The organism is Paraburkholderia sp. Ac-20347, from assembly GCF_017104805.1.
Taxonomy (GTDB): Bacteria; Pseudomonadota; Gammaproteobacteria; order Burkholderiales; family Burkholderiaceae; genus Paraburkholderia; species Paraburkholderia tropica.
The window spans coordinates 1-56,612 of record NZ_JAAGPN010000020.1 but is presented as its reverse complement, the minus strand read 5'-3'; the positions used below and the strand labels follow the sequence as shown (position 1 = coordinate 56,612).

Annotated in this window: 56 protein-coding genes (1 of these 56 running past the window's edge); 27 read left to right on the top strand and 29 right to left on the bottom strand. The window is 64.0% G+C overall.

Annotated features, from left to right (window positions below):
- A protein-coding gene (locus G3N97_RS06335; protein WP_241030419.1) for a hypothetical protein crosses the window boundary here: on the bottom strand, nt 1-106 show its beginning. 1,211 nt of this gene lie to the left of the window's left edge; only the first 106 of its 1,317 coding nucleotides appear in the window; the start codon lies at nt 104-106; its stop codon lies off the left edge, out of view.
- Nucleotides 107-543: 437 nt separating this feature from the next.
- On the opposite strand from G3N97_RS06335, the gene cyoE reads away from it, so the two are divergent.
- The gene (gene cyoE, locus G3N97_RS06330; RefSeq protein WP_205992442.1) at nt 544-1,437 is read left to right on the top strand and encodes a heme o synthase; all 894 of its coding nucleotides are present in this window, start codon (nt 544-546) and stop codon (nt 1,435-1,437) included.
- Between the two features lie 25 nt (nt 1,438-1,462).
- On the opposite strand, the gene G3N97_RS06325 is transcribed toward cyoE, so the two are convergent.
- The gene (locus tag G3N97_RS06325) at nt 1,463-2,467 is read right to left on the bottom strand and encodes a questin oxidase family protein (RefSeq protein WP_205992441.1); all 1,005 of its coding nucleotides are present in this window, start codon (nt 2,465-2,467) and stop codon (nt 1,463-1,465) included.
- Nucleotides 2,468-2,552: 85 nt separating this feature from the next.
- Here G3N97_RS06325 and soxR point away from each other — a divergent pair, with 85 nt between their 5' ends.
- Nucleotides 2,553-3,038: a redox-sensitive transcriptional activator SoxR gene (gene soxR, locus G3N97_RS06320; RefSeq protein ID WP_205992440.1), complete on the top strand. Its 486-nt coding sequence runs from the start codon at nt 2,553-2,555 to the stop codon at nt 3,036-3,038.
- A 20-nt stretch (nt 3,039-3,058) separates the two neighbouring features.
- On the opposite strand, the gene G3N97_RS06315 is transcribed toward soxR, so the two are convergent.
- The gene (locus tag G3N97_RS06315) at nt 3,059-3,634 is read right to left on the bottom strand and encodes a TetR/AcrR family transcriptional regulator (RefSeq protein WP_205992439.1); all 576 of its coding nucleotides are present in this window, start codon (nt 3,632-3,634) and stop codon (nt 3,059-3,061) included.
- Between the two features lie 144 nt (nt 3,635-3,778).
- Here G3N97_RS06315 and G3N97_RS06310 point away from each other — a divergent pair, with 144 nt between their 5' ends.
- Nucleotides 3,779-4,432 carry a glutathione S-transferase gene (locus G3N97_RS06310; RefSeq protein ID WP_241030418.1) on the top strand — a complete coding sequence of 218 codons (654 nt, stop codon included), beginning with the start codon at nt 3,779-3,781 and terminating at the stop codon, nt 4,430-4,432.
- Between the two features lie 388 nt (nt 4,433-4,820).
- Here the strand turns inward: G3N97_RS06310 and G3N97_RS06305 are convergent, their stop codons facing one another.
- Nucleotides 4,821-6,128: a carbohydrate porin gene (locus G3N97_RS06305; protein ID WP_205992438.1), complete on the bottom strand. Its 1,308-nt coding sequence runs from the start codon at nt 6,126-6,128 to the stop codon at nt 4,821-4,823.
- Between the two features lie 25 nt (nt 6,129-6,153).
- Here G3N97_RS06305 and G3N97_RS06300 point away from each other — a divergent pair, with 25 nt between their 5' ends.
- Entirely contained in the window at nt 6,154-6,477 is a 324-nt protein-coding gene (locus tag G3N97_RS06300) for a hypothetical protein (protein ID WP_205992437.1), read from the top strand.
- 34 nt (nt 6,478-6,511) lie between these two features.
- On the opposite strand, the gene G3N97_RS06295 is transcribed toward G3N97_RS06300, so the two are convergent.
- From G3N97_RS06295 to G3N97_RS06285, 3 genes are all read right to left on the bottom strand, one after another.
- Nucleotides 6,512-7,318 carry an SDR family NAD(P)-dependent oxidoreductase gene (locus G3N97_RS06295; RefSeq protein WP_205992436.1) on the bottom strand — a complete coding sequence of 269 codons (807 nt, stop codon included), beginning with the start codon at nt 7,316-7,318 and terminating at the stop codon, nt 6,512-6,514.
- Nucleotides 7,319-7,335: 17 nt separating this feature from the next.
- The gene (locus G3N97_RS06290; protein ID WP_205992435.1) at nt 7,336-8,565 is read right to left on the bottom strand and encodes an MFS transporter; all 1,230 of its coding nucleotides are present in this window, start codon (nt 8,563-8,565) and stop codon (nt 7,336-7,338) included.
- Between the two features lie 182 nt (nt 8,566-8,747).
- On the bottom strand, nt 8,748-9,689 hold the full coding sequence (locus G3N97_RS06285; protein ID WP_074983445.1) for a LysR family transcriptional regulator: 942 nt from the start codon (nt 9,687-9,689) through the stop codon (nt 8,748-8,750).
- Nucleotides 9,690-9,842: 153 nt separating this feature from the next.
- On the opposite strand from G3N97_RS06285, the gene G3N97_RS06280 reads away from it, so the two are divergent.
- The 12 genes from G3N97_RS06280 (at nt 9,843) to G3N97_RS06225 (ending at nt 22,202) form a co-directional block, all read left to right on the top strand.
- A complete protein-coding gene (locus G3N97_RS06280; protein ID WP_205992434.1) occupies nt 9,843-10,298 on the top strand; it encodes a VOC family protein in 456 nt (151 codons plus the stop codon).
- 104 nt (nt 10,299-10,402) lie between these two features.
- Entirely contained in the window at nt 10,403-11,494 is a 1,092-nt protein-coding gene (locus G3N97_RS06275) for an SMP-30/gluconolactonase/LRE family protein (RefSeq protein ID WP_205992433.1), read from the top strand.
- Nucleotides 11,491-12,261 carry an SDR family oxidoreductase gene (locus G3N97_RS06270; protein WP_205992432.1) on the top strand — a complete coding sequence of 257 codons (771 nt, stop codon included), beginning with the start codon at nt 11,491-11,493 and terminating at the stop codon, nt 12,259-12,261. Before G3N97_RS06275 ends, G3N97_RS06270 begins: the two co-directional genes overlap by 4 nt.
- A gap of 38 nt (nt 12,262-12,299) precedes the next feature.
- The gene (locus tag G3N97_RS06265) at nt 12,300-13,325 is read left to right on the top strand and encodes a fumarylacetoacetate hydrolase family protein (protein WP_205992431.1); all 1,026 of its coding nucleotides are present in this window, start codon (nt 12,300-12,302) and stop codon (nt 13,323-13,325) included.
- Nucleotides 13,322-15,187, top strand: a complete 1,866-nt coding sequence (locus tag G3N97_RS06260; RefSeq protein WP_205992430.1) for an NAD(P)/FAD-dependent oxidoreductase — start codon at nt 13,322-13,324, stop codon at nt 15,185-15,187. The genes G3N97_RS06265 and G3N97_RS06260 overlap by 4 nt, the downstream gene beginning before the upstream one ends.
- Entirely contained in the window at nt 15,184-16,128 is a 945-nt protein-coding gene (locus G3N97_RS06255; protein WP_205992429.1) for an NAD-dependent epimerase/dehydratase family protein, read from the top strand. The genes G3N97_RS06260 and G3N97_RS06255 overlap by 4 nt, the downstream gene beginning before the upstream one ends.
- Before the next feature lie 59 nt (nt 16,129-16,187).
- Nucleotides 16,188-17,120, top strand: a complete 933-nt coding sequence (locus tag G3N97_RS06250) for a VOC family protein (protein ID WP_205992428.1) — start codon at nt 16,188-16,190, stop codon at nt 17,118-17,120.
- Nucleotides 17,117-17,482: a Rieske (2Fe-2S) protein gene (locus G3N97_RS06245; RefSeq protein WP_065061580.1), complete on the top strand. Its 366-nt coding sequence runs from the start codon at nt 17,117-17,119 to the stop codon at nt 17,480-17,482. The genes G3N97_RS06250 and G3N97_RS06245 overlap by 4 nt, the downstream gene beginning before the upstream one ends.
- 13 nt (nt 17,483-17,495) lie before the next feature.
- Nucleotides 17,496-18,659 (top strand): prolyl oligopeptidase family serine peptidase, encoded by a 1,164-nt coding sequence (locus tag G3N97_RS06240; RefSeq protein WP_205992427.1) that lies wholly within the window; start codon nt 17,496-17,498, stop codon nt 18,657-18,659.
- A gap of 71 nt (nt 18,660-18,730) precedes the next feature.
- Nucleotides 18,731-19,864 carry an FAD-dependent oxidoreductase gene (locus G3N97_RS06235; protein WP_205992426.1) on the top strand — a complete coding sequence of 378 codons (1,134 nt, stop codon included), beginning with the start codon at nt 18,731-18,733 and terminating at the stop codon, nt 19,862-19,864.
- Between the two features lie 47 nt (nt 19,865-19,911).
- Nucleotides 19,912-20,664, top strand: coding sequence for an SDR family oxidoreductase (locus tag G3N97_RS06230; protein ID WP_205992425.1), 753 nt, complete (start codon nt 19,912-19,914; stop codon nt 20,662-20,664).
- A 107-nt stretch (nt 20,665-20,771) separates the two neighbouring features.
- Entirely contained in the window at nt 20,772-22,202 is a 1,431-nt protein-coding gene (locus G3N97_RS06225; RefSeq protein ID WP_205992424.1) for a DEAD/DEAH box helicase, read from the top strand.
- A gap of 41 nt (nt 22,203-22,243) precedes the next feature.
- Here the strand turns inward: G3N97_RS06225 and G3N97_RS06220 are convergent, their stop codons facing one another.
- The 5 genes from G3N97_RS06220 to G3N97_RS06200 form a co-directional block, all read right to left on the bottom strand.
- Nucleotides 22,244-22,795 (bottom strand): GNAT family N-acetyltransferase, encoded by a 552-nt coding sequence (locus G3N97_RS06220; RefSeq protein WP_205992423.1) that lies wholly within the window; start codon nt 22,793-22,795, stop codon nt 22,244-22,246.
- A 111-nt stretch (nt 22,796-22,906) separates the two neighbouring features.
- Nucleotides 22,907-23,299, bottom strand: a complete 393-nt coding sequence (locus G3N97_RS06215) for a hypothetical protein (protein WP_205992422.1) — start codon at nt 23,297-23,299, stop codon at nt 22,907-22,909.
- Between the two features lie 110 nt (nt 23,300-23,409).
- Entirely contained in the window at nt 23,410-24,165 is a 756-nt protein-coding gene (locus G3N97_RS06210; protein WP_346778023.1) for a hypothetical protein, read from the bottom strand.
- A gap of 14 nt (nt 24,166-24,179) precedes the next feature.
- Entirely contained in the window at nt 24,180-25,310 is a 1,131-nt protein-coding gene (locus G3N97_RS06205; protein WP_205992421.1) for a DUF1700 domain-containing protein, read from the bottom strand.
- Nucleotides 25,307-25,648, bottom strand: a complete 342-nt coding sequence (locus G3N97_RS06200) for a PadR family transcriptional regulator (protein WP_205992420.1) — start codon at nt 25,646-25,648, stop codon at nt 25,307-25,309. Before G3N97_RS06200 ends, G3N97_RS06205 begins: the two co-directional genes overlap by 4 nt.
- 413 nt (nt 25,649-26,061) lie before the next feature.
- Between G3N97_RS06200 and G3N97_RS06195 the strand changes: the two genes are divergently transcribed.
- Together G3N97_RS06195 and G3N97_RS06190 are read left to right on the top strand one after the other, a co-directional pair.
- A complete protein-coding gene (locus G3N97_RS06195; protein ID WP_205992419.1) occupies nt 26,062-27,819 on the top strand; it encodes a serine hydrolase domain-containing protein in 1,758 nt (585 codons plus the stop codon).
- 36 nt (nt 27,820-27,855) lie between these two features.
- A complete protein-coding gene (locus G3N97_RS06190) occupies nt 27,856-28,596 on the top strand; it encodes a hypothetical protein (RefSeq protein WP_205992418.1) in 741 nt (246 codons plus the stop codon).
- 18 nt (nt 28,597-28,614) lie between these two features.
- Here G3N97_RS06190 and G3N97_RS06185 read toward each other — a convergent pair whose 3' ends face one another.
- Complete coding sequence (locus G3N97_RS06185) at nt 28,615-29,997, bottom strand: amino acid permease (protein WP_205992417.1); 1,383 nt, start codon at nt 29,995-29,997, stop codon at nt 28,615-28,617.
- Nucleotides 29,998-30,167: 170 nt separating this feature from the next.
- Nucleotides 30,168-31,730, bottom strand: a complete 1,563-nt coding sequence (hutH, locus tag G3N97_RS06180; protein ID WP_346778022.1) for a histidine ammonia-lyase — start codon at nt 31,728-31,730, stop codon at nt 30,168-30,170.
- Nucleotides 31,731-32,116: 386 nt separating this feature from the next.
- Here hutH and ssuD point away from each other — a divergent pair, with 386 nt between their 5' ends.
- Complete coding sequence (gene ssuD / locus G3N97_RS06175; protein WP_205992416.1) at nt 32,117-33,244, top strand: FMNH2-dependent alkanesulfonate monooxygenase; 1,128 nt, start codon at nt 32,117-32,119, stop codon at nt 33,242-33,244.
- A 35-nt stretch (nt 33,245-33,279) separates the two neighbouring features.
- Here ssuD and G3N97_RS06170 read toward each other — a convergent pair whose 3' ends face one another.
- From G3N97_RS06170 to G3N97_RS06155, 4 genes are all read right to left on the bottom strand, one after another.
- Entirely contained in the window at nt 33,280-34,071 is a 792-nt protein-coding gene (locus tag G3N97_RS06170; protein WP_205992415.1) for an SDR family oxidoreductase, read from the bottom strand.
- 61 nt (nt 34,072-34,132) lie between these two features.
- On the bottom strand, nt 34,133-34,873 hold the full coding sequence (gene fabG / locus G3N97_RS06165) for a 3-oxoacyl-ACP reductase FabG (RefSeq protein WP_205992414.1): 741 nt from the start codon (nt 34,871-34,873) through the stop codon (nt 34,133-34,135).
- A 40-nt stretch (nt 34,874-34,913) separates the two neighbouring features.
- The gene (locus G3N97_RS06160; protein WP_065061593.1) at nt 34,914-36,260 is read right to left on the bottom strand and encodes an MFS transporter; all 1,347 of its coding nucleotides are present in this window, start codon (nt 36,258-36,260) and stop codon (nt 34,914-34,916) included.
- Between the two features lie 95 nt (nt 36,261-36,355).
- Entirely contained in the window at nt 36,356-37,309 is a 954-nt protein-coding gene (locus G3N97_RS06155) for a 3-keto-5-aminohexanoate cleavage protein (RefSeq protein ID WP_205992413.1), read from the bottom strand.
- Between the two features lie 139 nt (nt 37,310-37,448).
- Here G3N97_RS06155 and G3N97_RS06150 point away from each other — a divergent pair, with 139 nt between their 5' ends.
- Nucleotides 37,449-38,486, top strand: coding sequence for an AraC family transcriptional regulator (locus G3N97_RS06150; protein WP_205992412.1), 1,038 nt, complete (start codon nt 37,449-37,451; stop codon nt 38,484-38,486).
- A gap of 127 nt (nt 38,487-38,613) precedes the next feature.
- Here the strand turns inward: G3N97_RS06150 and G3N97_RS06145 are convergent, their stop codons facing one another.
- Complete coding sequence (locus G3N97_RS06145; protein ID WP_205992411.1) at nt 38,614-39,045, bottom strand: hypothetical protein; 432 nt, start codon at nt 39,043-39,045, stop codon at nt 38,614-38,616.
- Nucleotides 39,046-39,413: 368 nt separating this feature from the next.
- Here G3N97_RS06145 and G3N97_RS06140 point away from each other — a divergent pair, with 368 nt between their 5' ends.
- Nucleotides 39,414-39,632: a DUF2945 domain-containing protein gene (locus tag G3N97_RS06140; protein WP_205992410.1), complete on the top strand. Its 219-nt coding sequence runs from the start codon at nt 39,414-39,416 to the stop codon at nt 39,630-39,632.
- An 88-nt stretch (nt 39,633-39,720) separates the two neighbouring features.
- Here G3N97_RS06140 and G3N97_RS06135 read toward each other — a convergent pair whose 3' ends face one another.
- Both G3N97_RS06135 and G3N97_RS06130 read right to left on the bottom strand, forming a co-directional pair.
- Nucleotides 39,721-41,688, bottom strand: coding sequence for a beta-L-arabinofuranosidase domain-containing protein (locus tag G3N97_RS06135; protein ID WP_205992409.1), 1,968 nt, complete (start codon nt 41,686-41,688; stop codon nt 39,721-39,723).
- A gap of 87 nt (nt 41,689-41,775) precedes the next feature.
- The gene (locus G3N97_RS06130) at nt 41,776-43,182 is read right to left on the bottom strand and encodes an MFS transporter (protein WP_205992408.1); all 1,407 of its coding nucleotides are present in this window, start codon (nt 43,180-43,182) and stop codon (nt 41,776-41,778) included.
- A 194-nt stretch (nt 43,183-43,376) separates the two neighbouring features.
- Between G3N97_RS06130 and G3N97_RS06125 the strand changes: the two genes are divergently transcribed.
- Nucleotides 43,377-44,213, top strand: coding sequence for an AraC family transcriptional regulator (locus G3N97_RS06125; RefSeq protein ID WP_205992407.1), 837 nt, complete (start codon nt 43,377-43,379; stop codon nt 44,211-44,213).
- A 15-nt stretch (nt 44,214-44,228) separates the two neighbouring features.
- Here the strand turns inward: G3N97_RS06125 and G3N97_RS06120 are convergent, their stop codons facing one another.
- Together G3N97_RS06120 and G3N97_RS06115 are read right to left on the bottom strand one after the other, a co-directional pair.
- Nucleotides 44,229-45,596 carry an MFS transporter gene (locus G3N97_RS06120; protein WP_205992406.1) on the bottom strand — a complete coding sequence of 456 codons (1,368 nt, stop codon included), beginning with the start codon at nt 45,594-45,596 and terminating at the stop codon, nt 44,229-44,231.
- A 78-nt stretch (nt 45,597-45,674) separates the two neighbouring features.
- Complete coding sequence (locus G3N97_RS06115) at nt 45,675-46,325, bottom strand: 4-carboxy-4-hydroxy-2-oxoadipate aldolase/oxaloacetate decarboxylase (RefSeq protein ID WP_205992450.1); 651 nt, start codon at nt 46,323-46,325, stop codon at nt 45,675-45,677.
- A 90-nt stretch (nt 46,326-46,415) separates the two neighbouring features.
- On the opposite strand from G3N97_RS06115, the gene G3N97_RS06110 reads away from it, so the two are divergent.
- Complete coding sequence (locus G3N97_RS06110; protein ID WP_205992405.1) at nt 46,416-47,309, top strand: LysR family transcriptional regulator; 894 nt, start codon at nt 46,416-46,418, stop codon at nt 47,307-47,309.
- A 55-nt stretch (nt 47,310-47,364) separates the two neighbouring features.
- Here the strand turns inward: G3N97_RS06110 and G3N97_RS06105 are convergent, their stop codons facing one another.
- The gene (locus tag G3N97_RS06105; RefSeq protein ID WP_346778021.1) at nt 47,365-48,699 is read right to left on the bottom strand and encodes an MFS transporter; all 1,335 of its coding nucleotides are present in this window, start codon (nt 48,697-48,699) and stop codon (nt 47,365-47,367) included.
- A 32-nt stretch (nt 48,700-48,731) separates the two neighbouring features.
- Nucleotides 48,732-49,496 carry an amidohydrolase family protein gene (locus G3N97_RS06100; protein WP_205992404.1) on the bottom strand — a complete coding sequence of 255 codons (765 nt, stop codon included), beginning with the start codon at nt 49,494-49,496 and terminating at the stop codon, nt 48,732-48,734.
- Between G3N97_RS06100 and G3N97_RS06095 the strand changes: the two genes are divergently transcribed.
- Nucleotides 49,491-49,814, top strand: coding sequence for a hypothetical protein (locus G3N97_RS06095; protein ID WP_205992403.1), 324 nt, complete (start codon nt 49,491-49,493; stop codon nt 49,812-49,814). The two genes, G3N97_RS06100 and G3N97_RS06095, sit on opposite strands and share 6 nt — an antisense overlap.
- On the opposite strand, the gene G3N97_RS06090 is transcribed toward G3N97_RS06095, so the two are convergent.
- The 4 genes from G3N97_RS06090 to G3N97_RS06075 form a co-directional block, all read right to left on the bottom strand.
- Nucleotides 49,784-50,518: an ABC transporter substrate-binding protein gene (locus tag G3N97_RS06090; protein ID WP_205992402.1), complete on the bottom strand. Its 735-nt coding sequence runs from the start codon at nt 50,516-50,518 to the stop codon at nt 49,784-49,786. The genes G3N97_RS06095 and G3N97_RS06090 overlap by 31 nt on opposite strands.
- A 159-nt stretch (nt 50,519-50,677) precedes the next feature.
- Nucleotides 50,678-51,082, bottom strand: coding sequence for a nuclear transport factor 2 family protein (locus tag G3N97_RS06085; protein ID WP_205992401.1), 405 nt, complete (start codon nt 51,080-51,082; stop codon nt 50,678-50,680).
- Nucleotides 51,083-51,117: 35 nt separating this feature from the next.
- The gene (locus G3N97_RS06080; RefSeq protein WP_205992400.1) at nt 51,118-52,092 is read right to left on the bottom strand and encodes an alpha/beta hydrolase; all 975 of its coding nucleotides are present in this window, start codon (nt 52,090-52,092) and stop codon (nt 51,118-51,120) included.
- 143 nt (nt 52,093-52,235) lie between these two features.
- A complete protein-coding gene (locus tag G3N97_RS06075; RefSeq protein WP_205992399.1) occupies nt 52,236-53,156 on the bottom strand; it encodes a LysR family transcriptional regulator in 921 nt (306 codons plus the stop codon).
- A gap of 141 nt (nt 53,157-53,297) precedes the next feature.
- Here G3N97_RS06075 and G3N97_RS06070 point away from each other — a divergent pair, with 141 nt between their 5' ends.
- From G3N97_RS06070 to G3N97_RS06060, 3 genes are all read left to right on the top strand, one after another.
- Nucleotides 53,298-54,062, top strand: a complete 765-nt coding sequence (locus G3N97_RS06070; protein ID WP_205992398.1) for an SDR family oxidoreductase — start codon at nt 53,298-53,300, stop codon at nt 54,060-54,062.
- A gap of 144 nt (nt 54,063-54,206) precedes the next feature.
- Nucleotides 54,207-54,434, top strand: a complete 228-nt coding sequence (locus G3N97_RS06065) for a hypothetical protein (protein WP_065065850.1) — start codon at nt 54,207-54,209, stop codon at nt 54,432-54,434.
- A gap of 253 nt (nt 54,435-54,687) precedes the next feature.
- On the top strand, nt 54,688-56,612 hold a 1,925-nt coding region (locus G3N97_RS06060; protein ID WP_205992397.1), incomplete at its 3' end, for a GAF domain-containing sensor histidine kinase.

Sequence of the window (56,612 nt, the reverse complement as noted above, 5' to 3'; positions counted from 1 at the left end):
TCTTGACGAGCATCTGGCGCAGACGCTCCTGGGCCAGGGCGGCCTGGGCAATCGTCGGCGTGGCCTGCGTTTCCGATGCCGGTGCGGCGGGCTGGGTGCTGCGCATGTCCAGCGCATGGGCGCTGACCGCGGTGAAAATCAATAATGCCCCGGAGAGTCTGGTCTTTAGCTTCATCTTGTTCGAATGTGCGCTGCGGAAATGAGAGCGGCGTGAAACAGGTACTGCCGCCCGCGCGACCGCCGTTCTGGCGATATGCGGCACGCAGGCGGCCCAACGGAGTATCGGCACGATGTTATCGGGACTTGAGCGTTTCGCGCGGCTTTCTTCGGCTGCGACAAAACTGCTCATGGTTTTCGGCCTAAACAAAGCCTGAGCATGATGAATATCAAGCGCAAGGCACATCGGCAGACTTTTGAGACAGCCTTCCTTACTATTTCAGGATTGATGCCGATGCCGTCGCCGAACCCTCCTGACCCTGACCTGTCCGCGCGTCCCGAGCCTGCAACTCGAAGCCGGGTCGCGCCGAAGTCGACACCACGCTTATGCAATCTGAATCAATCGCCCAACGCCCTCCGACCCGCTTTTCGCAGTTTCTCGCGCTCACGAAGCCCCGCATCGCCAACCTCGCCGTTTTCTCCGCGGTCATCGGCATGTTTCTGTCGACGCCGGGCTCGGTGCCGTGGCGCGTACTCGTGGGCGGCACGCTGGGCATCTGGCTGCTCGCGGGCGCGGCGTTCGCGTTCAACTGCCTGCTCGAACTGAAGATCGACGCGCGCATGAATCGCACGCGTCATCGCGCCTCCGCGCAAGGCGCGATCGCGCCGGTGGAAATCGCGGTGTTTTCGCTCTCGCTCGGCGTCGCGGGCGCGTTCCTGCTGGCGACCTGCACCAACGTATTCACGATGTGGCTCACGATCGCGACGTTCATCGGCTATGCGCTGATCTACACCGCGATCCTCAAGCCCGCGACGCCGCAGAACATCGTGATCGGCGGGCTGTCGGGCGCGATGCCGCCCGCGCTCGGCTGGGCGGCCGTCACCAATACGCTGCCCGCCGACGCCTGGCTGCTCGTGCTGATCGTGTTCGTCTGGACGCCGCCCCACTTCTGGGCGCTCGCGCTGTATCGCCGCGAAGACTATCGGAAATCCGGCTTGCCGATGCTGCCGGTCACGCACGGCATCCGCTTCACGCAGTTGCAGATCCTGCTCTATTCGATCCTGCTGTGCGCCGTCGCGGTCATGCCCTGGCTGACCGGCATGAGCGGCAGTCTCTATCTGATTTGCGCGATCATCCTGAGCGTGGCGTTTCTCATCTATGCCGTGCGTCTTTATCGACACTATTCGGATGCGCTCGCGAAATCGATGTTTCGCTATTCGATTATTTATCTGACGCTTCTGTTCGCCGTGCTGTTGATCGATCATCGATTGATTACATGATGAACGCGGCGCATCGCGCGCTGCGCTACGACACCAGCCTCGCCGCCGAGGCGAGATAAAGCGGCGAGGGATCGCGCCGGTCTTCGCACAAACATGTGTAGGTCATTTTGATCACGTGATCGTCGTCGGATGCGATCGCTTTTTTGCAGACGTCGCGCCATTCGATTTGGGGATCCACGATGTGCGTGTCCGTTTGCACGCGTTCGCCAACCGTCGCGTAAGCGGCGCAGAGCGCGATCCAGAAGTCCGGCATCAATTGCTCGACGAGGCGCGCGTCGAGCAGCGCAAAGACGATGCGCGCCGCACGCGTTGCCGTGACCGTGTGCAGTAGCGTGAAATCCGGCCTGCGCCAATAGGCGCCAATGGTCGCGCGCGCGATCTCGTCGAGCACGCCGGCGCGCAATGGCAACGCGAGAACCGCCGACGCAAACCGCGGATCGCCGGCAACCGCCTGCACGCGCGACGTAATCATGGTCTGCGCAAACGACACGCCGCGAAAGGCCTCGCCGACCTGATTGAATCCTTCGTCGATACTCACCGCTTCGCGACGTTTCGAGTCGGCGCGAATATCAATCGGCAGATGCGACGCAATCAACGAAGCCAACCCCGATGCGATTTCTCCGGCATGCCCGGCTTCGATCCCATACGCGAGCCGGATGATCGAATGAAAAGCCTGCGTTGCAGGCGCGAAACGCACTTCGCTTAATACACTCGCGATAACAGACGCAGGCCCCGCATCGGCGATCCAGTCGAGAAAACACAGGCGCACTGCGCCGAATGCCGCGCGCGTTCCCAGATGCGTTTTCCATTCCCGCCGATCGATACGCGTCACGACCGGCGGCGCACTCAACGCATACGTGGACGTCCATTTGTCGAAAAACGCGCTCAGCCGCGCTGGCGACGCACCCATTTCCGCGAGCGCGACGAGCGCCATCGGACAATGATTGGTCGTGCCTTTCGCGCCGAGATCGAAGCGCGCATTGGCATCGAGCAATGCGTTCAAGGTGCTGCGGACAGAATCGCTGCGCATGGGGACGTCTCTCGAACTGTGAATGGAGATCGCATTCTCAAAGTTCAAGTACACTTGAAGTCAAGAGACTAGGCGCGAAAAACTCATGACGGTGACAACGCTTACGATTGGCGAACTGGCGAAGCGCGCTGGCGTGGCGGCAAGCGCGATCCGCTTCTATGAAGATCAAGGGCTGATCAGCAGCACGCGCACGGGCGGCGGGCATCGGCTGTATCGACGGGACATGCTGCGTCGGGTAGGTTTTATCCGCGCGGCGCAGGCCGTTGGCCTGAACCTCGCGGACATCCGGTCGGCGCTCGAGGCGCTGCCCAATCAGCGCACGCCCACGAAAGCGGACTGGACGCGTCTCTCGCGCGCCTGGCAACCGCTCATTCAGGAACGCATCGACGGACTCATCGCCTTGCGCGATCAGCTGGCGTCCTGCGTGGGTTGCGGTTGTCTCTCGCTGAAATCCTGCTCGCTCTACAACCCGGACGATGTCGCGCGTCGTCGCGGCAGCGGCGCGCGTTATCTGATGGGCGATACGTCGCGCGCGGTGCTGGCCGAAGCAATCGACGCGAAGAAAAAGTGAAGGCGCTATTACGCAAGCAATTACCCAGGCAATAAGCCCGCCGCGCGATAACTCGCGATCAGGTCGTCGTAGACCGCGATATCGCCGCGACTGCGTGCGATCAATTGCGCCCCGGCGATGGCCGCAAAAATGGCGCGTGCGCGCGCCTCGCTCTCGGCGCGACTGACCACGCGCGCAGCGGTGAGCACCTTGCCGAGCCACGCCACGTTCACATCCGCGAAGGTCTTGACTTCGTGCATCACCACCTCCGGCAGATCGTCGGATTCGGCGGCCATGAAGCTGCACAGACAGATCCGATTGTCGTTCTTCAGCGCCTTGCGGAAGGTTTCCGGATAACGGCGCAGACAATCGATCGGCTCGGCGGAGCCGGCCAGCGACGCCTCCAGCGACGCCGCGCAATCCTCCCAATAGCGCCGCGCGACCGCTGCGCCAAGATCAGCCTTGTTTTCGAAATGATGGTAGATACTCGCGGCCCGAATGCCGACCGCCTCGGCGAGATCGCGAAAATTCAGCCCGCCGTAGCCGTGCGCCTGCGCAATCTGCGTCGCCGCCGCCAGGATGCGCTCCCGCGAATTCGCGCCTGAATCGTTCTTCACCCCCCTGCCTCCGCAATCCGAAATGCCCGTTGACAAGCTGCATTGTACTCTCTATCGTAAACCTAACAAACGTTAGGTAGATTTTAGAGCGATCGTTTCAGAACGAGCGATCGCGTCCATATCCCCACTCAGCGAGAGGCAAGCATGACGGCGAGCACCATGACGATCTACGATTTCCCGAAAGGCCCGTATCCCACGCGCGTTCGTATCGCGCTGGCCGAAACAGGACTCGACGCGCAGGTGGAATTCGTGATGGTCGATCTCTACACGGGCGAGCACAAGCGGCCCGAATTCATCCGCGCGAAGAACTATTCGGGCACGCTGCCGGTTCTCGAACTCGAGGACGGCACGTGTATCGCCGAATGCACGGCCATCACCGAATATCTCGATGCGCTGGGCGAAGCGCCCATCCTGACCGGCAGGACCGCGCGCGAGAAAGGCCTGATTCACATGATGAGCAAGCGCGCCGAACTGGAGTTGCTCGACGCCATCAGCGTGTATTTCCATCACGCCACGCCCGGACTCGGGCCCGACGTCGAGCATTATCAAAATGCCGAATGGGGATTTCGTCAGCGCGACAAAGCGCTGCGAGGCATGCGTTATTTCAACGAGGTGCTGACCACGCAGCCGTTTATCGCGGGCGATACGTTTTCGATGGCTGATATCACGGTGATCGGCGGACTGGTTTTCGCGTCGATCGTCAAGCTGCCGGTGCCCGACGATTGCGAGGCGCTGCGAGCGTGGTATGCGAGGATGCGCGAGCGGCCGAGCGTCAGCAAGCAGCCGGCGTTCAACTGAGCGAGGACGGCTACGCTCCACGTACAATTCAAAGATTGATGACTCAATCGCCCAACGTGGAGCCTTCATGCCATTTTCAGGTAGCTGTCTGTGCGGATCGGTGAAATACGAAATCGATTCGCTCGATTCGCCCATCGGGCATTGTCATTGCCGGACTTGCCGCAAGGCGCACGGCCCGAACTCGCCGGACCGCGTTTTCCTTTCCGCTCGCTTTTCGCCATCGAGATTGATTCTGTCGAGCCGATTGTTGCGCCCGGATACGGACTGAGCAGCCGATCAAGACGCGCGGCGCTTCTGCGATTTCCATTCAGAGTGCAGATTGCAGATTCGAGGCGGACAGCCAGCGCATCCCCTCGCGCCGCTATCCGTCGACAGGTCGATACGTCGATCAGTGATCGGTCAACCCAAGCATCTTGTCGAAGAAGATAGCCGCGACGATGCCCGCGACGAAACCGTTCTTCGGCGTGGCCGCGTAGGACGGATTGCCCCACGTGCTCGTGTTCCACGTCCGCATCACATAGGGACTCAGAATGATGCTGCGCGTGACGGCAATATTGGCGTCGAGCTTGAGGCCGTACTGCGTGCGTCCCACCGTATAACCCGTGCCGCCCGCCGCGAGATTCTCCTGCTTCAGATACTCCTGCTCGTGCGGCGTCAGCGTCGCCCAGTTCAGCGAGAGCGAGAAGCTGTCGTGCGGACGGCTACGCAGCGGCGCTTCCACAATCACGCCCGCGCTGCCGGTCATCGCGACGCCGTAGCTCGAACGCGAATCGAAGCTGCCGGTGGCCGTCGCGAACAGCGAGACGGCCGTCGGGTCCTGCGCGCCCGCGAGGCCGCCATCGGCGCGCCACACCACCTGACGCCCGCCGAAATAAATCCCCGAGGTGCCCTTGTGCGTTTCCTCCGTGAGCGGATCCGTCTGCGTGCGCGTGTTGTAGTAGAGCATCAGCTCATAGCTCTTGGGATAGGGATCGGTCTGATACGTCGTGCGATACGCCGTGCTCGCGAGCCACACGTTACTGTCGGGCACGCTGTTGGTCCACTCCCAGCCGTTCGTGAACGGATACGCGGGATTCGAGCGGAACAGCCCCGCCTGCACCGACCACGCGGGCGTGATGTTGTAGCGCGCGCGGCCGCCCCAGTTCACGTAGACGGGCGGATTCATGCCCGCGCTGTTCTGCAGGATCGCGCTTTGGCAGCCGAAGCCCTGATTGCACACCGGCGCGCCGAAATACGCGCCCGCATTGGTCTTGCCGAACTCGACATCGAGCTTGTCGTGAAACGCCTTCTGCTCCCACGCGAAGATGCCCAGATGCGAAACCTGCGGCACGTACGGACCGGGCTGCCCCGCGAGCACGTCGCCCACCTGGGTGCCCCACGCGAGATTGTTCGTGAACGGCACGAAGATCTGCTGGAAGTGAATCGTCGCGCCGGGAAAGCCCGCGATCTTCTCCATGTCGAAATCGCCGCCGACCGAGATGAACGTCAGCGCTTCGTGATTGCCCGTCTGCTGGCCGACGCTCGGATTCGTGAGATACATCTGCACGAGATTGAGCGACGGCGTGAAACCCCAGTCGTTGAGCTTCTGGCCGATGCCGGCGAGCGGTCCCTGACGCGGACTCGACGCAGGCGCGGGCGCGGCATCGCCGATGTGTGAAACGCCAAGCTGGTCGGTCGACGGAATGCCCTGCTGCACCGACGGGCGATCCGTGGACGCCTGTTTGACCGTGCCGTCGCTGGCGGCGAGCGTCAGTGCGGGCTTCGCTGGCGTCGCTTGTTTCGCGGACTTCGATTCGTTGGCCGATGTGGCCGCGTCACTGGCATCGACGGCGCTGGCCTGCGTGGCCGGGGTCGTCTGCGCGAAGACCGTGCTGCTCGCCATCGTCGCCGCTATCGCGATCGACATCGACGAAAGACGCCATGCCTTGATTTCTCGTTTAGTCAGGATTCCAAACCTATTGATCGTCATTATTATCGTCTCCAGATTTTTTGTGGCAAAACAGGTTCCGTCGCGCCTCGTGACGGGCGCGTTCCGGATTCAATGAGAACTTTTAGAAAAGGCTGATCGCCGCCCGACCACTACCAGGCGGTCGCGCCACCGTCGACGGGAAATTCCGCGCCGGTCACCCAAGCGGATTCGTCCGACGCGAGGAACAATGCGCACCAGGCGATGTCCTCGGGCTGCCCCACGCGGCGCGCCATCAGCTTGCCGAGCACGCGCGCCATCAGTTCGGGCTGTGCCTGCATGTGACGACGCGTGGCCTCGGTTTCGACGAGCGCGGGCGAAATCGTATTGGCGCGGATGCCGTGCGGCGCGCCTTCCATCGCGAGCTGACGCGTCATGGCCAGCACGCCGCCCTTGCCCGCGCAGTGCGCGAGCGCGGGCGAACCTTCGAGCGCATGCGAGGCATTCGCCGAAGCGAAGTTGATGACCGAGCCGCCGCCGCGCGCGATCAGCGCCGGCCACGCGGCCTGGCACAGCAGAAACACGATATCGAGTTCGCCGGTGAGCGTCTTGCGCCACTGCGTTTCGTAGTCCATTTCGCCGATCCACGCGAACGCGCCGAACGCCGCCGCGTTGACGAGCACGTCGATGCCGCCATGACGCTCGACCGCGAACTCGACGAGCCGCCCCGCCTCGCGCGGCGCGGTCAGATCGCAGGGATGGAGGCTGGCGATCGTCCAGCCGCGTTCACGCGCTTCGTTCACGGTGCGTTGCGCGGCGTCAGCGTCGATATCGCAGCCCACCACGCGCGCGCCCTGCGCCGCGAACAACAGCGCGCAACCCTTGCCGATGCCGTTGCCGATTCCCGTCACCAGCGCGGTCTTGCCGCGCAGGCGCTCGCCGTGCTGAATCGGCAGCGCCGGTTTGAAAGCGGTGCTCATGCGCGTCTCCGGATCGATCAACCGAGCTTCAGTCGACGCACGCGCAGCAGCGAGCCGCCCACGCACACCGCAGCGAGCACGAACAGCGCGAGCCCCCACGACTGCACGACGGCGAAGCGCGAACCCGAGTGCATGACCATCGCCATCACGACGATCGGGCTGCAAAAATAGCCGATGAACTGCGCCGCCGTGAACGCGCCGGTCCCGAAGCCGCGCCGCGAGAACGGCAGCGAGCGCAGGCCCCAGCTCACCAGCGCGGGCAGCACGATGCCGCAACCCACGCCGTTGATCGCGCCGCCCAGCGTGAGCACGGTCTGATCGTGCGCCGTGCCCATGCAGACGAAACCGAGCCCGCAGATGATCGTGCCGAGCACGAACTGCTGCAGCACCGAAAAACGGCTCGCGATAAACCAGCCGAAACCGAGCGTGCCCGCGATGATGCCGACGCTGTTCATCGCATACGCAAAGCCGATGGCGCCCGTCGAATGCACGCCAAGCTGCACCAGCATGAACGACAAATGCACCGGCACGACCATGAACACCATACCCACGCCAAACGCCGCGAGACAGATCAGCGCCAGCAGCCACGGACGGAACGTGGTCTCGTCGGCGGCATGCGCGTGGGCTTCGCGCAGATCGCGGCCGCCCTGCGTGTCCCAGATGAAGATCTGCACGAGCGGCGCGAGCAGCAACGGCAGTGCGTACGCGACGAACGGCGCGCGCCAGCCATACGCGCCCAGCACGCCGCCCATCAGATTGAAGACGAACGCCGAAGTCGAAGCCACCGTGACCTGCAACGCCGCGTAGCGATCGCGCTTCGCGCCCGTGAAATAGTCGCCGATAAACGACGTGCTCACGGTCATCGCGGCCGCTTCGGCCAGGCCGACCAGCGCGCGGCTCGCGAGAATCGCCCGGATCGAGTCGAGATACAGCGGCGCGGTGCCCGCGATCGCGTAGAGCACCAGCGCGCCGACCAGCACGCGCTTGCGGCCGATCTTGTCGCTGACCGCGCCGATCACCATCGCCAGCGCGCCGAGCACGAACATCGGCATGGTCACCACCACCGGCACCAGCGTTTCGATGCCGGGCACGTTGGCGAAATGCTGCTGCATCGCGGGCAGCACGGGGCCGATCACGGTCGGCGCAAGCGTGCCGCAAATCACCGTGCTCAGCAGAATCAGCGCATGAAGGAAGTGGGCTTCGCGGCGCACCGGCGCGCCGTCGCGGCCTGGAGTTTGCACATGCATGGGGTCGTCTCCGTTTCTCTTTGAATAGAGTCCGCGATGTCGAGCCGTTCGCGCGTGACGCGTCCGGCAGAACCGCGAACTTCCTGTTTGTGTGAGACGAATGATTCCGGCCGCGACGTTACGACACAATCAGATTGCGTCGACAAGACCATTTGATGCCGTCGAATCGACGCGTGCCGCCTTCAACCGCGTTGCAGCAGCGCCGCGCCCGGCGCGTCTGCGCTCGCCTGCGCCTGCTCCTGCAACACGCGGCGCATCCACGCGTGCGCGGGGTCGCCGTTGTTGATCGCGTGCCACTGCATGACTTCGACGAGACGCGGCAACTCCATCGGCAAGGGCAGCACGCGTAAGGGAAGGAAATGCGCGTAGATTTTCGCGAGGCGCGTATGCACGGTCGCGATGCGCGTGGTGCCGATCACGAGTTGCGGCAGCGTGTTGAAATTCGTGGTCGTCACTTCGATCGTGCGCGAGATGCCGCGATTGGCCATCACGAAGCCTTCGAAACTCGCGCTGCGGCTGTCGCCGAAGGTGGCGGCCACGTGCCCCAATTCCGCGTATTGCTGCGGCGTGAGCGTCTCGCCCACGAGCGGATTGCCTTCCCACACCACGCAGCTGAACGTCTCTTCGAACAGCGCCTGGGACGGGTGATCGGGATTGACCGACACGCTCGGATAGATCACGAAATCCACCTCGCCGCGATCGAGACGCTCGGGCACGTCGTCGGCCATGTTGGCGATGTGCAGCGTGATGCCGGGCGCTTCGCGCTGCAGACGCTGCACCACGTCGATCAGCAGGACCGTGGTGAGATAGTCCGACGCGCGAATCACGAAGTTGCGCCGCGCCTGCGCCGGATCGAATTCGAGCCGCGCCACCACCGTCGATTGCACGGTCAGCAGAATCTCGCGCACCGGTTGCGCAAGACTGCGCCCGAGCGGCGTGAGCTCCATGCGCCGCCCCACCTGCATCAGCAGCGGATCGTTGAAATACTCGCGCAAGCGGCCCAGCGCGCTGCTCGTTGCCGACGCGCCGATGTGCAACCGCTCGCTCGCGCGCGTGACGCTGCGCGTGTCGAGCAGCGCATCGAGCGCGACCAGCAGATTCATGTCGAAGTGACCCAGTCTCATGGGGCGTGACTATCCCGCGAGCATCCGATCCCATCAATGCGTGTTTCCACTAGGAATTGATGGTTTCGACAAATGAATCCCACTACAGTACGGCTATACAAACGATTCGCCGTGCCGCCCCGAGCGGCCGGCAACAAGCCGGAGACAACCCGCATGCAGACCGCGCCGTGCACGCAGCAGCCGCTGCTTTCCTCGTTGCGACCCCATCATTTCGGCATCAGCGTGCCCGATCTCGACGCCGCCGTCGCCTGGTACGGCCGCATGCTCGGCTTCACGCTCGAACAGCAGCTTTACATCGACAAGATTCCCGCGCGCATCGCTTTCGTGCGCCGCGAGCAGTACCGCATCGAGATCTTCGAGGTGCCGGGCGCCGCGCCGCTGCCCGACGATCGCCGCGTGCCCAATCTCGATCTGCGCACGCACGGCAACAAGCACATGTGTTTCGAAGTGCCCGACGTGCCGGGCGCGGTGGCCGCACTGCGCGAAGCGGGCGCGGACATCGCGTTCGAACTGAACGTCGACGGCAATCCCACGGCCTTCATTCGCGACGCGGGCGGCAACCTGATCGAGCTGCTCGAACCGTTCGCCGCCGATCGCCACCGATCGTAACGCGTGATGAACGCTGCATGGGCATGCGCGCCGGCGTTCACGCTGCAGGCCGACGCGCGTTGCCTTACCCAATCTTGCTGACACGTTGACGTATTCACGCACCCATGACGACATCGACTAATCCGCTGCACGGCTGGCAAGTCAACCGCGACGAGATTCGCCACGTTGGCCGCGATCTGCTGCGCCCCGAATGCATCCTCGCCGAACCCGACGGCACGCTCTGGACCGCCGACGCGCGCGGCGGCGTCATGCGCATCGCGCCCGACGGCACGCAAACGCTGATCGCGCAGCACAGCACGCAGAACACCGCGCCCGCTTCCGGCGACGCCCAGCAACTCGTGATGGGCGGCACGCTGCCCAACGGTCTCGCGTTCGACGCCGAAGGCAATATCGTGATCGCCAACTTCGGCACCGACGCCATCGAACTGATGACGCGCGACGGCGCTTCTCGCACGCTCTACGACCGCCTCGACGGCGCGCCGCTCGGCAAGACCAATTTCGTGCTGACCGACTCGCGCGGCCGCATCTGGTTCACGGTGACCACGCGCCAGGTGCCGTGGACGCGCTCGATCAACGAGAAGACCGCCGACGGTTACGTGGGCCTGATCGACGAACACGGCATCCGCATCGTCGCGGACGGCTTCGTGGGCACCAACGAGATCCGGCTCGACGCCGACGAAGCGTGGCTCTACGTGGTCGAAACCAACGCGCGCCGCATTTCGCGTCTGCGCGTGCAGGACGATGGCTCGCTCACCGACCGCGAGATCTACGGCCCGTCCGATCTCGGCGGCTTTCCGGACGGTTTCGCGTTCGACGCGCACGGCAATCTCTGGATCACGCTGATCCTCAACGAGAAGCTCATCGCGCTCACGCCCGAAGGCGAAGTCCTCACGCTGCTCGATGACGGCAATCCCGAGGCCTTCGCGCGCTACGAAACGCACTATCGCGACGGCACCACGACGCCCGAGCTGATGGGCGCGTGCCGCGGCACGCTCGCGCCGATGATGGCGAGCCTCACGTTCGGCGGCCCCGATCTGCGCACGGTGTATCTCGGCAGCCTCGGCGGCACGACGCTCGCGAGCTTCCGCTCGCCGGTGCCGGGTTTGCCGCTCGCGCACTGGAACCGTTCGACGCCGAACGCCACGCACGACACACACGACACACACGACACACACGACAAGCACGCAACGTCATGACGAAGTTCACCACCCTTAACGGCGAGCGCCCCGTCGCGCTCGTCACCGGCGCGACGGGCGGCCTCGGCGAACAGATCTGCCGCACGCTCGCGCTCGCCGGTTGCGCCGTCGTCGCCGGTTATCGCAGTTCGGCCGACGCGGCGCATGCGCTCGTCGCGCAACTCGACGGCGAAGGCCATAGCGCCCTCGCCGCGCCCGTGACCGACACCGCCGCCCTCACGCGCCTCGCCGACGACGTGGCCACGCGCTACGGCCGTTGCGACGTGCTCGTGAATTGCGCGGGCACCACGCGCTTCGTCGCGCACGATGACCTCGACGGCATGCCCGACGCGCTCATCGACGACGTGCTCGCCACCAACGTGCGCGGCCCGTTCGCGATGGTGCGCGCGCTGCGTCCGCTGCTCGACCGCAGCACGCTCGCGGGCGGCGCGGTCGTCGTCAATATTTCGTCGATCGCCGCACAGACCGCGATGGGCAGCAACGTGATCTATTGCGCCTCGAAGGCCGCGCTCGACAATCTCACGAAGTCGCTGGCGCGTGCGCTCGCGCCGCGCATCCGCGTGGTGTCGGTGTCGCCGGGACTCGTCGACACCGAATTCGTGAAGTCGATGGACACCGCGTGGCGCGACGAGCAGGCCGCGCGCACGCCGCTCGGCCGCCTCGCCGATCCGCAGGAAATCGCGCAGGCGGTGCTGGTCGCCGCGCGCGATCTGCGCTTCACCACCGGCTGCGTGCTGCCCGTCGACGGCGGACGTCCGCTGCGCTGATCGCATCAACCGACAAGACATCGAAGGAGACAGACACCATGAAACTCGCGTCGCTCAACAACGGTCATCCCGATGGCGCGCTGATCGTCGTCTCGCGCGATCTGCGCCGCGCGGTTCGCGCCGACGCCGTCGCGCCGACACTGCGCGCCGCGCTCGACGACTGGACGCACACGCAAGCCGCATTGCAGGCGCTTTACGACGCGCTCAACGACGGCAGCGCGGCCAACGCGTTCGATTTCGACGCGCAGGCGTGCAGCGCGCCGCTGCCGCGCACGCATCAGTTCATCGACGCCTCCGCGTTCCTCAATCACGGCCGCATCATGACGCAGGCCTACCATCCGGAGAAGAAGTCGGACCCGTCGATTCCCGTGCTGATCCAGCGTCAGGCCGACGATTTCGTGGGCCCGCACGGCGACTACGCGTTCCCCGACGAAGCCGATCAATGCGACTTCGAAGGCGAAGTAGGCGTGATTCTCGGCGACGTGCCGATGGGCACGCGCGCCGCCGACGCACTCGCCCACGTGCGCCTCGTCGTGCTCTTCAACGACGTGAGCATGCGCAAGCATCTGTTTCGCGAACTGGGCATGGGCTTCGGCTTCATTCTCGCCAAGCCCGCCACGGCGTTCGCGCCGGTTGCCGTCACGCCCGACGAACTCGGCGACGCGTGGCAGGACGGCCGCGTGCAGCTCGACATGGAAGTCGAGCGCAACGGCGAGCGCTTCGGCGCGCCGAACGGCCGCGAAATGAGCTTCGGCTTTCACGAACTGATCGCGTATATCGCGTACAACCGCAATCTGCGCGCGGGCATGCTGCTCGGTTCGGGCACGTTCTCGAACGTCGATTATCACGCGACCGGTTCCGCCTGCCTCGCGGAGCAACGCGCGATCGAAATGCTCGAACACGGCGAATCGCGCACGCCGTGGATGCGTTTCGGCGAGCGTCTGCGTTTCGACATGAAAGGCCGCGACGGTCAATCGATCTTCGGCGCCATCGATCATCGCTACATTCAGGCGGACTACGTTCAGCAGGCCGCCCACCACGCCATTGCAGGAGCAGGCGCATGACCACGCAATACGACATCGTCGCGATGGGCGCGGGCCACAATGGCCTCGTCGCCGCCGCGTATCTCGCGAAAGCCGGCAAGAAAGTCCTCGTGCTCGAACGCAAGGCGTGGCCGGGCGGCGGCGTAAGCACGCGCGAGCTGAACACACCGGGTTACTGGCACGACGAACACTCGAGCGTGCACATCATGATTCAGGGCAATCCGATGCTGCGCCAGGACGAACTCGGCCTGCTCTCGGAACATGGCCTGAAATACCACTATTCGCCGGTGCCGCACGCCACGATCTTTCCCGATCAATCGGTGCTGTTCACGTACAAGGATCTCGACAAGACCTGCGAATGCTTCGCGAAGGTCTCGCAGAAAGACGCCGACACGTACCGCGAATTCGTGAAGATGAGCCAGCAGGTCCTGCAGATGTTCATGCCCGGACTCTACTCGCCGCCGCCGCCGCTCGGCGAACTCGTCGCCATGCTCGACCGCAGCGACGAAGGCCGCCTCATGCTCGACTACATGAACCGCGACTGCCTCGATCTCGTCAATCAACTCTACGAGAGCGACAAGATCAAGATTCATCTGCTGCGTCTCGTGAGCGAAAACCTGCAGGCGCCCAACGAACTCGGCACCGGCATGGGCGTGCTGCTGATGCCCGGCATCATCCATACGTACGGCGTTTCGCAGCCGATCGGCGGCAGCGGCAAGCTCACCGAATCGCTGGTGCGCTGCATCGAATCGTATGGTGGCGAAGTGCGCTGCAACGCCGAAGTCGCGAAGATTCTCACGAGCGCGGGTCGCGCCAGCGGCGTGCAGCTCTTGAGCGGCGAGACCATCGTCGCGAAGGACGCCGTGATCGGCGCGCTTCATCCGCATGTGATCCGCCGCTTCGTGGAAGGCGTGCCCGAGCCCGTGTTGAAGCGCGCGGAACGCGCCACGCTCGCGCCGTTCTCGATCATGGTGAGCCACTACGATCTCAAGGAAAACGCGCGCTATTACGCGGGCGAGGAAGTGGGCTACGCGACCATGCTCGAATTCATGGCCACGGACAAGCTCGACGAGATGCTCGCCGATTTCGACGACCTCAAGCGCGGCCTCATCACCGAGCGCCGTCTGTGCGCGGGCGGCGACGAAAGCATCGGCGACAAAACGCGCGTGCCCGCGGGCAAGGGCATGTTCCATGGCATCACGTTCGCGCCGTACAGCGTGAAGGACAAGCGCTGGTCCGAGCGTCACTGGGACGAATTCAAGGAAGAGATCGGCGATCTTTCGCTCGCGCATTACCGCCAGTTCGTTTCGAACCTGACGAGCGATAACATCGTCGCGCGCAGCATCGTCAGTCCTGTCGACCTCGAACGCTCGAGCCCGAACAGCATGATGCGCGGCGATCTGCACGGCGTGGCGCCCTACTTCTATCAAAGCGCGGGCCATCGCCCCACGCCGGACCTCGGCCAGTTCACCGTGCCGGGCGTCGAGCGCCTCTATCTCGCGGGACCGTTCCAGCATCCGGGCGGCGGCGTGTACGGCGCGGGCCGCGCCACGGCCATCAAGATGTTCGAGCAGCTCGGCATGGACTTCGGCAGCGTGGCGAAGGGCGCGCGCCAGGACAGCGGCGTGCCCGCGACGGCGAACGGCCACGCGCCGAAGAAAGCAGGCATGGTGCTGCGCGGTCCCGCCGACGAGGAACTGATGCACGTGGAGTCGCTGGAACGCGTCGGCAACGAACTCGTCATCAAGGGCAAGAGCTTCGGCACCATGCCGATGGAAGCGCGCCTCGACGCGTCTTCCGCGCGCGCCGGCCTCAAGATGCTCGGCGCCTCGCGCCTGGCGTTCCTCGCCACGCTGCCGTTCCGCAAGGGAGATGCGCAATGAGCCATGTCGTCGTTACCGGAGCGCAAGGGTTCGTCGGGCGCGCGCTCGTCAAACGTCTGCTCGCCGACGGCCTCGGCGCACGCGCGGTGTCGAAACTCACGCTGCTCGATATCGCGTTCGATGCGCCGCACGCCGACGCGCGCGTGACGCAACTCGCAGGCAGCATCGCCGATGCGAGCGTGCGCGCGCAAGCCTACGCATCGCCCGTCGATGCCGTGTTCCATCTCGCGAGCATTCCCGGCGGCGCGGCGGAGCGCGACTACGCGCTCGGCCGCACGATCAATCTCGACGCCACGCTCGGCCTGCTCGAAGATCTGCGCGGCCAGGCGCGACCGCCGCGCTTCGTGTTCGCGAGCACGGTGGCCGTCTACGGCGAGCGACTGCCCGAGGTCGTCGACGAACGCACGCTGCCCGCGCCCGCATTGAGCTACGGCGCGCACAAGCTGACGGGCGAAGCGCTGGTCGCCGACGCCACGCGCCTCGGCTGGGTGCAGGGCTGCTCGCTGCGCCTGCCCGGCGTGGTGGCGCGGCCCGGCGACGGCGCGGGCATGATGTCGGCGTTCATGAGCCAGCTGTTCTGGAAGCTCGCCGCCAACGAAGCGATCACGGTGCCGGTCTCGCCCGAAGGCGTGGCTTGGTGGATTTCGGTGGGCGCGTGCGTCGACAATCTGCTGCATGCGGCGACCGTCGACGCGGAACGCTTCAACGCGCGGCGCAGCTATCAGATGCCGGTGCTGCGCCTCACCATCGCCGAAGTGGTCGATGCGCTCGCCGCGCGCTTCGGCGAGTCACGCAAGGCGCTCGTGACCTACGCGCCCGACCCGTTCATCGAGCGGCTGTTCGCCGCCTATCCGCCGCTGCTGACGCCCGAAGCCGAACAGCTCGGCCTGCGTCACGACGGCACGGTCGAACAACTGATCACCCGCGCCATCGCTCATTGAATACCCGGTGTCGCCGCGCAATTGAAGCGCTGCGATACCAATGAAAAGGATTCCTGATTATGCAGATCGTTGGACTCGAATATCTCGTCTTCGGCATCGACGACATGGCGGGAGCCCGCCAGTACCTGCACGACTACGGCCTCGACGAAGTCGAATACGATCCCGCGCACGGCGGCGTCTTCACCGCGCTCGACGGCACGGGCCTCGTCATGCGCCCCGCCGACGACCCGCGCCTGCCGCCGCTGCCGCCGAAAGCCGCCACGCCCTGCCTGCGCGAAACGGTCTACGGCGTCGACAACGCGGACACACTCGCCACGATCCGCGCGCATCTCGAAGCGGAATGCGACGTGCGCGTGGACGCCGACGGCACCGTACATTGCATGGACGATGCGGGCTTCGGCGTCGCCTTCATGGTCACGCAACGCCGCGCCTATGACGCGCGCTATCTGGGCTTCAACGTGCCGGGCCAGCCCGCCGGACGCGCGCCCAACGACTGCGCCGCGAATCCCGATGAAGTCATCAAGCCGCGCACGCTCTCGCACGTCGTCTATTTCGTGGACGACGTGCAGAAGGCGGAAGCGTTCTACGCTCGCCTCGGTTTCGTCGTGACCGACCGCTTCAATCATCTTGGGCCGTTCATGCGTCCGGCGGGCACAAACGATCATCACACGCTCTTCATGATCGAAAGCCAGAACGATCACATGATCGGCTGCAATCACTTCACGTTCCATCTGGGCTCGCCCGCCGAAGTGCTGCAGCACGGCTGGAACTTCGTGAAGAAGGGCTACAAGAGCTTCTGGGGACCGGGCCGCCATATTCTGGGCAGCAACTTCTTCTGGTATTTCAACAGCCCGTTCGGCGCGACGATCGAGTTCGACGCGGACATGGACCTGCACGACGCGAGCTGGACGCCGCGCGCCGTCGATCCGGGTTCCGACAACTCGCAGATCTTCCTGTTCGACGCCCGCAACAAATGGGCGCCCGGCGAATGACCACGCACGCCGGAGAGCGCCTGCTCTGCACGCTCGACGCGCTGCCCGACGGCGGCGCGCGCGGCATGCTGCGCGAGGGCTTCGACGACCGTCTGTGCGTCGTGCGTCAGGGCGACGAAGTCTTCGTCTGGCTCAACGACTGCCCGCACGAACATCGGCCGATGGAATATCGCCAGGACCGCTTTCTGTCCGGCGATGGACAGCACATCGTCTGCTACGCGCACTCCGCGCATTTCGACATCCGCACGGGCCTGTGTTTCGCCGGGCCGTGCACCGGCAAGTCGCTTATCAAGGTACCCGCGCGCGTCGTCGACGGCGAAGTATGGATCGCCGCCGACCTGCCCTCGGTCTTCGACATTTAAACGGACTATCACCATGTTCCAGTACTTTCCGACCAATTACGTGTGGAGCCTTTCGACGATGATCGCGCTCACGCACGGCGGCAATATCGGCGAAGTCGACGCCATGTGCGCGCCGCTGCGCGACGCGGCGCTCGCCGGCGACGATCCCGGCACGGTGGCTTTCTATGAAGCGTGGAAGGCCGGCGCCGATCAGCTCAGCGCCCTCGCCGACGACGATCTCGCGCGCGGCCACACGCTGTCCGCCGGCGAAAAATACGCGCGTGCGGGCCTGTATTACGGCATCGCCGAACGCATGCAGGCACACGGCTTCGAAGCGCGCCTCGCGATCTATCAGCGTTCGCTCGAACAGTTCGAACGCGGCCGCACGCTCGGCCGCGAGAATTGCGTGCGCGTCGAGATCCCATACGGCGACACGCATCTTGCCGCGCTCTACGTGCGCGCCGAAGGGCTGCAAGCGGGCCAGCGCGCGCCGATCGTCGTCGTCATGAACGGACTCGATTCGACCAAGGAAATGCTGCAAAAGAGCGTGATGGGCACGATGTTCGCGCGACGCGGCCTGTCCGCGCTGTTCGTCGATCAACCGGGCACGGGCGAAGCGCTGCGCTTGCAGGCACTGCCTGCCGTGCACAACACGGAGGTCTGGGCCGCGCCGATCGTCGACTGGCTCGAAGCGCACGCGGAAGTGGACCCGCAGCGCATTGGCGCGCTCGGTGTGTCGCTGGGCGGCTATTACTGTCCGCGCGCGGTCGCGTTCGAGCCGCGCTTCGCGTGCGGCGCGGTCTGGGGCGCCAATCACGACTGGCGCGCCGTGCAGCACGCACGCCTGAAACGCGAAGGCGAAAATCCCGTGCCGCATTACTGGAAGCACGTGCAATGGGTGTTCGGCGCGAAGGATCAGGATGACTTTTTCGCCAAGGCCGAATTCATGCATCTGAACGGCGTGCTCGATCGCATTCGCGTGCCGTTTCTGGTGACGCACGGCGAGAACGATCGCCAGATTCCGCTCAAATATGCGCACGAAACCTTCGATCAGCTGACCAACAGCCCGAAGAAGGATCTCTTCGTTTTCACCGCGCGCGAAGGCGGCGTCGAACATAGCTCGCTCGACAATCCGCTCAATGCCGGCAACCGCATCGCGGACTGGCTCGCGGAACAACTGGGCGGCACGCTCGCCTGAGGCGCGCGTTCTTCGTCGCTCCATTCAGACCTATGCAGTCATTACGCAACGATAAAACACAGAGAGACACCATGGCACTCGTCAACAAGGTCTTGATCGTGGGAGGCGGCATCGGCGGCATGTGCGCGGCGATCATGCTGCGCCGCCAGGGCATCGAGGTCGATCTCGTCGAACTCAATCCGCAGTGGGCGCCCGACGGCGCAGGCATCACCATCAGCGGACCGACGCTGCGCGCGCTGCGCGAAGTCGGCGTGGTCGCCGACGTGCTGCGCGTGGGCGGCTCGTGGCGCGCCGTCGATATCTGCGACGCGAGCGGCCAGCTCACGGCCACCGTGCCGATCGCCTCGGCGCACGGCGCGGACGATCTGCCGGGCGCGGCCGGCATCATGCGCAGCGCGCTCGCCGCGATCCTCGCGGACGCCACGCAGCGCGCGGGCGCGAACGTGCGCCTCGGCGTGAGTTTCGAAACGCTCGCGCAAGATGAAGAAGGCGTCGACGTCGTCTTCACGGACGGCACGCGCGCGCGTTACGACCTCGTGATTGGCGCGGACGGCGTCAATTCCGCGGTGCGCCGCCACGTCAAGCCTGATTTCGCGGGGCCGCGCTTCACGGGTCAGGGATCGTGGCGCGCGGTGGTGCCGCGCGAACGCGAGAACTCGACGATCTACATGGGCAAGACCACCAAGGCGGGCATGAATCCGATCAGCGCGACGCAGTGCTATCTGTTCGTGCTCGACAAACGCGAAGGCATGGATTTCCTAGCGCCGGACAAGTGGCCGCAACTGCTCGCCGATCTGCTCGAAGAATTCGACGGCCCGCTCGCGAGGCTGCGCGAAGGGCTGCTCGACGGCACGCTCGAGGATCACCGCGTTTTGTATCGTCCGCTCGCGGGGCATATGATCGAGGGACCGTGGCATCGCGGCCGCGTGGTGCTGCTCGGCGACGCCGTGCACGCGACCACGCCGCATCTCGCCTCGGGCGCGGGCATCGCCGTGGAAGGCGCGCTCGTGCTCGCCGACGAACTGCGCCGACGCCATTCGCTCGAAGGCGCGCTGCTCGCTTACGCGGGTCGCCATTACGACCGCGCGCGGCTCGTCGTGTCGGCGTCGGGGCGGCTGGGCGAGATCGAACGCGAAGGCGGCTCGCGCGACGAACACACGCGCATCATGGTCGCGGCGCAGCAGGCGTTGCGCGATCCGTTGTGAATCACCCTTGCGCCACTATCCGCCCGCTTGAAACCAGGGAACTCACCATGAGCGATTTTTCACCCGATAACGGCCGCGTGGCGGTCGTCACGGGCGCCGCCGGCGGCCTCGGCGAAGCCTTCGCATGGCGCCTCGCCGCCAGCGGCCACACACTCGTGCTGACCGATCGCGCGCCGTGCGATGCGCTGGCCGCGCGCATCAACGCCGCCGGTGGCCGCGCCATCGCGCTCGCCTGCGACCTCGGCGAACCCGACGATATCGCCCGCTTCGCCGCCGAAGTCATCGAGCGCACCGGCAAGGTCGACGTGCTCGTCAACAACGCGGCCTTCATGCCGATGGCGCCGCTCGCCACCATCACCGCGACGCTGTGGCGGCAGATCATGACGGTCAACGTCGACGCGCCCTTCCTGCTCGCCCAGGCGTTTTCGGCCGGAATGGTCGAGCGCGGCTGGGGCCGCATCGTCAATCTCGCATCGAGCACCGTGTGGGGACCGCCGCCCGGCATGAGCGCCTACGCGAGCAGCAAGATGGCGGTGATCGGCCTGACGCGCGCGCTCGCGTCCGAACTCGGCGCGCATGGCGTGACCGCGAACGCCATTTCGCCGGGCTTGACGCGTCATCCCGGCAGCGCGGCGAATCTGCCCGCCGAAGCCTTCGAAGCGGTGCGCGCGCGGCAGTTCATTCCGCGCACCGAGGAACCCGACGACCTGACCGGCGCACTGGCTTTTCTCGTTTCCGACGACGCGCGCTTCGTCACCGGCCAGGTGCTGAACGTGGATGGCGGCGGCTTCGGCTTCTGAGGGCAACGGCGCAAAAAACGGCATGCGCGATGCGCGTCGACACGCGGCGCGCGTCGCAATCGGCGCGGTAACCGCTAGAATTGCGGTTTTAGTCCGGAAACTGCCCCATGTCCTTCGCCACGCTAGGCCTGATCGATCCCTTGCAGCGCACTCTGCGGGATCTCAACTACCAGACGCCGACGCCGGTGCAGGCAAAGGCGATTCCCGCCGTGCTCAGCGGCAAGGACGTCGTGGCCGCCGCGCAGACCGGCACCGGCAAGACGGCCGGTTTCGCACTGCCGCTGCTGCAACGGCTCGTGCAGAACGGCCCGGCGGTGTCGAGCAACCGCGCGCGCGTGCTGGTGCTCGTGCCGACGCGCGAACTCGCCGAGCAGCTGGTGCAGAGCTTCATCGAATACGGCAAAGGCCTCGACCTGCGATTCCTCGCCGCTTACGGCGGCGTGAGCATCAATCCGCAGATGATGAAGCTGCGCAAAGGCGTGGACGTGCTCGTCGCCACGCCGGGCCGTCTGCTGGATCTTCATCGTCAGAACGCCGTGCAGTTCGATCAGGTGCAGACGCTCGTGCTCGATGAAGCCGATCGCATGCTCGACCTCGGCTTTGCGCGCGAACTGAACGCGGTCTTCGAAGCGGTGCCCGCGAGACGCCAGACGCTGCTGTTCTCCGCGACCTTCAGCGAAGAAGTCCGCACCATGGCGGCGGGCATTCTGCGCAATCCGGTCGATATCAGCGTCAGCCCGCCCAATGCGACGGCCAGCAAGATCAAGCAGTGGGTCGTGACGGTCGACAAGCGCAACAAGCCCGAGCTCTTCATGCACCTCGTGGCGCGCAACAAGTGGCAGAACGCGCTGGTGTTCGTCAAGACGCGCAACGGTGTCGATTACCTCGCGACCCTGCTGGAAAAAGCCGGTTATTCGGTCGATACGATCCACGGCGACAAGCCGCAACCGGCGCGTCTGCGCGCGCTGGAGCGCTTCAAGGCGCGTGAAGTGCAGATGCTGGTGGCCACCGACGTGGCCGCGCGCGGACTCGATATCGACGATCTGCCGCTGGTGATCAACGTCGATCTGCCGATCGTCGCGCAGGACTATGTGCACCGTATCGGCCGGACCGGCCGCGCGGGCGCCAGCGGCGTGGCCGTGTCGCTCGTGTGCGCCGATGAAGCGCCGCAACTGGCCGCGATCGAAGCGCTGATCCGGCAAACGCTGCGCCGCGAGGAGGAGCCGGGTTTCCTCGCCGATCATCGTGTGCCGGAAACCAGCGCGAGCGGGGAAATCCTCAAGAAGCCGAAAAAACCGAAGAAAGCCAAGGTGCCGCAAGTGGTCGCCGGGGTTCTGGCCGGCAAGCCGGCGCAGCCGGGCGACGGTCCGGGGCCGGGCTGGGTGAATCCGTTCAGCACGCAGAAACCGCGCGGCAAGCCTGCTGCAAAGAAGTCTGCGGCGGGTTCGGGTGGTGCGCGCAAACCAGCGGGGAAGCCTGCCGGGAAGGCCTCGGGTAAGCCTGCCGGGAAACCTGCCGGTGGGCGTGGCAAGCGCTGATTCCGGCGCGGATCGATGTATCGACGTATCGGGCGGCTGGGTTAAGGGTGATTCGTGCCGCCGTCGCTCGACAGATGAAATTCGTCTCGCGTGATGGCATAGCGGCTGTACGGCACGCCGTCGTCGATACCATCGCCGCGATGCGTCATCCCCAACTTCGACGCGACATGGCTCGACGCGCGATTCTCCGGATGAATGTCCGCCACGATCTCCGGCAGTGCAAGCGTGCGAAGCGCGTGAATGAGGACGGGACGTGCCGCCTCCGTCGCATATCCCTGCCCCCACGCTGCCCGGTTTAAACGCCAGCCGATTTCAAACTCGGGGCCAACGGCATCGTAGGGGATGAGCAACACCCAGCCGAGAAAGCGCTCGGGATCGCGCTTCGCGAAAATCGACCAGTAACCCAATCCCTCGCTGAAACGCGCTTCAATGCGCGAGTGGAGAAAGCGCTTGTGCGCCTGAAGATCGCTCCACGGGCCAACGACGAATCGAACGACTTCGGGATCGCGATCCATCGCGAGGCACGCGTCGAAGTCCTGTAGCGTGCGAGGCCGGAGTGTCAGACGGTCAGTGTGGAATGTGGGAAGCGGCATGGCATCGGCGATGGGCTATAAGCGATGGGCTATATGCGATGGGCGACGCGGTGAGGCAGTTTAGTGGACTCGTTCGTGTGAGATATTGCGCTGCGTAAGTCCGCCGATGTCTTAAACCGCAGCCTGACGCGCGGCGGGAAACGCCCGCATCGCGACAGGTGCGAGGCCAAGAACAACCACGAGAAAACCGACCTGGGCCAGATAGAACGGTGCGGACCATTGATCGTTCGCGGCGACGTAGTACGTGTTGTGCACGACGTCGCTGAATATGATCGAAACAGTCAGCCAGATTCCCAGCCGGGGTTTGACGAATAAAAGCAAAGCGGCGAGCGGATCGAGAAAGGTCAACGCGTCCCAGTAGATTTTGCTCGCCAGCGCAATCCGGTTGCCATAACCGTAATCCCACAGCCAACCATTTTGCAGAATCGCGTGGACATGATTGAAGGTAGCCGCGAGAAGACACACGGCAAACAGAGCACGAATCACGGTCGAAGCGCGTGGCATGTTTGTCCTTGTGTCGACTGTCGATAAAGCACGGCTTTTCATGCTGCTTCGTAGCGCGGGAAATAATAAGGCGCAGGATTCCGCAAAAAAACCGCAGTCCGACACCGCACTCACTCGCCCAGCAGATCGCGATAGCTGCCATACGCACCCAGCACGATCAGCGCAGCCAGCACCGGCGTAACGACCACGCCGCTCAACGTCATCGGCATCGCCGACACAGCGAACGCATAAGCCCCCATCACCGCCGCGTAAATCAACGCGACCGGCCAGTTGCGCGCAACGGCGCGCGCACTCGTCATCATCGCGTCGAACGGCGTGCGGTTGCGCAGCACGATCAACGCGGGCGCGAACCAGAACGACGCGAGCGCAACCCCATAGAACGGCAGCGCAGCCAGCCAGGCCCACGCGCGCAGCCCATGCATGTGCGCCAGCATGTGCGCCGCGAAATAACCGGCGGCCGCCATCGCCGCAGCCATCACGCCGACAGCAAGCAACGCATCGCGATGTTCATCGACCGCGCGCCACGTTTCGCCGAAGGTCCAGGGACGCGCGTGTTCGGCACGCTCCTGCATCAACACGAACACGGCCATCGCCAGCGGCGCGACGAGCGGCGCCAGCACGCTCAGACGCGGCGCGAGTTCGAACAGCGTGACAAGATCGGCGCAAGCGAGCACGGCAAAAAGCCACGCCACGGGCCGCTGACGCGCGACCGCAAAACCGTGAGCAAGCCAGGCAAAACAACGCGCGGCCTGCACGCGGCGAATGCGATGTTCATCGGCGCGCGCAACCGGCGCGGTGCTGGAGAGAAAGTGCAGATTCATGACGATGTCCTGTTCGAGGAAAAAGACTGCGTTGTCGATGTTCACTGCGGGCGCGCGTATCAGGCCGCGCCGTGTTCGAGTCGTTCGGCGATGCGTTCGGCGTGACGCCGCACATAGCGCACGAGGCCGCGCCAGGTGAAGCGCGTGAGCCACACGCAGAGCCACAAACCAAGCGCGCCGCCTGCCAGCATCGCGACGCCGTACAGCAGCGCGCCGATGCTCGATCCATGCGGGCCGACGATGAGCACGTGATCGTCGCCGCTATCGATGGCGACGTGATTCTTGTCGATCACCACCGAGTCGCCTTCGCTGTGCACCGCGAGTCGCGGGCCGTCCTTGCCGCCCTCGACGAACGACACGTGCTCGCCGTCGCTCTTGACTTCCCACGCCATGTCGCCCGCGCTGCCGCCCATTCGCGCGGCCGAGAGCGTGTCGCCGCTGCCGGTGCCGATGTCGAGCGCGACGACGTTGGCGCGCGGAATCGTCCATGTGTTGCCCTTCACGTCGAACCCGGCGGTCGCGCCGCCCGTCGACGTCACGTGCAGCTTGCCGCTTTCGTTGCGCAATTCGACGGTGCCCGACGTGGTCACGATCGACATATGCGTGCCGGGCTGCGGTTGCAGCACGAAGCGATCGCCGTCGACGCGAAAGTCCGGCACGTTGACGCGCTTGAGCATCGCGGCGTCGCCGTTCGCACGACGCTGCGATGCGTCGCCGTCGTCCGCGCTTTCGCTGCTGTCCTGGCTGCTGCCCTGAAAGCTGAACGGAATGCGGTCCGTCGACGGCCAGCCGAACGCGTGATGACTGCTGAGCAGCACCACGGTCGCGAGCCCCGTGATGAGCATCGTCGCCGAGAGCACGTAGCCGCACGTGAGCAGCGTCAGATAAAAAATGAACGGCACGAGCAGAAACAGCTGCACGATTCCGAGGCCCGCGATCGACACGATCACGCGCAGCAGATTGCCAAACGAGCGGCGCGTTTCCCACTGGCGGAAGCTCGCCTGCGCGCGCAGTTCGCGCGCCAGTTTCACGGGATCGCCGAGCGCCGCGATCACGTCGGCTTCGCTGCGTCCGGCCGCGAGCGCGTCGCCGATGTACTCGCGATAATCGGCGACGATGTCGTCGACGACATGCTTCGGCAAACTCCGCAGTTCATGCCGCAACTGCTCGATGAATGCGTCCTGCGTCATTGCTGGTCCCCTGTTCCGAGAGGCGCGCCCGGCAACCCGAGCACACCGTTGACTTCATCGACGAAACTGCGCCATTCCTCTTCCATGCTCGCGAGGCTGCTGCGCCCCGCCGCCGTCAGCGAGTAGTACTTGCGCGGCGGCCCGGAACTCGACTCGACGAAATACGTGGACACCCAGGCTTCCGCCTGCAGGCGGCGCATCAGCGGATAGATCGTGCCTTCGCTGATTTCCATGGTTTCCGATAGCGTCGAGACGAGTTCGTAGGCGTAGCTGTCGCCGCGCGCCAGCACGGCCAGCACGCACATGTCGAGCGTTCCCTTCTTTAGCTGGGTCTTCATTCAAATCCGTCTTCGATAGTGTGCATCACACGGTACCTTGCAATACACGCATGATGCGTACAACTCGTTTCCGCGAAATCATGGACTGCAATGTAGCAGGCGGTATTGTTTTATGCAAGGTACTGTTTTATGCACTGTTCCGGAATGGCGGGCGGAGACTGAAAGGTATGAAAGGCGCGCGTGGAAAGGCCTTTGCAGGCGGGCGCGGCGGCTCGGGAGACTTGGGGACGCAATAACGGGTACGCACCAGTTCCGCGTTTGTTGAGTCGGCGAGCGCCCGGCGTTCTGGCGCGGATAAATCGTGGATCGACGCTACAATTCCCGCCACGTTTCTGGCGATGCCTGCGACCTGCGCACGCGATCGCTGCGCCACGGATTGCACCGCCCACGCACTGACTTCGCCGAGAATCCCTATGCCCGCGGCTCAACAGATTCCAGCCGGTTCGTACACCGGCCGCCTCGCCGGTCTGCCCATCGTTCTGCACTGCGCGTGGAGCGACGCGGGCCAGCTCACGCTCACGCTCGACAGCCCCGACCAGGGCACATACGATCTCGAATGCACGATTGCGGATACGCCGGGGCGCACGCTCGAATTCGCGGTGCCCGCCGCGAACGCGAGCTGGTCCGGCGCGCTGGAAGCCGACGACGTGACGTTGGCGGGCAAATGGATGCAAGGCAGCACCAGTACGCTCAACCTCGTCCGCGATACGTTCGTGGCATCCGCGCGACCATCGCGTTTCGACGGTATCTGGCTCGGCACGCTCACGACCGAGAACGGCAGGCTGGACATTCAGCTCATCATCAAGACCGATCAGCACGAGCGCATGTTCGCTACGCTGGACAGTCTCGATCAGTACAAGACAGGCCTTGCGGGCGACAACATGACCTGCGATGGCGATGCGTTGAATTTCGACGTGCCCTCGGTCAGCGGCAAATGGACCGGCACGCTTTCCGCCGATGGCAACACCCTCACCGGACGCTGGCTTCAGTTGGCAGATCGCCCGCTCGAATTCGCGCGACAGACGCAGATCACGCGAATTCAGCCGTTAGCGCCGCCGCGCATCTTGCCCGAATTGCCGCCTGTTCCGGCGCACGCATTGAGTGCACAGCTTGCTCACGATCTCGGCGATATCCTCACGACCGGCTGGTTGTCGCCGGGTCGCGAAGGCGCGGTGGTGATCGGAATTTCGCAGCATGGCGAGCGCACCATCAAGGCGTTTGGCGCGGCAAATACAGAATCGATTTTCGAAATCGGATCGGTGACCAAAACCTTCACGGCATTGCTGCTCGCGCAAATGGCCGCGCAAGGCGAAGTCAGGCTCGACGACGCCGTCAGGCAATATCTGCCGCTGCCTGATGCGCCGGAATCCACCTCGCAGGCAATCACGCTGCTCGATCTGGCGACGCATCATTCGGGCTTGCCCCGCATGCCGTCGAATATGCAGCCCGCCAATCGCGACGACCCTTACGCCGATTACGACGCAACGAAGTTACTCGCATTCATCGAGTCATACGGAACGAGCAAGCCGGACGACGCGAGTTTCAATTACAGCAATCTCGGTGCGGGTTTGCTGGGCTATGCGCTGGCGAATCGTGCAAAGAAACCGTTCTTCGACTTGCTCGCAGAACGTGTGCTCGAACCGCTCGGGCTGATCGATACCACCATCGATCTCAGCGAGGCGCAACAAGCGCGCTTCACGCAAGGGCATCGCGCCAATGGGCGTCCGTCGGGGCCGTGGAAGCTGAACGCACTCGAAGCCGCAGGCGCGCTGCGCGCGACGGCAAACGATTTGCTGGCTTATCTTGAGGCGTTCTATCTTCCGCGAAATCGGCAAGACGCATCGAAAACGGTTGGCGACACGTTGAATGCCGCGCTCGAAGATGCACAAAAGCCGCGCAACAAGCTGAGCGACGACCTCGCGATCTGTCTCGGCTGGCTCCATCAACATGACGGCGACACGCATTTCCACACCGGCGGAACGGGTGGCTACACGAGCTACGCCGCTTTCAGCCGCGAAAAGCAGCGCGCGATTGTCGTTCTGGTGAATGCCGCCGCTGGCGACTACGGTACGCCCGCCGATGTGATCGGCCGCTATCTTGTCGAGCGACTCAGTGGACGACCGGCCATTTGGCCCGGTACGACATTGCCCGTGAAAAACACCGACGCATAATCCGTCACAGCAAAATTCGAAAACGAATTCAACCCGATGAAGTACAAAGCCGACTTTTCTCGCGTGACCCTGGGCGCGATTTTATTTTCTGTCATTTCGTCAGCGCATGCAGGATGGTACGACGTTAAAAACTACGCCGGTACCATCGGCGACCTGCCTGTTCATCTGTCGATTCAAATGAGCGACAATTCGCCCGAGTCGCACGTGGACGGCAGTTACTATTACGACGCGCATCGCACGCCCATCGCGCTGCAAGGCAAACGACTCGCCGATGGCTCGCTGCAACTGTGCGAAGCCGCGGAGCCGGCCTCGTTCGGCGATTCGCCCAAAGTGCCGGCGGCGTCGGCCACGCATCCGGCTCCCTGCCCTATCTCGCTCAGCGTGAATGGCGCGCAAGCATCGGGCGAGTGGCGCGACGGCAAAAAGAATCTGCCGATCGCGCTGCATCAGGTCGCGAGTTTGAACGACACCGGCGATTCTCCTCGCCTTGGCGGCACGGTTGAAATTCCGATGTGGCATCACACGAAGCACTATCTATTGCTGGGCGTGTACGAATCGGCCAGCGATTGCCCGCTTTCGATGTCGCGTTTGCGGCTCGTCGATATCAAAAGCGGACACGTCGATAAAGAATTGAAATTCCCCTGTGGCACGGGCACCGTGTCCACCCCGATTTATGCCAACGTCTATCGCGCGCAAAATCCTCGCAACGTGACGGTCATATTCCAGGGCGGCTATCACGGTATGGGCGACGATCAGGATGTCACCATCGAACGCTGATCGCGACGCCATTCACGATTACATCGTCCCCGCTTCTTCGGCAAACGACTCCACGCTATTGCGTTTGCCGAACAGGAACCAGCCCGCCGATACGAGCGCGATCCAGGCCGCGCCGACATAAAGGGCGATTCGCGTGTCCTGCTCGTAGCCCAGAATGCCGATGACGAACAGCATGAACGCAATCGCCACAGCCGGGCCCACCGGCCACAGCGGCACCTTGAATTTCAGCGCGCGCACTTCTTCGGCGGACAAACACGTGCGCATTCTGAATTGCGAAAGCAGGATCATCAGCCAGACCCAGACCGTTGCGAAGGTCGCGATCGACGCAATGATCACGAAGATCTGGTCGGGGATCAGATAGTTCAGCACCACGCCGCCGAGCAGCGCGCCCGCCATCACGAGCACCGTCACCCACGGTACGCCCGCGCGCGACGTGCGCGCGAACACGCGCGGTGCGTGTCCCTGTTTGGCCATGCCGTACATCATGCGGCACGCGCCGAAGATATCGCTGTTGATCGCCGAAACCGCCGCGGAAATCACGACGATATTGAGGACCGTCGCCGCCGATTTGATGCCGAGGCCCGTGAAGATCTGCACGAACGGGCTGCCCTTGCCGTCGATCGCGCTCCACGGGAACACGGCCATCAGCACGACCATGGTCAGCACGTAGAACAGCAGAATACGCGCGGGCACGGCATTGATGGCCTTGGGCAGCACGACTTCCGGATCCTTCGCTTCGCCGCCGGTAATTCCAATGATCTCGACGCCGCCGTACGCGAACATCACCACGGCAAGCGAGGCGATCAGACCCGCGCTGCCGTGCGGAAAGAACCCGCCATGCGACCACAGGTTCGCGAAGCCCGAGGCCTGGTCGCCTTTCATGCCGATGCCGAGGAAAATGATCGCTGCGCCGCCCACGATCATCGCGCCGATGGCGAGAATTTTCGCGAGCGCGAGCCAGAATTCCAGTTCGCCGAAAAACCGCACATTGCAGAGATTGAGCGCGCAGATCAGCACGACGATCGCAAGCACCCAGATCCACTGCGGCACGTGCGGAAACCAGAACGCCATGTAGATGCCGAAGGCCGTGACATCGGCCAGGCCCACGATGATCATTTCGAGGATATAGGTCCAGCCGGTGAGAAAGCCTGCAAGCGGCCCGAGATAATCGGCTGCGTATCGTCCGAACGACGCCGATACCGGATTGCGGACGGCCATCTCGCCGAGCGCTCGCATCACCATGTAGACGGCCGCGCCGCCCATGATGTACGCGAGAATGACCGCCGGTCCCGCCAGTTGAATGGCCGACGCCGAACCATAGAACAGGCCCGTGCCGATGGCCGATCCGATCGCAAGGAAGCGGATATGGCGCGCGCCGAGATTACGTTGCAGATTTTCCACTTTGTCTCCGTGATGTCCCGGCTTTTTCCGTTCGCGATGCAACAGGTTGCGCGCATTGATTTCACAGACTGATTGCGCGCGCAACCTGTTTGAGAACGGCGGCCGTTTTGTGTTTCCGTGTGCTGCGGGGTGCTGCTTGCTGCGTCGCGCCGCTCGACGGCGGCGTCGACTCAAAGGCTCGGCAGCACGCCCGCAGGCAGCAAGGCGCTCAGATGACGCTCGCCGATCAGCGCGCTGGCCAGCTCGATATCGGGCGCGAAATAGCGATCCTGACCGTAGACCGGCACGACCTGACGCAGAATGTGGCGCGCCGTTTCCAGCGCATCGGTCGTCTTCAGGCCCGTGCGGAAATCGAGTCCCTGACATGCCGCGAGCCACTCGATCGCGAGAATCCCGCGCACGTTGTCCGCCATTTCCCAGAGACGACGGCCTGCATTGGGCGCCATCGAAACGTGGTCTTCCTGATTCGCCGAAGTCGGCAGGCTGTCGACGCTCGCCGGATGCGCGAGCGCCTTGTTGTCGGAGGCCAGCGCGGCCGCCGTCACCTGCGCGATCATGAAGCCGGAGTTCACGCCGCCGTTCTCCACCAGAAACGCGGGAAGTTGCGACATGTGCTTGTCCATCATCAGCGAGGTGCGCCGCTCGCTGAGCGCGCCGATTTCGGCCAGCGCGAGCGCGAGATTGTCGGCCACCATGGCGACCGGTTCCGCGTGGAAGTTGCCGCCCGACACCACGTCGCCTTCATCGGGGAACACCAGCGGATTGTCCGAGACCGCATTCGATTCCACGACGAGCACGTCGGCGGTATTGCGGATCTGCGTGAGGCACGCGCCCATGACCTGCGGCTGGCAACGCAGCGAGTACGGGTCCTGGACCTTCTCGCAATCGGCGTGGGAATGGCCGACTTCGCTCGTTTCCCCCAGCAGATGACGATAAACCGAAGCGGAGTCGATCTGCCCGCGCTGGCCGCGCGCCGCATGAATGCGCGCGTCGAACGGCGTGCGCGAGCCGAGCATGGCTTCGACGGTCAACGCGCCGCACACGCTCGCTGCCGCGAACAGGTCTTCGGCTTCGAAGAGACCCTTCAGCGCGTAGGCCGTCGACACCTGCGTGCCGTTGAGCAGCGCGAGGCCTTCCTTGGCCGCGAGATTGAGCGGCTTGAGGCCCGCAACCGCGAGCGCCTCGCGCGCGTCGAGCCACTCGCCGCGATAGCGCGCCGTGCCCTCGCCGAGCAGCACCAGCGACATATGCGCGAGCGGCGCGAGATCGCCCGACGCGCCGACCGATCCCTTGACCGGAATGCGCGGATACACCTCGGCGTTGACCAGCGCGATCAGCGCATCGATCACCACGCGGCGAATGCCCGAAAGCCCACGCGCGAGGCTGTTGATCTTCAGCACCATGATCAGGCGCACCAGCGCGTCGTCGAGCGCGGCGCCCACGCCGGCGGCATGCGAGAGCACCAGCGAACGCTGGAGGTTTTCCAGATCGTCGCGCGCGATACGCGTCTGCGCGAGCAGGCCGAAACCGGTGTTGATGCCGTAGGCCGTCCGGTCCTCGGCGATGATCTGCTCGACACAGGCCACGCTGCGATTGATGGCCGCGCTGGCGCCCTCGTCCAGAGTCAGGCGGACCGGGCCTTGATGCACGCTGCGCAGCGTGGCGAGCGTGAGGGTTCCGGGGGTGATGTGCAACGCGTGGGCGGGATGGGTGTCTCGGGACTGCGGGTTCACGAACTTCGTCTCCTGGGAATCGATGGGGGAATGGCAAAAAATCTGCATCACCATCGTTCTCAGGATATGTATAGACAACTTTGGACGATATTAGGGTTTACTCAGAGTTTAATTCCCTATCCATCCGTAAAATACCTGACATTATTGAAAGAAAACGAATCGACTAGTTGTCTATTCAATTTGAAACGCATCACGAGCGCCGGACCCCGCCGCGCTTGCGTCGATTCGTCGCGAACGGTCCGCCAGCGCCCGCCCCGTCTCGCATGTGCCGCGCAGGAATAAGCTACTTCCTGCTCATTGGTAGGGAGAGATCACCGCGTCTGCTGTAATGATCGCCATCGCTGCTCGAGCACACGCAGCCCGTCCTACTAAGGAAGCGAATAATTATGAGCCTCGACATCTTCTGGTTTTTGCCGACCTCCGGCGACACGCGATATCTCGGCAAATCCGACTCCGGCCGCGCGCCGACCAACGCGTACATGCGCCAGATCGCCGTCGCCGCCGACGAGCTCGGCTACGACGGCCTGCTGATCCCCACGGGCAGCAGTTGCCTCGATCCGTGGGTCACGGCGGCGAGTCTCGCGCCGGTCACGCGACGCATCAAACTGCTGGTGGCGCTGCGCACTTCGCTCGGCAACGTGACGGCTTCCGCGCGTCAGGCGGCCACGCTCGACGAAGCGCTCGGCGGGCGGCTTTTGCTGAACGTCGTGCCCGGCGGCGACGCGTCGGAACTCGCCGCCGATGGCGTGTTCCTCTCGCATAACGAGCGCTACGAGCACGCCGGCGAATTCCTCACGGTGTGGCGCAGGCTGTTCGCAGAGAAGCAGGTCGATTTCGACGGTCGGCATATTCGCGTCGAGAAGGCGCAGAACCTCATCGAGCCGGTGCAGAAGCCGCATCCGCCCTTGTATTTCGGCGGCTCATCGGACGCGGCGCACGAAATCGCGGGCGAGCATATCGACACGTATCTCACTTGGGGCGAGCCGCCCGAAGCGGTGGCGGCGAAGTTCGCCGACGTCCGCGCGCGCGCCGCGAAATACGGGCGCAAAGTGCGCTTTGGCGTGCGCCTGCATGTGATCGTCCGCGAGACGAACGAAGAAGCGTGGGCGGCCGCCGACTCGCTGATCAGCAAGCTGACCGACGAAGACATCGCGCGCGCCCAGCAGAACTACGCGAATATGGATTCCGTGGGCCAGCGACGCATGGCGGAACTGCATCAGGGCCGACGCGACAAGCTGGAGATCAGCCCGAACCTGTGGGCGGGCGTGGGCCTCGTGCGCGGCGGCGCGGGAACGGCGCTCGTCGGCGACCCGACTACGGTGGCGGCGCGGCTGCAAGAATATGCCGATGCGGGCGCGGAGTCTTTCGTGCTGTCCGGCTATCCGCATCTGGAAGAAGCGTGGCGTTTCGCCGAACTCGTTTTCCCGCTGCTGCCCGGCAAGCAGGCCGTCACGACGGTCGGCAACGTGCAGACTGGCGGCGCATTCGACGGCCGGGCCAGAGCGGCATCCTGATCGAAGCGTGCCCCCTTGTGAGGGGCACACGCCCCTCACAAATACTCGACGTTCCCATCCACGCTAATCGCCTGCCCGGTGATATTGCGGCCCGCTGGCGAAGCAAGAAACAACGCCGTTGCCGCAATATCCTCCACCGTCACCATTCGCCGCAGCGAAATCTTCTTCAGATACTCTTCGCGCATCGTTTCGAACGCGATCCCCAACGCCTCGGCGCGCGCGGCGATGACGCGGTTCATCCGCTCGCCCTCCACCACGCCGGGCAGAATCGCATTCACCCGAATATCGCTCGGCCCGAGTTCGACCGCGAGCGATTTCACGAGCCCAACGATCGCCCACTTCGTCGACGCATAAGGCGTACGGAACGCATACCCGAGCCGCCCCGCCACCGAAGAAAGCGCCACGATACTCGCGCAATCCGACGACGCCTTGAGCACCGGCACCGCGCGCCGCAGGAAATAAAACTGGCTGTCGAGATTCGTCGATACGGTGCGCTCCCATTGTTCGGGGTCCAGATCTTCGACATTCCCCGTCGGTCCCGCGATGCCCGCGTTATTGACGAGCACATCGATGCCGCCCATCGCGCTCGCCGCCTCGTCGACGACGCGATCGACCTGTTCGCGCTTCGACACATCGGCCACGCTCGCCCGCAGCGCGGGATGGCGCGATCGTGCCGCTTCGACGGCGGCCGGGTCCACGTCGCAGATCACGACCTGCGCCTGCGCTTCGAGAAACGCATCGGCAATCGCCGCGCCGATGCCCGCCGCCGCGCCCGTCACGAGCACCCGCAAACCGGGCCTCGGTTTCAGTAGATCCAACGTACCCATTCATGACCTCGTTCAGTGTTCTTGTGTGAATCATCCGGACCGCGCCAGCGCGCGGCCGGATTCAAAGCGTCATGCCGCCCGATACTTCCAGCACCGCGCCGTTGATATAACTGGCTTCGTCGCTCGCGAGAAACGCGTAGACGTTGGCGATTTCCTCGGGCTGCGCGAGGCGGCCGAGCGGCACCTGGCTGCGCATCTTGTCGAGCACCGCGTCGGGCACCGTCGACAGAATCGGCGTATCGACGAAACCGGGCGCGACCGCATTCACGCGCACGCCCTTCGGCCCGAGTTCGCGACTCCACGTTTTCGTGAAGCCGATCACGCCGAACTTCGACGCCGCGTAATTCGTCTGCCCGAAATTGCCGTAAATGCCGACGACCGAACTCGCATTGAGCACGACGCCCGCGCCCTGCTCGACCATGATGTCGGCGACGATCTGCGTCGCGTTGAACACCGCGCGCAGATTCACGTCGATCACGTCGTCGAACTGCTGGAGCGTCATCTTTTGCAGACGCGCGTCGCGCGTGATGCCCGCATTGTTCACGAGCACGTCGATGCGGCCATGACGCGCGATCACGTCCGCGACCATCTTCACCACGGCGTCCCGGTTCGCGACGTCGAGCACATAACCATTGGCCTGCGCGCCCGCTTCGCGGCATGCGCTTTCCACCTGCGCCACGGCATCCGCGTTCAGATCGCAGATCGCGACGATCGCGCCTTCGCGTGCGAACTTGCGCGCCGTTGCCGCGCCGATCCCTTGCCCCGCCCCCGTGACGATGGCCACCTTGCCCTTCAATCTCATGCTGTTTCCTTGTTTGAATCTGGATTGCGTGTGTGCGCGGTCAATGCTGCGCGCCGCCGGCCGGCACCGCCAGTGACGGTCTGCCGCTTTCCTGGCGAATCACGCGGGCGAGCAGCGGCACGAGCGCGAGTCCGCCGATCGACGCCACGAGAATCACCGTGAAGCCGGCGTCGCTGCGGCCCGAGACCGCTTCCGCGAGACCGAACAGATACGGTCCCGCGAATCCGCCCAGCAGGCCCAGCGTGTTGATGAAGGCGAGCGCCGCGGCGGCCTGAATGCCTTGCACGCGCTTCATGGCGATCGACCAGTACGAAGGCAGCACGCCGCCGCCGAAGAACGCCGTGACGACGAGGCACGCAATGCGCGCCGCCGGATCGTGGGCGCTCATATACGCGGCCGCGCCGACGACGGCGCCGCCCGTGAGCCAGGCGAGAAAACCGCAATCGCTCGACACGCGCCGATGAATGCGCGGCAGCACGAGCACGCCGAGCAGAAAGCCTACGCCGACGCTCGCGGACAGCACGCCGACCATGAACGGCGACGTCACGTTCATCTGGTGAATCATGGCCGGCGCGAAGAAGTACAGGCCGACGAACGCCACCTGATTCAGAAAATAGATGAGGCCGATCAGCACCGTGCTCGGACGCTTGAGCGCGGCGACCCAGTCGGCCGAGGTCAGGTCCGCATGACCGTGCGTATCGATGACCGCGCGCGTTTCCAGCACGCCGGCCTCATCGGGCGTGAGCCAGCGCGCGTCGCGCGGACGATCGGGCAGCTTGAAATACAGCAGCACGCCGACCAGAATGCTCGGCAAACCTTCGATCATGAACATCCACTGCCAGCCGCGCAGGCCGCCGAGTCCGGAGAGTTGCATCAGCGCGCCGCCGAGCGGACTGCCGATGACGAGCGCGAGCGCCGGCGCCGTGTAGATCCAGCCCACGGCCACCGGCCGGTCCTGCGTCGCGAACCACAGCGTCACCATGTACATCAGCGCGGGAAACAGCCCGGCTTCCGCGATCCCGAGCAGCACGCGCAGCACGTAGAACGACCACGGCCCCTGCACGAACATCATGAGCGTCGAGAGCACGCCCCAGCTCACGGCAATGCGCGCGATCCAGCGACGCGGCCCAAAACGGTGCGCGGCGAGATTGCTCGGCACTTCGAGCAGCGCATAGCCGATGAAGAAAATCCCCGCGCCCAGGCCGTAAGCCGCCGCGTGAATGCCCACGTCGATCGCGAGTTGGGTTTTCGCGAGCGCAACGTTCGTGCGATCCAGAAACGACATGAAATAGATCGCGCACATCAAGGGAATGAGCCGCGCCATTGCCTTGCGCGTGGCTTGCCGATGCAACGCATCGGCGCTTTCGATACCGGAAGCGCTCGTCATAACCGTGTCTCCTGATTAACCGGCTTTTCTTGTCTTGTCTTGTTGTGTCCGACTGCCGTGAACTGCTGAACAACCCAAACGACCGCGCCGGATCCTCAGGCCAGCGCGGCCTCGAACGACACCTTGTCGGCGCCCTTCAAACCCAGCATCGCTCGCGCTTCCGCGGGCGTGGCGATCTCAAACGACAGCTCTTCGAGAATCCGCCGGATCTTCGCGACCTGCTGCGCATTCGACTCCGCCTTGACGCCCTTCGACAGATACACGCTGTCTTCCAGACCGACGCGCACGTTGCCGCCCATGATGGCCGCCATCGTCACGAGCGGCATCTGATGACGCCCCGCGCCGAGCACCGAGAAATGGTAGTTGTCGCGGCCGAACAGCCGGTCCGCCGTCGTGCGCATGACGCTCATGTTCTCCGGGTCGGGTCCCATGCCGCCGAGAATTCCGAACACCGACTGAATAAAGAACGGCGGCTTCACGAGCCCTTCGTCGACGAAATGCGCGAGGTTGTACAGATGCCCGAGGTCGTAGCACTCGAACTCGAAACGCGTGCCGTGCTCGCCGAGTTCGAGCATGATGTTTTTGATGTCGCGGAAGGTGTTGCGGAAAATCATGTCCTCCATGCCTTCCACGAAGTCCTTTTCCCACCCGTAACGCCACGACGTCATCTTCTGCGCGAGCGGATGAATCGAAAAGTTCATCGAACCCATGTTCAGCGAGCACATTTCCGGCTTCAGCAAACGCGGATAGGCGAGCCGCTCCTCGAGCGTCATGCGCGTGCTACCGCCCGTCGTGATGTTGATGACGGCGTCGGTGGCCTGGGCGATATCGGGGACGAATTCGGCGAAGATGGCCGGGTCCGGCGTCGGCCGCCCGTCTTCGGGGTGACGCGCGTGCAGATGGATGATCGCCGCGCCCGCGCGCGCCGCGTCGATGGCTTGCTCGCGGATCGAGGCGGGCGTCAGCGGAAGATGCTCGGACATCGACGGTACATGGGTCGCGCCCGTCACGGCACATGAAATGATGACCTTACGGCTCGCTTCGCTCATCGTGTCTCCTGGTTCGATACAGCTTGTCTTGTGCTTGTCTTGTGATAGCGATGGTAGTCGGGTAGGATCGCGCCGATAAGGTCATTTTCGGACATCCCGCCGTCCCTCGAGGACAAACTGGACAAACTGAGGATTGGACATGGCATCGACCCGGCCACCGCTCAACGAGCGCATCTACGCGCCGTACAAAATCGCCGCGCTGGTGGAAGTGCTCTCGGAACAGGGCATCGCGCCCACCGACAGCCTCAAGGGCACGGGCGTGGAAATCGGCGAAATCTACGATGCGTCGGTCATGACGTCGATCGGGCAGTACGCGACCGTGTGCCGGAATGCGGTGTCGCTCGCGTGCGACCCGGCCACGCCGTTCAAGGTCGGCAGGCGGCTGCATCTGTCCGCCTATGGCATGTACGGCTATGCGCTGATGTCGTGCCTCTCGCTGCGCGACTACTTCAAGCTGGGCGTGAAATACCATCGCCTCGCCACGCCCACGGTCACGATCGACTGGACCGAATACCCGGACCGGATGGTCTGGACCTTTCCCGATGCCTTCGTGTCGAGCCCCTCGCGCGAGCTGGGCGCGTTCATCATCGAGCAGCAGTACATGCAGCACGTCACGCATCTGCAGGACGTGGCCGGACACGACTGCCCGCCCGTGCGCGCGAGCTTTTCGTATCCCGCGCCGCCGCACGCCGGTCTCTATCGCGAGTATCTGGGCTGCCCGTGCCTGTTCGGCGAACCGCAATGCGAACTGGTCTACGACAGCGCGATTCTCGATCAGAAGCCGCAGCTCGCGCACAAACTCACGGCCACGCTGCTGCAGGAAACCTGCGACCGTCTGATCGGGCAGGCGAAGACGTCCTCGGGCGTGTCCGGCGAGGTCTATCAGATCCTGATGAGCAAGCCGGGCGTGTTTCCGGGCATGGACGAAGTCGCGAATGCGATGCATCTGACGACGCGCACGCTGCGTCGACGCCTGCTCGCGGAAGAGACCTCATTTCTGGCGATTCTCGACGACGTGCGCCGGTCGCTGTCGCTCGAATATCTCAAGACGACGCCGCTGAGCACGGACGATATTGCGATGCTGCTGGGGTTCAGCGACACGGCCAACTTCCGGCGTGCGCTCAAGCGATGGACGGGCAAAGGGCCCGGCGAACTGCGGGGAAATGGCGAGGCGTGACGGCGACGATCGCCGCAAGGAACGATAAGGGACGGTAAGGCGTGCGTCGCGGTGGAAGCGTCCGCAGCGGGGTGTTGCGGGTCGTGCGGCCGCTTGCGTTTGTCGACGCGCGCGGCCGCTGTGACGCTCAGGGACGCGGCGCGCCCTTCTTGTCGGCGCCTTCGAAGCGCGGCGGCTTGTTGGCGCGCTCGACATCTTCTTCGAGGCTTGCGTGCAGCGTCGCGATCGCGGCGGTGGGATCGGCCGGCTTCAGCTGCTCGCGGGCGAGCGCATCGTACGTGAAGCGACGCACAACCGGATCATGCGACTTGTCCAGCACTTCGTGATAGACCTGCACGATTTCATCGGGGTGGCCCGAGAGGCTGTAAAGACGGCGCAGTTGCTCGAGATCGTTGATGACGTCGAAGCCCGGACCGGGGAACGGCGGGTGCATGCCCGGCTCACCCGCGAAAGCCGGACCGCCATGCGGCGGCGGGGGCAACGGCTCGTCGGCGCGCGCTTGCAGCGACACGGCCGCCGCAATCGCGATCGATGCGACAGCAAACAGATTTTTTTTCATGTGTGGTTTCCTCTTGTTCGAAACAGCTATTCGGTCAGCGTTTGAACAATAAGGCTTTCACGATGTCAGGCAGCGTTCTGAAAAATCCCGTAACGTTACCTCGTGTTTCGATGGTAAGAATTGGCCGACCTGCATATTTCCATCCTGGCGGTCAATGAAAATATGATGTTGTGCGAGGGGGTTGCGGTCACGTCGGTGTCACCTCCGGGTGGCAATTCGGTGGCAACTTCCTGCGGGCATGAATTACCGGTATCGGCACTCATTCGATCTGAATGTGCAGCGCGCCATCACTTGCGAAATCCGCCCGCGCAACCTCGGGAACGCAGAATGCGCCAATAACGGCGTTTCAACTACCGGAGCGCAAAATCATGTCCCATCGACTCAAGACTGGCGATCGCGTGACGTGGAACACCCCGCAAGGCATGACGACTGGCACGGTTGTCCGCCGAATCATCCGCGACACGGAACTGGACGGGCACAACGTCATGGCGTCGAAGGAAGACCCGCGTTACGAGGTCGAGAGTGAAAAAAGCGGCGAGCACGCGGTCCATCGCCCTGAGGCGCTGGAAAAGGTGCACAAGCACTGATCTGCACCGCATGACGCCGTCGAGCGCGTGAATTGGGCCTCTGTACGAGGCCCAATTTCATCTTTGCGCTCACTGCGCGCGCACCGACTCAACCCTCGTTCACCCACACGCGCATTTCGCCCTCGCCACGATTCGCCCAGCAGAAGTACGGGATGAAAATCAGGCGTTGCGGCACGCGTTCGCGCACATCGGCGTCGAATGCGTACAGCGCATCGTCGGACTCGCTGCGCGGACTGCGATACCCATCCGCCTGCAGCACGACCTTGCCTGCGAGACTCGCATCGATCGACGCGCCATCGACCACGTCGAACGCGGCATCGCGCGGCAGATGGAGATCGTGCAAATCCGCGCCGTTATCGGCTTCCTCAAGGCAGTACACGATCGGCCCGCGTTGCACAGCCACCTTGCCCGCTGCGTGGCGCAGTTTGCTGTGACTGCTCAGACGACGCACGGTCATCGGCAATTCGATGTCGATGGTGTCGCCGTCGCGCCAGGCGCGCTGAATATGCACGTGGCCATCCTTCGCCGTGGAAAGCGCGACCGCGTCGCCATTCACGCGCACGACGGGCGAGGCACACCAATCGGGCAACCGCACGGCGACGGCGCCAGACCATCCGTTCGCCTGCTCGACCACCAGACGCACGTCGCCCTGCCACGGATAATGCCCGCTCTGACGCAGCGTCACGCGCGACGTGCCGATATCGAGTTGCGCCGTGCCCGCCACGTAGAGATTCACGTAGACGGTCGAATCGTCGACGAGATACACATACTGATCGAGCGACGCAATCAAGCGCGCCACGTTCGGCGGACAGCACGCGCAACCGAACCAGCGCTGCCGCACCGGCTTCACGTGCTCATACTTGTGATTGTGGCGAATGCTCGCGGGATGCGTTTCCAGCGGATTGACGTAAAAGAACGACCGGCCGTCGAGCCCCATGCCGGCCAGCACCGTGTTATACAGCGCACGTTCCAGCACATCGGCATACGCGCGTTCGCGGTGCGCTTCCAGCATGCGGCGTGCGAAGAAAACAAGGCCCACGGATGCACAGGTTTCGGTATACGCCGTATCGTTGGGCAATTCGTAATCGCAGGTGAAGGACTCGCCCCACACCTGCGCGCCGATACCGCCCGTCACATACATCTGCCGCGTCACCATGTTGCGCCAGATGGTCTTGCAGACCTCCAGTTTTGCGGCGTCACCACTCACGCGCGCGAGATGCGCGACGCCCGCGTAGAGATAGACGAGGCGCACCGCATGACCCACGGCCACGTCCTGTTGTGCGACGGGCTTGTGCGCCTGGCTATACGCCTTGTGCCACGTGATCCACGCGCGGCCATGTACGTCCCAGTGCGAAACGCGCCCGCGCTTTTCATATTCGATGTCGTAGTAATGCGGCTGCGCGCCGCGCTGTTCGACGAAGTAGCGCGCGAGCGCCAGATGACGCGGATTGCCGCTCACTTCATGCAGACGCATGAGCGCGAGTTCGATCTCGGGATGACCCGGATAGCCCTTCAGTTTGCCCTCTTCCGCGCCGAACATCGTGTCGATATGCGCGACGAAACGCTCGGCCACATCGAGCAGCGAACGCTTGCCGGTCGCCTGAAAATACGCCACCGCGGCTTCGATCAGGTGACCCGCGCAATAAAGCTCGTGACACTCGGCGAGATTGGTCCAGCGCTGCTCGGGCGCCTTGATCGTGAAGTACGTGTTGACGTAACCGTCTTCGTGCTGCGCGCGCGCGATCAGGTCGATGGTTTCATCGGCGAGCTGTTCGAGTTCGGGATCGCGCTGTTCGGCGAGCAGATACGCGACCGCTTCGATCCACTTCGTGATGTCGCTGTCCTGAAACACCATGCCCGTGAACGCGCCCTCGCTTTCGCCGGCCGCAATGCGGAAATTGCGTACCGCGCCGCTGGGTTCGGTATCGGCGATACGGTCGTTCAGCGCATCCCACTGATACGGCACGACCACGTTGCGCACGAGACGCCGATACGCGCTCCAGAAGGTGTCGTCGATACTGACGTGCTGTGTCACGCTTTGAGTAGTCTGATTCATGTGCTGGTTTCGCAATCGGGTGTTCGTTTCAAACGCTTCGTTCATTTCAATCGTTTCATTCATTTCAATCAGCGCTGCAACCGCCGCTCAACGCGCCGCGCGCCGCATCTTGAGATCGCCTTGAATACGGTTGAGCATCGGCGTGTCGATGCGAAAACCGCGCGCAACGCCGGCAAGCAGTAGATGAATCACACCGGGGATCACGGTGGCGAGCAGCGTGATGCCATGCACGGACGCAGGCGTTTGATTGCCGATGCCCGCCTTGTACGCGACCGCCACCAGCACGCCGCTAATAATGCCCGCGCTCGCCGCCCATGCGAGCTTGATGAACAGCAGATTGAACGCGAAGTTCATACCGGAAGACCGCACGCCGGTTTTCCAGTCGCCGTAATCGTCGGCGTACGCCATCATGGCGAAATGCAGCGGCAGCGTGAAACCCAGCACCGTGCAGTAAAGCAGAATGAGCGCGAGCCACAGCGTCTGCGCGGAACCCGGCACCCAGTAGAGCGCAATCGACATCAAGCCGAGAAAAACATTGGTGAAAAAGTAAATGCGCGCGGTATCGAAATGCTTGCTCAACTGATTGACGATCAGCGTGCCGAGAATCGCGGAGAAGGTGGCGATGCCGAAAAAAATCGACGTATAAGCGGCGTCGCCGTGCAACACGTACGTGATGAAATACATGTACGCGCCGCCCTTCGTATTGAAGATCGTGATGAGCAGAAACGACATCACGAGCATGACGATCAGTTGATCGTTGCGGCGCATGCTGCGCAATTGCTCGCCGAGCTTCACCTGCCCTTCCATGCTGAACGGCACGCGTTCGCGTACGGTCGCGAAACACCACAGCAACATCACGACGACCGCAACGGCCGCCACGGCAACGGCCATGCGATAGCCGCGCGCCGCGTCGCCTGCGCCGAACTGCTTCACGAGATACGGCACGCCCGTCGACACCAGGAAACCCGTCAGCCCGCACAGCACGAAGCGATACGTCTGGCACGACATCACTTCCTTATGGTCGGTCGTCATCGCATTGATGAGCGCGCAATACGGCACGTTCACCGTCGTATAGCAGACCGAGAGCAGCAGATAAGTCACGAACGCGTAGCCGATGCGCCACTCGTAGGACAGCGACGGCGTGGTGAACGTCGCGAGCGCGACAATGCCGATCGGCAGCGCGCCCCAGAGCTGCCAAGGTCGGAACCGTCCCCATCGGCTGCGCGTGCGGTCGGCGAGCGCGCCCATGAACGGATCGGCGGCGGCGTCGAAAACGCGCAACACGATGAAGATCGTGCCGACGATGCCGGGCGCGAGGCCAAACACATCGGTGTAGAAAAACGTCAGGAAATTGCCGATCAGCGCCGTGATGATGGTGCCGCCCGCGTCGCCCAGGCCATAGCCGAACTTCTCGCTGGCAGAAAGCGTGGCCCGCGCCGGTATCCCGGCGCCAATATCGCTGTCCTCGCCCGCAATTGCGGTGCTGTTCGCCATATTCGTCTCCAACTTTGTCTTGTTTGAATGGGGTCGCGCGTCGTTGCGCGCGCCAGGCCGTTGCCGATGGCAATCCTACCTTGGCGGCCGGTGCGGGCAAGCCACAAATCAACACAAATAGAGACAATTCCGACTATCATCTTCCCCGACGACGTCCGCGCGCAACGCCCGGGCGGGTAATCACGGAGTGGGCCATGCAACTCGAAGTCTCGCTGGAATCGGCGATCCGGGCGCAGAACGGTGGGCTGTTCGTTTCAAGGAACGCGGACTGGGTCCATCCGCAGCGCAAGCTGGAATCGTACGAACTCGTTTTCGTGCGCCAGGGCGTGCTGCATCTGCGCGAAGAAGAGACCGAATTCGCGGTGCATCCGGGCGAATCGCTGCTGCTCTGGCCGCATCGGCATCACGGCGGCACGCAGGCCGTCGGGCGCGGCCTCAAGTTCTACTGGGTGCATTTCACGCTGGCGAGTGGCGTCGGCCATGGCATCGAGGACAATGCGCCGGCCTCGCTACGCGTGCTTCAGCACACGCGCGTCGCGCGCCCCGACCAGACGAGCGCGCTGTTCCGCCAGTTGCTCAACGATCAGGAGTTGTTCGGCACGCGCTCGGCCACGCTCGCGCCCATCATCACGCTGCTGCTCTGCGAATTGGCGCGCTCGGGCAATCCGGTTGCGCAGGCGGACGGCGCGGCGTCCGCGCTCGCGGCGAAAGCGGATATCGTCATTCAGAATAAATTCGCGAGCGATATTTCGGCGTCCACCATCGCCGACGAACTGCATTGCAATCCGGATTATCTCGGGCGCGTGTTTCGCCACGCGTATGGCAAAACGCTCACCGATGCGCTGCACGAGCGGCGCGTGCGCCACGCCGCCACGCTGCTCGTGGAGACGGGCAAAAGCATCGGCGAGATCGGTCAATTATGTGGATTCGCGGACCCGGCGTATTTCCGGCGCATCTTTTCCCGCTACCAGGAAATGACGCCAGGTGCGTGGCGCGCGCTGCATACGCGCACGCACGTGAATCATGCGTGAATATGGGCGATGCGATTAGCGGACCACGGCGTCGCGCGCCACCGTTTCGAGCGGCTCCGTGATCGTCAGCAGAATCACGAAAGTGAACGCCGAGATCACCGACATAAAGCCGAACACGTAGTCCCAGCCAAAATGATCGAGTAGCAGACCCGCGATAAACGGCGTGGCCGCGCCGCCAAGCTGCCCACCCATATTGACGATGGCGTTCGCAAGCGGAAACTTCTCTTTCGCGACAAACGACGTCGGATACACCATATACGCCGAGAATCCAATACTCAGCGCAACGCCTGCCATAAAGATCAGGAATCCGTACAATATCGGCGAAGCAGGCGATTGAATCAAAACGATCATCATCAGCGCGGTCGCCACGGCGGAGAACATCATGCCGGGCTTGCGCCGCTTGCCGAGCGCGCGATCCGAAAGCCAGCCGCCCAGAATGTTACCGACCACCGCGCCCACCCACGGCGCCGCCGCCACGAAACCCGTACCGGCCACGCTGAACTTCTTCACGTTGAGCAGATAAGTCGGAATCCACGCGAGCATCACGCTCGAAATACCGAGCTGGCAGCAATAGCCGAGCGCGCAGCCGTAGATATTCCACGATGTCACCACCGCACGCGTCGTTTCGAGCGGTTTCTCGCTGCGCACGCGCGTGATCCGGTCGAGCCAGGGCATCGATTTCGTGCGCTCGATGCGCATGGCCGCCCCCGCCTTCGGGCTTGCGGCGTCGATCAGTTCGCGCTCCGCTTCGTTCACGCCGCGGCTGTCGGCCGGTTTATCGGCGACCATTAAATACCAGACGATCGAAAACAGTACGCCCGGCACCGCGAACACCAGGAAGATCGCTTGCCAACCCCAGACCGAAATAATCGCCACGCCGAGAATCGGCGTAATGACCGGTCCGAATTTTACCGACGACAGAAACAGACCCGACGCAGTGCCCTTCTCTTTTGCCGGGAACCAGCTATTGATCGTTGCCGCGATGCCGAGCGGCAGCGGGCCTTCGGCGAAACCGAGCGCGAGACGGCACAGCTTGAGCGAAAAGAGCGAGCCGACGACGCCCGTCATGGCCGTCGCGATCGAAGTCAGGATCATCGAAATCGGCAGCGCGCGACGCACGCCGAAGCGTGAAATGATCAGCGCCGACGGCAATTGCGCCAACGCATACGCAATCAGGAAAACGCTGACGAGTGCGCCGGCCTCGGCGTTGGTCATCGAGAATTCCTTGCGCAGAAACGGCAGCGCAATGCCGAGGTTCGCGCGATCGGCGGCGGCAATCGTGTAGATCAGGAAAAAGAGGGTCGCGACCACCCAACGATAGCGCGTGGGACGCGCCGAAGCCGCCAGGGCATTCGACGCGGGCAATGCCGTGTCTTTTCTCATGTGTCTCGCTCCATTTTTTCTATTCCGGCGTGACCCGTTCGGGGCAGCCTGGTACGACTCGACTTAATGCAACTCGAACTAGGTCAGATCGAAGCGCTGCAAGGTGGATTCCAGCCCCAGCAATTCGACCGTCGTCGCGCCCTGGCGAATCTTCGCGCGGAACGCCTGCTCCTTTTCCTCGCGCGCCCGGCTCACTTCGACCACGCGCGCAATATCGTGCTGCGGCACGACCACCACGCCGTCGATATCGCCGACGACGATGTCGCCCGGTTGAATCTGCACGTCGCCAATCGTGATCGGCACATTCAGTCGTCCCGGCTGATTCTTGCCCGTGCCCTTGATGCAGAGCCCGCGCGCAAATACAGGAAAACCCTGCTCGATGATCGTGCGCGCATCGCGCACCGCGCCGTGAATCACGAGCCCGGCCAGTCCCTTCTGCAGCGCGAGTTCGGTGAACACGTCGCCCCACGGGCCGGCTTCGACAAAGCCTTTCGCGTCGACGACCAGCACGTCGCCCGGTTTCACTTTGAGCATGGCGTAATGCAGCATCAGGTTATCGCCAGGACGCGTGTCCACGGTGACAGCCGGGCCGGCCACGCACATTGAGGGATGGATGGGTTTGATGCCGCTGTCGAGCGCGCCATAGGCGCCCTGGGCTTCGTAAACGGTTGCGCTGCCAAGGGCGCGCAGCGCCGCGATCAGGTCGGTAGATGTCTCGTGACTGCTCATGTTCGATTTTTGGAATTTGATCGTGCTGCTAGTTTTAGATAAAGTTTCAGCAACATCAAACATCGTTTTCTGAGCCTTAGTTCAATAAAAATGAATCTTCGCCAGGTTCGCTACTTCTGTGCGGTGGTCGAGGCGGGCAGCGCGTCGGGCGCCGCCGACGCCTTGTACGTCGCGCCGACCGCCATCAGCATGCAGTTGTCACAACTCGAAGCGCACCTCGGCGGCGAGCTGTTCGATCGCTCGCGCCGGCCGATGGAACTCACGTCGCTCGGCAAATACTTCTATCCGCGCGCGAAGGAACTGCTCTCGCATTTCGGCCGTCTCGACGACGAGGCGCGAGGCATCGCATCGGGGCAACGTGGCTGGCTCGGCATCGGCTTCGTGCGCTCGGTCGCGTATTCGATCCTGCCCGCCGCCGTGCGGCGTTTCCGTGAAAGCTGTCCCGATGTGCATCTCGATCTCGTCGAGGCGCTTTCCGAATATCAGCCCGAGCGCTTGCGGCAAGGCCGGATCGATCTCGGCATTGCGCGTTTTATCGGCCCGCTCGATCCCAATCCGGATCTCGACTACACCGTCATGCTCAACGAGCCGTTCGTCGCCGTCGTACCGGTCGGCGATCCACTGGCGAAGCAGCGCTCGGTCACGGCGGCAGAACTCTCGCGTCTGCCGTTCATTCACTATCCGAAGGACTCGCGAAGCCCGTTCGGTCAGCAACTGCTGGCCGCATTGAAGGCCGCCGGCGGCGATCCGCGCGTCGCGCACGAAGCGATCGAAATTCATACGGCGCTCGCGCTCGTCGGTGCGGGATTGGGCGCGACTTTGGTGGGGCGATCGACGGCGAAAAACAATCGACGCGACGTGCGCTTCATTCCGGTCAAGGATCTCGATCTGCGCACGAAGCTGGTCATGATCACGCGCGCGGGCGACGACAATCGGCTGATTGCGACGTTTCGTGAAGCGTTGTCGGCGACGCGTAAGGGCTAGGATTCGAGCGCCGCGAGCAGTGAGGATGCGCTCGCGCACAATGCGTCACAAACGATCATCGCCGAATACGGCCAAGCACGATCGCAAGACCCGCCGTCACCGCGAGCGCAACCGCCAGCGTCATCAGCCCGGCCGTGAACGATCCGGTCATTTCCTTGACGACACCGACCATCGCCGGGCCCGCAAAACCCGCGCAATTGGCCACGGCGTTGATGACCGCGATGCAACCCGCCGCCGCCGCGCCCGAGAGGAAAGTCGGCGGAATCGCCCAGAGCGCCGTGCGGGCGATATTCACGCCGATCATCGCAATCGTGATGCCGACGAGCGCGACGCCGACCGAATCCGAAACGGCCGACACCACGAAACCCAGTGCCGCCACGGCCGAACTCATCGTCAGGCTCGCGGCGTAATCGCGGCCCTTGTCCATCCATCGCGCGGCCACGACCATCGCGAGCCCGGCGCACGCATAAGGAATCGTCGAGAGCATGCCGGTTCGGAACAGACCCAGCCCTTCACGATTGATGATCTGCGGAAGCCACATGCCGATCCCCGCGATGCCGGTCGAGAGCGTGAACAGCGCGAGCGTCAGCAGCAACACGCGCGGATCGGCGACGGCGCTGCGAAAACTCTGCGTACTGCTCGCCGTGGCTTCGCTTTCCAGTTGATTCACCAGCGCGCCACGCTCTTCGTGACTGAGCCACGTGGCGTCCTTCGGCGAATTGGACAGCACGGCCCACGCCCAGATGCCGAGCACGGCTGCCGGCAAGCCCTGCGCGATAAACAGCCATTGCCAGCCCGAGAGTCCCATGAATGCGTGAATGCTCAACAACGCACCCGAAAGCGGACCGCCGATGACGGACGCGAGCGGAATGCCGAGCGTGAACCACGCAAGCACGCGCACGCGATACGCGCGCGGAAACCACGAAGTCAGATAGAACGCGACGCCGGGAAAGAAGCCCGCTTCGGCCACGCCGAGTATCAAACGAAGCGCGTAAAACGAATGAGGACCGACGGCAAACGCCATCGCGGCCGAGAGCACGCCCCACGTCACCATGATGCGCGACAGCCAGATACGCGCGCCGAATCGATGCAAGGCCAGATTGCTCGGCACTTCGCAGAGCGCATAGCTGACAAAGAAAAGGCCCGCGCCCCAACCGAATTGCGCCGACGTCAGCCCGAGATCGTGATTCATCGTCAATGCGGCGAAGCCCACATTGATACGGTCGAGATAGCTGAAGATATAGCCGAGCAATAAAACCGGCAGCAAGCGAATCGACGCCTTTCGCACGGCGCGTTCGCACAATTGCGCCTGTTCCTGCACGTTGGGCGCGGCGACGCTCATATCGGCGCGCCCTGCGTGGGGCAGCGCATAAGATGAAGTGGGCTTCATCCGGTCTCCTGTTTATGAATGTGTTTCGGCGACTAAAAGCGATACAGCGCGGCGGCGTTATCAACGAGAATCCGTTCGCGTGTGGATTCGTCTCGCGCCCATTCCTGCAGATAGTCGAATTGCCCGGCGTCATCCGGTAACGATGCGGCGGCGGGATGCGGCCAGTCGCTGCCCCAGACGAGGCGATCGGCGCGGTGCTCGACCAGCGCGCGGCCAATCTCAACGATGCTGTCGCGCGTCGCTTCCGTGTCGAGATAGGCGCCGCTGAGTTTCACCCACGTCCGCCCGTTATCGAGCAACGCAAGCAGCGCGCGGAACGCCGGTTGCGATACGCCTTCGTTAAAGCGCACGCGCCCGAAATGATCCATGACGACATCGCACGGCAGACGCGCGAGCGTCGCGGCAAGCTCGGGCAATTGCGCACCGCTCACGTGGATCTCCAGATGCCAGCCGCGCTCCGCGAGCGCAGGCGCGAGCGATACGGCGTCGCGCAGCGCATCCGTGCCCGAGCGAACCAGATTGAAACGCAGGCCCACGATGCCGCCTGCGTTCAATTCGTCGAGGCGGTCTTCGCTGACCGCGCCGCTCACGACGGCAATGCCGCGCGCGGTCTCGCCCGTGCTGGCGATCGCGTCCAGCACGCAGGCGTTGTCGAATCCGTATGTCGAAGGCTGCACGAAGATGTTGCGCGTCGTGCCGAGCCGACGCTGCAGCGAACGGTAGTCAGAAAGGGAGGCCGCGGGCGGCTTCAGATGCGCATCGGCGGCAACCGCGAAGCGCGGTGAATAGACATGCATGTGGCAATCGCACGCAAGATCCGGCGCTTTGCATTGCGGCGCGGCCGTTCCTGCGGAGAACGGCACGATGCCGGCCTGAATGGTGTCTCGCTCGCTCATGGCAGGCTCAGGCGCGGAAGCGGTCGCAAGAACCCGGTCAATCATGGCTGTCTCCGTGGTGTGTTTGCCGCCATTGTTCCGCCACGAATTCATAATGTCTATTGTTTAATTTTCAATAAACCATTCCCAGAAGTTATCTATTTTTTCGCGCATTTGCACGCGCAACGCCGCTTCGCATTAAGCGTGCGTTATTCGTTCGGCGCGACCGACGCGCCCTGAATGCCGTGACGCGCGAGCGCATCGGCCACGAAGCCCGAGCGTTTCATCTCTTCGACGAAGGCGCGCAATTCCGTCGCGGCCGCTTCGCCACGACGCTTCGCCACGCCCATCGCCTGCCGGATCACCATGAAGCGTTCGTCGAGCAGACGCAAGCCGCCCACCTTCGCGGCATCGGCTTCGAGTTGCTGCTTCACGCCGGCCGCCACGTCGAGCTGCTCGTCGATAAACGTCTGCACGACCGTCGGCGACGTGGGCGCGCGCACGATTTCAGCGGCCTTCAATTCGCGCGTAAGAAACAGATCGTAGGCGCTGCCCTTGCCTACGGCCACGCGATGGCGCGCATCGTCAACCTGCGCGTTAGTGCGGATCGGCGAATCGTCGCGCACCAGATAAAAGCCTTCGATCAGCACATACGGCGCAGTAAAGGCGATCGTTTCGCCGCGTTTCGGATCGACGGCGAAAAAGCCGAAATCGGCGCGCTCGTCGCTGACGGCTTCGACCGATTTACCGGCTGCGTCGAACACCACGAGTTCGAGCGGTGTGCCGAGCCGTTTCGCAAACGCATGGGCGAGATCGATGGAGACGCCGAACGGCTCGCCCGTTTGAGGATCGCGATTGGCGAGAATCGGATTGCCGAGATTGATGGAGGCGCGCAGCGTGCCGGTGGGAGCGAAGGCTTTGACGATATCGGGATGAATGGACATGGTAGTCAGGCCGCGTGATGCGCACGACGCACGGTCAGCGGCGTTCGAGGTTCGTGAATTTGCGCATGCATTCGCACATGCGCAAAGGCTGTGTCGACCGATATTAAAACAAACGGCGCACGCGGTTCACCAACCCGCGGCCTGACTCCTGCGCGTGCATCAAGCGGCGCGCGTCGGCGAGAATGCATCGGCCGCCGCCACCGTATCGAGCGCTTCACGCAGCAACGCGATCTTGCCGTCGCGCGCGACGAGCCGCCCCGCGTACATCTGCCGATAGATTTTCCCCGTCGACGGCACGAGCGCTTCCACTTCATATTCGGCGAAAACCTGCTCTGGCGTTTCAATCAGATAGCGCACGTTTTTGAACTGGAAATCCGGCACTTTCGCGATCAGCGAAGCAATAAAACCTTCGATCGCTTTCGGTCCCTGCGCGCGTCCGTCGATGCCGAGCGATTTCAGATACGGCAATTCCAGCACGCCATCGTCGGCGAATAATGCAGCGGCCGCACGCGGGTCGCGAATCGATTCGAGGTAAGCGGCAAGCAGTTGTTTAGCGTTGTTCATGATCGGCTCTCGATATCCATGTTGATGGGCGCGCGTTATTGCAGACGCGTTTTCAAAGCCGTCGCCATCTGCTGCATGGCGGCGCGCGTCGGGGCATCGGCGGCGAGCACGTTGAGCAGGCCGAAATCGTGAATCGTGCCTTTGTACTGCGTGGTCGTCACCTCGTTGCCCGCCTGGTCGAGCCGATGTCCGTAGGCTTCGCCTTCGTCGCGCAACACATCGAACTGCGCCGTCTGGATCAGCGCGGGCGGCAAACCCTTCAATTCGTCGAGCGTGGCGCGCAGCGGCGAGGCGTAGCGCTGCTTGCGCTCGCCTGCGTCGGTCGCGTCGGGGATATAGGCGTTCCAGAACCACTTCATCATGTCGCGGCTCAGGAAGTAGCCGTTCTCGAAAGCCTCGTACGACGCGTTGTCGAATACGTGGTCCGTCACCGGCCACATGAGACCCTGGAAGCGGATGGCCGGGCCGTTGCGGTCCTTCGCCATCTGGCTCACGACAGCGGCCATATTGCCGCCCACGCTGTTGCCGACGACCGCCAGCCGCGCGCCATCGACGCCGAGTTCCGCGCCATGCGCGGCGACCCATTTCGTCGCGGCGTAGGCCTGATTGATCGCGACCGGATAGCGCGCTTCGGGCGACGGCGTGTAGTCGACGAACACGGCTGCAGCGCCCGATTGCACGACGAGGTCGCGCACGAGACGCTCATGCGTCGGGTAATCGCCGAGAATCCAGCCGCCGCCGTGGAAGAACATGAACACGGGCAGCACGCCTTGCGCATTCTGCGGCTTCACGACGACGAGCGGCACGGTCAGACCATCCTGCTCGATCGTGCGGCGCGTGACCTCGATGCCCGAGACGTCCACTTCCACACTGCGCTGGGCGCCCGCGAGGACTTCGCGCGCTTCGGCGGGCGTGAGCGTTTCGATGGCCGGGCCGGTGCCGCTGTTGAGCGCGTTGAGGAAGGCGACGGTGGCGGTATCGGGCGTGTTCGGGGTGGCTTGCGTGGTCATCGTGATTCTCCTTTCGTGTGGTTGAGTGGCCGCCGACTTCGTGTCGTGCAGCCGATGGAGAGGAGAATACGGATCCGGAGATATTTGCGAAATAGAAGTGTTTGAAACCTATCGTTGCAAAATTGCAATGATGAAGCGTGGCTTCATGGCTTCGGCCATCGCCACGACGGATCGGAAAGATGCTCGGCGAAGTAATCGGACAGCGCCGCCACCTTCGCGGGCCGCGCGCGCGCCGACGGCGTGACGAAGTACAAACCGCCCTTCGTCAGCGACCAGTCAGTAAGGATCGCTTCGAGGCGGCCATCGGCCAGATACTCGCCGGCGATGAATTCCGGCAACTCGGCGATCGCGAGACCCTCCAGCAGCGTGGGCAACAGCGCATCGGAATTCGTCACGCGCAGCGGGCCCGTCGGCATCACCGGCTCCTCCTCGCCCGCGTCATTCGTGAAGCGCCAGACATCGCTACGCGCGCGATACGCGTACGAGAGACACGGCCGATCCGCCAGCTCGCGCGGATGCGCGGGCCGCCCTTCGCGCGCCAGATAGTCTCGCGACGCCACCACGAACTGCGTCACCGCGCACAGCCGCCGCGCGACCAGCGACGAATCGGGCAACGCCGCGATCCGCAGCGCGGCGTCGAAGCCATCGGCGACCAGATCGACCGACGCATCCGAGAGATGCAGGTCGATCGACACTTCCGGATACGCGCGAAAGAAGCCCGGCAGCAACGGCGCGACCCAGCGCAAGCCGAACGACATCGGCACCGCGAGCCGCACCAGCCCGCGCGGCTGCACCGACATCTCGCGCGCGGCGCTTTCCGCCTCCTCGGCCTGCCGGTAAATCTCGCCCGCCTTCTCGCAGATCGTGCGGCCGAACTCGGTCAGCGCCAGCTGCCGCGACGTGCGGTTAAAGAGCCGCGCGCCCAGCCGGTCCTCCAGACGCGCCACGCCGCGCGAGACCGTCGCCACCGACACGCCCATCGCACGCGCCGCCGCCGCGAACGAGCCCTCCTCGGCGACCTTCGCGAACATCGCCAGTCCTTCGAAATCAGGCAGCTTCGCCATTTCCCCTCATCTTTTCATTTCTGCAACGTTGGATTGCAATCAATTCTATTTCGAAAAGAGCGGCCCGTCGATATTCTCCTCACATCGCAGCACGCAACACCGAACCCAAACATCCACCGACTTAAAGAAAGGAGCTTCACCATGGCACGCAAACTCGACAACAAGATCGCCCTCGTCACCGGCGCAACCAGCGGCATCGGCCTCGCCACCGCCCAGCGCTTCGCCGCCGAAGGCGCGCACGTCTACCTCACGGGCCGCCGCCAGGCCGAACTCAATGCCGCTGTGAAGAGCATCCGCGAAGCCGGCGGCCAGGCGACCGGCGTGCGCGTCGATTCCACCAAGCTGAACGAACTCGACGCGCTGTACGCGCAGATCAAGGAAGAACAGGGCCATCTGGACGTGCTGTTCGCCAACGCCGGCGGCGGCTCGATGCTGCCCTTCGGCAACATCACCGAAGAACATTTCGACGACACCTTCGATCGCAACGTGAAGGGCGTGCTGTTCACGGTCCAAAAGGCGCTGCCGCTGCTGACGAAAGGCGCGTCGGTGATTCTCACAGGCTCGACGGCAGGCAGCGCGGGCACGGCGGCGTTCAGCGTGTATGCAGCGTCGAAGGCGGCGGTGCGTTCGTTCGCCCGCAACTGGATTCTCGACCTCAAGGACCGCCAGATCCGCGTGAACACGATCAGCCCCGGCGCGACCCGCACGCCCGGTCTGCTCGACCTCGCCGGTGACGACGCCGCGCAGCGCCAGGGTCTCGCCGACTATCTGGCCGCGCAGATCCCGATGGGTCGCCTGGGCGAGCCGAACGAAATCGCCAGCGCCGCGCTGTTCCTCGCCTCGGACGACGCGAGCTTCGTGAACGGCATCGAACTGTTCGTCGACGGCGGTCAGCAGCAGATCTGAGCTGGGCTCGGGCACGGGCGGGGCGCGCGGAAATCGAGCGCGCCTTGACCGCCCGCCACATCCGAAGGTTTCTTGCGCGGCACAGCAATTGCTCAAGCAAGGCGTGTCGACCATCCCGTCGATCCACCAACCTCGGAGCCGGCCATGCAATTCGTATTTCAATCGTGCCTGATCAGCACCTGCGCGAGCATCGATGACGGAAGAATCGTGGCGAACGCGAGAATCTTCAGCCCGGCTTCGGACGGTTCGTTCGACGACGACGTGCACGATCTGTGTCTCGACGAGAATTTCATCGACGAACACGAAGCGCTGACTTTTGCCCGCGAGCGCGCGATGCTGTGGGTCGAAGAGCATTGCGTCAGCGCGATGTAAGTCGTGCAATCGCCGTGCATGTACCACGCAATCGCCGCCCATTGGCGAACGAAACGGGCCGCGCACTGCGCCGCTCGTCGCCGAATGGCGGTAAAGTCGCAACGTTATCGCGTCAATCCGTCCGCATAATCGCTTGAATGCTCGTGCGCGGTTGCGAAGCGGCCGCCGTTCGCCGCGAGCCGTCGCCAGCCGCAACGACCCTTCGACCGCGTCCAGTTCGCGCCTCCAGAAGACGGTACAGGGCAAAGGGACCATGTCCACCACGCAAGACCGGAGCGTCGAACCGATCCCGCTCCCCCGCGAGCGCGAACCCGACGCCCGCTGCCTGATGGGCCCCGGCGAAGCGTGTGCGCTGGCGCGCGCCGTCGACTGGGACAGCACCTCGATCGGTCCCGTCAGCGGCTGGTCTCAGGCGCTGCGCTCGACCGCCTCGCTCGTCCTGCACAATCACTCGCCCATGCTGCTCTGGTGGGGCCAGGAATTCGTCCAGATTTACAACGACGCCTATCGCCCGGTGCTCGGCGCGAAACATCCGCGCGCCATGGGGCAGCGCTTTCGCGACTGCTGGAGCGAGGTGTTTCATATTCTCGGCCCGATGGCCGAGCGTCCGTTCCGCGGCGGCCCCGCTTCGGTCAGCGACGACGTCGCCGTTCTCCTCGAACGCAAGGTGCCGCGCGAGGAAAGCCACTTCCGGCTGGCCTACAGCCCCGTGCCGGACGAAACCGTCGAATCCGGCATTGGCGGCGTGCTCGCCACCGTCACCGAAATCACCGAGCAGGTCTATGCCGACCGCCAGCTCCGCACGCTGCGCGACCTGGCCGCGCGCGGCTCGGCGGGCGCGCTGACGCCCGAACAGGCCTGCATCAACGCGGCGGCCTTGCTCAAGGAGAATCCCTGGGACGTGCCGTTCGCCGTGCTCTATCTGCTCGACAACGGCGCCGCGCACGCCCGAAGGATTGCCTTCGCCGGACTGGAACCGGACGCGCTCGATGCGCTCGCGCCCGCCACCGTCGACTTTACGCATGCCGCGCCCGCCGATCCGTGGCGCTTGCGCGACGTGACGCTCCGGCAGGAAATCGAGATCGTCGACTTGCCGGCGGCGGCGCACAGCCTGCCGGTCAGCCCGTGGCACGACACGCCGCGTTCCGCGATCGTGCTCCCGCTGACCTCGGCCGATCAGCCCGGCGGCTACGGCGTGCTCGTGTGCGGCGTGAGCCCGCACCGCGTGCTCGACGCGGGTTATCGCGCCTTCTTCGAACTGGCCGCGTCCCAGGTCGTGACGCTGGTGCGCGACGCGCGCGCGCTCGAAGCCGAACGCCAGCGCGCGGAAGCGCTCGCCGAAATCGATCGCGCCAAGACGGCGTTCTTTTCCAACGTCAGCCATGAATTCCGCACGCCGCTGACACTCATGCTCGGCCCCGTTTCCGAACTAGCCGACGACACCGCGCTGCCAGCGCACGTCCACGCGAAACTCGATCTTGCGCATCGCAACGCCTTGCGGCTGCTGCGCCTCGTCAACACGCTGCTCGACTTCTCGCGCATCGAAGCGGGCCGCGTGCAGGCATCCTATGAGCCGACCGATCTCGCGGCGCTGACGCGCGAGCTCGCCAGCACGTTCCGCTCGGCGATCGAAAGCGGCGGTCTGCGCTACGAAGTGGCGTGCGAGACGCTGCCCGAGCCGGTCTATGTCGACCGCGAGATGTGGGAGCAGATCGTCCTCAATCTGCTTTCGAACGCGTTCAAGTACACCTTGCAGGGCGACATCGCACTGCGTCTGCGGGTGCGCGACACACACGCGGTGTTCGAAGTGCGCGACACCGGCGTGGGGATACCGCATGACGAACTGCCGAGGATTTTCCAGCGTTTCCATCGTGTCGAAGGCGTGGCGGGCCGCAGCCAGGAAGGCACGGGCATCGGCTTGTCGCTCGTGCAGGAACTGGTCAAGCTGCACACGGGCGAGATGACCGTGAGCAGCACGCCGGGGCATGGCTCGACGTTCCGCGTCGCGATTCCGCTCGGCACGGCGCATCTTCCGGCCGACCGCCTCAAATCGGCGGGCTCGCCCACGCATCTCGCGAGCGGCGTGCAGACCTTCGTCGAAGAAGCGCTGCGCTGGCTGCCCGACGACCCGTCGCGCCCGGCCGCGACGGCGCGTCCCGCGGACATCGTGCCGGACCC

Bases quoted from the DNA above. Each gene is read 5' to 3' on its own strand.
- cyoE (WP_205992442.1), top strand. From the start codon at position 544: ATGCAATCTGAATCAATCGCCCAACGCCCTCCGACCCGCTTTTCGCAG.
- G3N97_RS06325 (WP_205992441.1), bottom strand. From the start codon at position 2,467: ATGCGCAGCGATTCTGTCCGCAGCACCTTGAACGCATTGCTCGATGCC.
- soxR (WP_205992440.1), top strand. From the start codon at position 2,553: ATGACGGTGACAACGCTTACGATTGGCGAACTGGCGAAGCGCGCTGGC.
- G3N97_RS06310 (WP_241030418.1), top strand. From the start codon at position 3,779: ATGACGGCGAGCACCATGACGATCTACGATTTCCCGAAAGGCCCGTAT.
- G3N97_RS06295 (WP_205992436.1), bottom strand. From the start codon at position 7,318: ATGAGCACCGCTTTCAAACCGGCGCTGCCGATTCAGCACGGCGAGCGC.
- G3N97_RS06290 (WP_205992435.1), bottom strand. From the start codon at position 8,565: ATGCATGTGCAAACTCCAGGCCGCGACGGCGCGCCGGTGCGCCGCGAA.
- G3N97_RS06285 (WP_074983445.1), bottom strand. From the start codon at position 9,689: ATGAGACTGGGTCACTTCGACATGAATCTGCTGGTCGCGCTCGATGCG.
- G3N97_RS06280 (WP_205992434.1), top strand. From the start codon at position 9,843: ATGCAGACCGCGCCGTGCACGCAGCAGCCGCTGCTTTCCTCGTTGCGA.
- G3N97_RS06275 (WP_205992433.1), top strand. From the start codon at position 10,403: ATGACGACATCGACTAATCCGCTGCACGGCTGGCAAGTCAACCGCGAC.
- G3N97_RS06270 (WP_205992432.1), top strand. From the start codon at position 11,491: ATGACGAAGTTCACCACCCTTAACGGCGAGCGCCCCGTCGCGCTCGTC.
- G3N97_RS06265 (WP_205992431.1), top strand. From the start codon at position 12,300: ATGAAACTCGCGTCGCTCAACAACGGTCATCCCGATGGCGCGCTGATC.
- G3N97_RS06260 (WP_205992430.1), top strand. From the start codon at position 13,322: ATGACCACGCAATACGACATCGTCGCGATGGGCGCGGGCCACAATGGC.
- G3N97_RS06255 (WP_205992429.1), top strand. From the start codon at position 15,184: ATGAGCCATGTCGTCGTTACCGGAGCGCAAGGGTTCGTCGGGCGCGCG.
- G3N97_RS06250 (WP_205992428.1), top strand. From the start codon at position 16,188: ATGCAGATCGTTGGACTCGAATATCTCGTCTTCGGCATCGACGACATG.
- G3N97_RS06245 (WP_065061580.1), top strand. From the start codon at position 17,117: ATGACCACGCACGCCGGAGAGCGCCTGCTCTGCACGCTCGACGCGCTG.
- G3N97_RS06240 (WP_205992427.1), top strand. From the start codon at position 17,496: ATGTTCCAGTACTTTCCGACCAATTACGTGTGGAGCCTTTCGACGATG.
- G3N97_RS06235 (WP_205992426.1), top strand. From the start codon at position 18,731: ATGGCACTCGTCAACAAGGTCTTGATCGTGGGAGGCGGCATCGGCGGC.
- G3N97_RS06230 (WP_205992425.1), top strand. From the start codon at position 19,912: ATGAGCGATTTTTCACCCGATAACGGCCGCGTGGCGGTCGTCACGGGC.
- G3N97_RS06225 (WP_205992424.1), top strand. From the start codon at position 20,772: ATGTCCTTCGCCACGCTAGGCCTGATCGATCCCTTGCAGCGCACTCTG.
- G3N97_RS06220 (WP_205992423.1), bottom strand. From the start codon at position 22,795: ATGCCGCTTCCCACATTCCACACTGACCGTCTGACACTCCGGCCTCGC.
- G3N97_RS06215 (WP_205992422.1), bottom strand. From the start codon at position 23,299: ATGCCACGCGCTTCGACCGTGATTCGTGCTCTGTTTGCCGTGTGTCTT.
- G3N97_RS06205 (WP_205992421.1), bottom strand. From the start codon at position 25,310: ATGACGCAGGACGCATTCATCGAGCAGTTGCGGCATGAACTGCGGAGT.
- G3N97_RS06200 (WP_205992420.1), bottom strand. From the start codon at position 25,648: ATGAAGACCCAGCTAAAGAAGGGAACGCTCGACATGTGCGTGCTGGCC.
- G3N97_RS06195 (WP_205992419.1), top strand. From the start codon at position 26,062: ATGCCCGCGGCTCAACAGATTCCAGCCGGTTCGTACACCGGCCGCCTC.
- G3N97_RS06190 (WP_205992418.1), top strand. From the start codon at position 27,856: ATGAAGTACAAAGCCGACTTTTCTCGCGTGACCCTGGGCGCGATTTTA.
- ssuD (WP_205992416.1), top strand. From the start codon at position 32,117: ATGAGCCTCGACATCTTCTGGTTTTTGCCGACCTCCGGCGACACGCGA.
- G3N97_RS06170 (WP_205992415.1), bottom strand. From the start codon at position 34,071: ATGGGTACGTTGGATCTACTGAAACCGAGGCCCGGTTTGCGGGTGCTC.
- fabG (WP_205992414.1), bottom strand. From the start codon at position 34,873: ATGAGATTGAAGGGCAAGGTGGCCATCGTCACGGGGGCGGGGCAAGGG.
- G3N97_RS06160 (WP_065061593.1), bottom strand. From the start codon at position 36,260: ATGACGAGCGCTTCCGGTATCGAAAGCGCCGATGCGTTGCATCGGCAA.
- G3N97_RS06155 (WP_205992413.1), bottom strand. From the start codon at position 37,309: ATGAGCGAAGCGAGCCGTAAGGTCATCATTTCATGTGCCGTGACGGGC.
- G3N97_RS06150 (WP_205992412.1), top strand. From the start codon at position 37,449: ATGGCATCGACCCGGCCACCGCTCAACGAGCGCATCTACGCGCCGTAC.
- G3N97_RS06145 (WP_205992411.1), bottom strand. From the start codon at position 39,045: ATGAAAAAAAATCTGTTTGCTGTCGCATCGATCGCGATTGCGGCGGCC.
- G3N97_RS06140 (WP_205992410.1), top strand. From the start codon at position 39,414: ATGTCCCATCGACTCAAGACTGGCGATCGCGTGACGTGGAACACCCCG.
- G3N97_RS06135 (WP_205992409.1), bottom strand. From the start codon at position 41,688: ATGAATCAGACTACTCAAAGCGTGACACAGCACGTCAGTATCGACGAC.
- G3N97_RS06130 (WP_205992408.1), bottom strand. From the start codon at position 43,182: ATGGCGAACAGCACCGCAATTGCGGGCGAGGACAGCGATATTGGCGCC.
- G3N97_RS06125 (WP_205992407.1), top strand. From the start codon at position 43,377: ATGCAACTCGAAGTCTCGCTGGAATCGGCGATCCGGGCGCAGAACGGT.
- G3N97_RS06120 (WP_205992406.1), bottom strand. From the start codon at position 45,596: ATGAGAAAAGACACGGCATTGCCCGCGTCGAATGCCCTGGCGGCTTCG.
- G3N97_RS06115 (WP_205992450.1), bottom strand. From the start codon at position 46,325: ATGAGCAGTCACGAGACATCTACCGACCTGATCGCGGCGCTGCGCGCC.
- G3N97_RS06110 (WP_205992405.1), top strand. From the start codon at position 46,416: ATGAATCTTCGCCAGGTTCGCTACTTCTGTGCGGTGGTCGAGGCGGGC.
- G3N97_RS06105 (WP_346778021.1), bottom strand. From the start codon at position 48,699: ATGAAGCCCACTTCATCTTATGCGCTGCCCCACGCAGGGCGCGCCGAT.
- G3N97_RS06095 (WP_205992403.1), top strand. From the start codon at position 49,491: ATGCATGTGGCAATCGCACGCAAGATCCGGCGCTTTGCATTGCGGCGC.
- G3N97_RS06100 (WP_205992404.1), bottom strand. From the start codon at position 49,496: ATGCATGTCTATTCACCGCGCTTCGCGGTTGCCGCCGATGCGCATCTG.
- G3N97_RS06090 (WP_205992402.1), bottom strand. From the start codon at position 50,518: ATGTCCATTCATCCCGATATCGTCAAAGCCTTCGCTCCCACCGGCACG.
- G3N97_RS06085 (WP_205992401.1), bottom strand. From the start codon at position 51,082: ATGAACAACGCTAAACAACTGCTTGCCGCTTACCTCGAATCGATTCGC.
- G3N97_RS06080 (WP_205992400.1), bottom strand. From the start codon at position 52,092: ATGACCACGCAAGCCACCCCGAACACGCCCGATACCGCCACCGTCGCC.
- G3N97_RS06075 (WP_205992399.1), bottom strand. From the start codon at position 53,156: ATGGCGAAGCTGCCTGATTTCGAAGGACTGGCGATGTTCGCGAAGGTC.
- G3N97_RS06070 (WP_205992398.1), top strand. From the start codon at position 53,298: ATGGCACGCAAACTCGACAACAAGATCGCCCTCGTCACCGGCGCAACC.
- G3N97_RS06065 (WP_065065850.1), top strand. From the start codon at position 54,207: ATGCAATTCGTATTTCAATCGTGCCTGATCAGCACCTGCGCGAGCATC.